The sequence below is a fragment of the Rhodococcus sp. FW305-130 genome, from assembly GCF_058788335.1.
Window position 1 is genome coordinate 215,249 of sequence record NZ_JBYTAP010000005.1, and the last position, 57,297, is coordinate 272,545.

Below are 57,297 nucleotides of genomic sequence, written 5' to 3' on the forward strand. Positions count from 1 at the left end.
GGTGCGGCTTCGAACGGGTCGTGCGTGTGTCCGAGGTCGGAATGATCATGGCTTTTGTGGAGATCGCCGGTATCCGCAATGCTCACAGCGAGGCTCCTTCGAGGGGTAGATCATGATGTCCGGGCATAGCCATCTCACCACATTATTGCAAATCACTTTCATTTTGATATGCACAAGTATGCATGTCAACCTTGGACGGAAGTGCGTGGCAGCCGCCAGATAGGCTGATGGTGCGAAAAGCGCACGAAAATCATGCATCTATTACCCAGATGGAGAGCAATCGAGTGGCACCCAAGTCCAAGATCGAAGCCGTTGTCAATCTCGCCAAGCGGCGAGGCCTGGTCTACCCGTGCGGTGAGATCTACGGCGGTACCAAGTCCGCATGGGACTACGGCCCATTGGGTGTCGAGCTCAAGGAGAACATCAAGCGTCAGTGGTGGCGCAACATGGTCACCAGCCGCGAGGACGTCGTCGGCCTCGACTCCTCGGTGATCCTGCCCCGCGAGGTGTGGGTCGCATCCGGTCACGTCGGTGTCTTCAACGACCCGCTCGTCGAGTGCCTCAACTGTCACAAGCGTCACCGTCAGGATCACCTGCAGGAGGCGTACGCGGAGAAGAAGAAGCTCGACAACCCGGACGACGTCTCGATGGATGTCATCGGTTGCCCCGATTGCGGCACCGTCGGCCAGTGGACCGAGCCGCGCGACTTCAACATGATGCTCAAGACGTACCTCGGCCCTGTCGAGAGCGAAGAGGGCATGCACTACCTTCGCCCCGAGACCGCACAGGGCATCTTCGTGAACTTCGCCAACGTGCTGACCACCTCGCGTAAGAAGCCGCCGTTCGGCATCGGTCAGATCGGCAAGAGCTTCCGTAACGAGATCACCCCGGGCAACTTCATCTTCCGCACCCGCGAGTTCGAGCAGATGGAGATGGAATTCTTCGTCAAGCCGGGCGAGGACGAGCAGTGGCATCAGTACTGGATCGACTACCGCCTGGACTGGTACACCGGCCTCGGCATCAACAAGGACAACCTGCGGCTGTACGAGCATGCGCCGGAAAAGCTTTCGCACTACTCGAAGGGCACGACCGACATCGAGTACCGCTTCCACTTCCAGGGCAGCGAATGGGGCGAGCTCGAAGGTATCGCGAACCGTACCGACTTCGATCTCTCGACGCACTCCAAGCACTCGGGCACCGAGCTGAACTACTACGACCAGACGACGGGTGAGCGGTACACCCCGTACGTCATCGAGCCGGCGGCAGGTCTCACGCGTTCGCTGATGGCCTTCCTGGTCGACGCGTACACCGAGGACGAGGCTCCCAACTCCAAGGGCGGCGTCGACAAGCGCACGGTGCTGCGACTGGATCGTCGACTCGCTCCCGTCAAGGCCGCAGTGCTGCCGCTCTCGCGCAATGCGGATCTGACGCCGAAGGCAAAAGATCTTGCGGCGCAGTTGCGTCAGAACTGGAACGTCGAGTTCGACGACGCCGGTGCCATCGGTCGTCGTTACCGTCGCCAGGACGAGATCGGCACACCGTTCTGCATCACGGTCGACTTCGACACTCTCGAAGATCAGGCTGTGACGGTGCGTGAGCGTGACTCCATGGCGCAGGAACGCGTCGCCCTCGATCAGGTGGAAAGCTACCTGGCTGCGCGGCTGATCGGTTCCTGATTCGTTCGAAGCTGACGGGCGGTTCTTCTCATTCGAGAAGGACCGCCCGTTTTCTCTTTCCATGGTGGATCTTCAGGCGCAGGATCGAAGTTATGAGAAAACTCAGCGTGACCAACTGCGTGACTCTCGACGGTGTCATGCAGGCACCTGGCGGGCCGGACGAAGATCGTCGTGGCGGATTCGAGCACGGTGGATGGGCGGCACCCTTCAACGATTCCGTCATGGCACAGAAAATGGGGGAGGGGATGGCGAAGAAATCAGAGTTGCTCTTCGGACGCCGAACCTATGAGAACTTCGCCTCGTACTGGCCGTTTCAGACGGACAATCCGTTTACCGAGGTGCTCGACAACACGCAGAAGTACGTAGCGTCAAGGACTTTGGGTGAACCGCTGCCGTGGAAGAACTCGACTGTGTTGAAAGGTGATGCCGCCGACGCGGTCGCCGCGCTGAAGGAAAGCGATGGCCCGGATCTGGTGATTCTGGGCAGTGGCGACTTGATCACGTCATTGGCCGAACGGCGTCTCGTCGACACCTACACTCTGCTGATTCATCCGCTGGTTCTCGGAACCGGGCGCAGATTGTTCCCCGACGGTGCTGCGCTCGCTCAGTTCACCCTCACCGAAAGTGTTCCTACGACAACAGGCGTCATCATCGCGACGTATCAGGTGAGTTGAATACATCAGGGAACTCGCCGAAATGCTGCTTCTGCCAACGCTGGGTTCTGACGGCTTGCACACTGGTCGGCGTGACCCAGGGCGGATAGACCCGGATAGCGCGCTTGCCGCCCGAGAAGTTCGTCGACACGATGTCGTGTTCGACGAGGGTTTCGGTGGGAAAGACGAAGTGACCCAGATGTTCTTCGTCGTAGACCTTCACCACAAACAGCGCGACGCCGTCGCTGGTGTCGAAGGGGCGGATGGGCCCGGCCTCGGAACGGCGCCACAGGGTGACGAACTGACCGAGCTTGGTCGGCGTCGTCTTGGCGGTTCGATAGACGGAGGGAAGGCCGTTGACGGTCAGCGTGTGAGCGCTGTATTCAGCACCCTCGGACTCGGGAATCGGTGTGGACCAGGTAAATCCGTCGGCGTTCATCGGCAACGATGATTCCACGGACCACCGACAGCCTTCGTGGCGAAGGCTGTCGGTTGTAGACGCACTTCAGGCCGTAGGTACCTTGTCGAGAAACCCGAGGACAAGCGTCACCCGGCCGTCGTCGTCGCGTTCGAGTACGTCGAACCCGTCGATCAGTGACTCGGCCCCCGCCGGGCCGAGAGCCCAACCGAATCGAGCCTGTCGGTGGTGCGCGTCCACCGGCCCGATGAGGGTGAAGTGCATGCCCGGAAATTGTTGCTGCACAGCGTTGATCATCGCGTCGATCTGATCGTGTCCGGTGACGTCCGCGAGCGGATCGGTGTAGCGGCCGCCGGGTGCGAACAATTGCTCGATCCGTGCTCTACGGGCGGTGGTATCTGTTTCGTTCCACATGTCGATATAGGCGTCGGCGATTGCGTCGAAGTCGCTCATGGTCGCTCCCTTGATCAGTTCCGGTGGTGAACATCCGGCGGTCTCGCCGGCTGAGACCACTGTTCCTCCGAAACTGCTTCGGGTCGATTACCTCCGAGGTCATGGTCTCGGCTACCTCGGGTCGCTAACTTGAAAGAATGACCTTCGAGACGATGGACGTTGGCACCGAACTCAAGCGGTGGCGGGAGCGGCGAAGGCTCACTCAGTTGGGTCTCTCGGCAGCGGCAGGAGTGTCGACCAGGCACCTGAGCTTCATTGAAACCGGCCGCTCCAAACCCAGCCGGGACATGATCCTTCACCTGTCCGAATGTCTGGATGTTCCTCTACGACAACAGAACACGCTTCTGCTGGCAAGTGGCCACTCACCGGAGTACTCGCAAAAATCGTTGGCGGAAGCGCCGATGTCAGCGGTGAGCGAGGCCATCGATCGCATCATCGACGCGCATGACCCTTATCCGGCCGTGGTGGTCGATCAGCAATGGGAGATGATCGCCGGGAACCAGGCCGTGAGAATTCTGACCGAGGGCGCCGCTGAATTCCTCCTGGAACCACCGGTGAACGTATTGCGTTTGAGCTTGCATCCCGAGGGCATGGCGCCGCGGATCGTGAACCTCGCGCAGTGGCGGACCCACCTGCTCGCCAGGTTGGCGCGGGAAGTGGAGGTCAGTGCGGATGCGCAGTTGGCGTCCTTGCTCGACGAGTTGCGCACCTACCCGAGCGGCGGAGACTGGCACGACGACCGCGCGAATTCCCTGCTGGTTCCGTTGCGCGTACGCGCGGGCGATACCGAATTGGCGATGTTCAGCACCACCACCGTGTTCGGTACGCCGCGCGACGTCACGCTCGCAGAGATCGCGATTGAGTCGTTCTACCCGTCGGACACGCAGACCGCCGATTATTTTCGATCAGCCGCGCAGGTCAGAGAGACTTCTTGCCGAACTTGAGCTTCCACGGCACCAGAGCGGACTCCAACTGAACCGAGAGGCTCATCTTGGAGACACCTTCGGTGCGTTCCTCGAAGCGGATTGGCGTTTCGGCGATCTTCATGCCGCGCTGAACAACTCGGTAGTTCATCTCGACCTGGAACGCGTAGCCGTTGCTCTGCACCGATTCGACGTCGATGTCGCGCAAGGTCTTTGCATGCCACGCCTTGAAGCCTGCAGTTGCATCCTTGACGTGCAGTCGCAGAATAGCGTTGACGTAGAAGTTCGCCCAGGCGGACAAAGCCTTGCGATGCCACGGCCAGTCGCCGGCAACTGCGCCACCCTCGACGTAACGGGAGCCGAGAACGACGGCCGCATCGGTCGTGGTGAGGATCTCGATCATGGCGGGGATCGCTTCGGACGGATGGGAGAGATCCGCATCCATCTGAATGACGATGTCGGCGTTCTCCGCCAGAGCCCGGCTCATGCCCGCGACGTAAGCACGGCCGAGTCCGTCCTTGACCGTGCGGTGAAGCACTCCGACCGGGATGGGACCATCGATACCCAACTTGTCCGCAACCTCGCCCGTGCCGTCGGGGGAGTTGTCATCCACCACGAGGACGTGCAGGTTCGGGATCTTCAACGCGGCGAGGCGATCGACGAGCTTTGGCAGGTTCTCACGCTCGTTGTATGTAGGTACAACGACGGTTATCTGCGGGGCGACGCTTTCCATAACACCTTCGTATGATCTGTGATCCCGACTTGCCGGATGAAGCGTACGACGAGTGCGGTCGTGAACAAAGTAGGGATTTTACTACCTCGACGGGATCCGTCAGAACCGGCCGCCGCCGCCTCGACTGGTTCGGCCGCCGCCGCCACCGCCGAAACCACCGCCGCCGCCACCGCGACCGGAGCGTCCGCTGCTGCTCGGTCCGCCGTACGAGCGGGGCCCGCCGCCACCTCGCAGAATGCTGTTGATCAGGATGCCGCCGAGGATCGCTCCCGTCGCATCGCCGCCGCCACCGCGGGGTCGTTGGTTTGCTTCCCAGGTGTTGACGTCGTTCTGCGCGGCGCGAAGTGAGTGCGTCGCCAAGGTGGTCGCGGCCTGGGCGTGTTGCAGTGCCTTGGACGGATCCGCAGCCTGCAATTGCTGGGCCGCCTGCAGGTGCCGCTGAGCCTCTGCGTAGCGAGTGCGCGCCTCCGCCCCGATCGCGCCGCGCCTGGTTCCGAGGAAGTCGCCTGCAGCGGTCACCTGAGCCTGTGCGGCCAGAATGTCCTGGGCAAGGCGCTGCTGTGCACGTTCGAGCTGCTGCTTCTGCTCCTGAGCGTCGGCAAGCAGCGCGTCGAGTTGGGCGTCGGCCGCGACGATCTGGTTGAAGGCTGTCAGCGGATCGCTGTCCTTCGACGTCTGAGCATTCGCCAACGCTGCCTGGGCTGCGGCCTTCGCGTCCGCCAACTTCTGCCCGCCCTGCGCCAGGTAAGCGTCCGCAGCAGTGATGCCCTGCTGGACGTCGTCCATCGCGGACGGAAGAGTCGCGATGGCGTTTCGGATGTCGTCGGCGGCGTGATCGACGCCGTCGAGTAGTTTGCGTGCCTGATCGAGAGCCGCTTCGGCAGTGCGAATCGCGGTGACGGCAGCGCCTTGCTTACCAGCCGGCAGCGCGGTGGCATCGCGGCCTTCCTCGATCGACTTCTCGGCGAGCGTCAGGCGTTCGCTGGCCATGGTGACGTTGTTCACGACAGATGCCAGCGTCGGCGCGGGGAACTGATCCTTCAATTTGGTCAGAATCGCCTCGGATTCGGGCAAGCGCACGCTGAGAGAAACAACACTCTGCGTCAACGCATCGAGACGTGCGGGGGCGTTGATGAGAAGGTCGCGAAGCCCGTCGAACTCCTCGACGCGAGCTTCGAGTTCTTGGTCGGCTCGACCGCACGAGGAAATGATGTCGATCAGCATCTGGCGGCGTTGATCGGGAGTTTCCGGGATGGCGTCGTCGAGTCGCTGCCTGATCGCGAAGGCTTCGGCGAGGGTGGCCTTGGCCTTGTCGAATGCTGCCGAGAAGGGTGCGACGGCGGAATCTCCGAACTCGCTGCGGGCCAGATCGAGCTCCTCCTGGCTGCCGGCGATCGCGTTGTCCGTCTCGACGAGGATCTCCTTCGCGCGTTCGTCGAGCGTAGGCAGCGGGAGTGCGTTGAGGCTGGCGATGTCGTCGGGGGAGATGTTCTTCGCGGCTTCGACGCTTGCCTTGTTCTTGTCGTTCTTGCGTTTACGTGAGTACAGGACCACGCCGCCCGTCCCGACCACCACAGCGCCGCCCGCGATGAGGAGTGTTCCGACTCCCATTCCGCCGCTCGTGTTGTTCGCGTCGCCGAGTGCTCCAGCTGCGGCAATTGCCGCGCCGGTCCAATCATCCTCGGCAAGAGCCGGTTCCACCGCATCGGAATTGATCGATTCGATGTCGGAATCGGTGATGTTGCTCAGCTCAGCGGGGACGTCGAGGTAGTAAGCACGCTCCGCCGTGGCAACTGCAAGCAGGACGGACTTGGTACTCAGCGTCGACTTCGTGGCTGTCTGCTGTGCCCACGCCTGGCCACCCAGGTTGTTGAAATCGGGGACGAACGCGACCCACAGATCGATCTGGTGGTCCTCGCTGAGTTGATCGATCGCGGCTTGTATGTCGCTGCGTTGCCCGGCGTCGAGAACCCCGGAGGTGTCGGTGATGTGATTCGGCAACACCATCGGGGCGTCTGCCGAGGCGAGCGCAGGACTGAAGACGAGCGCCAGCAAAGCGAAAATCGCAGCGACGGCGGCGGCGCTTCCCCGACGGCGAACGGGTCGGGTGATTGTCCGACTCTGCTCTACCGAGGACAACTGCGAGAAGTGTGGTGCGAGGGCCATGACGCAAATCTATCCGTTGTGGCGCGTCGGCATCGGAGGTGATCGCCGCGAACTGGCAGAATTGCGGGAGTGAAACCTGCTTTCGGTAACCGCCCCCACGACCCATCACCCTCACGGGCGGGCGGCTTCGGGGCAGGATTGGCTCGCTGGACGCGCCGACTGATCGCCGGTGCCGTGTTGATGGCCGTGGTTCTGGTCGGGGGTACTGCGTTCCGGGTGTGGCAGGTGGCGCGCATCGACGACACGCGGCCGGCCGACGCGATAGTCGTTCTGGGCGCGGCTCAGTATTCCGGCACTCCGTCGTCCGTCTTCGAGGCCCGACTCGAGCAGGCGTACAAGCTGTACAAGCGCGGAGTGGCGCCGCAGATCATTACTGTCGGCGGTAAACAAGAAGGTGACGAGTACACCGAAGCGGCGTCGGGAAAGATGTATCTGACCGATCGCGGAATTCCGTCGAGTGCGATCACTGCTGTGGAGACCGGTTCGGACACACTTCTCAGTATCGACGCGGTGAGCGCCGAGATGTCCTCGCAGGGAATCAATTCCGCTGTCCTGGTCAGTGACCCGTGGCACTCCTTGCGAACGCGGACGATGGCCCGCGACACAGGACTCCAGGCGTGGACCGCACCTACTCGTCAGGGCCCGGCTGTCTTCACCCGCGAATCCCAGTTGCACGGAATCGCTCGCGAAACCGGCGCGCTGCTCTGGTATCAGCTCACGCACTTCTCGGCAGACTTCCCCTACACGGCAGGGCAATAGAGACCATGACAGCTCACACCACCTACGGAGGCGGCACATACTCCGAACACGACCTCGAACGTCGTGTCGTCGAGGCGCCGAAGCGTGCGGGGTTGCCGGGTTCGCAGATCGCAGCGGCGCAGCATCGTTCGGACTTCTCGCGAGATCGGGCGCGTGTCCAACACTCCGCGGCTTTGCGGCGCTTGGCCGACAAGACCCAGGTTGTCGGCCCGCGCGACGGTGACACACCTCGCACGCGGTTGACGCACTCGATGGAGGTCGCACAGATCGGGCGAGGGATCGCCGACGGACTCGGTTGCGATCCGGACCTGGTGGACCTCGCCGGTCTCGCGCACGACATCGGGCACCCGCCGTACGGTCACAACGGCGAGAAGGCCCTGGACGAAGTCGCCAAGGACTGCGGAGGTTTCGAGGGCAACGCGCAGAATCTGCGGATATTGACCAGCCTCGAACCCAAGATCCTGCGCCCCGACGGTCTGAGCGCCGGCCTCAATCTCACCAGGGCATCACTCGACGCAGCCATCAAGTACCCCTGGACCCGGCCGCAGCCCGGCGCGAAGTTCGGGGCATACGACGACGACGCAGAGGTGCTCGCCTGGGTTCGAGAGGGGGCGCCCGAGCGTCGGCAATGCCTGGAAGCTCAGGTCATGGACTGGGCCGACGACATCGCGTATTCCGTGCACGACGTGGAGGACGGGGTGATCGCAGGCCGTATCGACCTTCGCTCGCTTGCCGATCCGTCCGAGCAGCGCGCACTGGCAGAACTGGGGGCCTCCGAGTTTCGGGGATTGGTAGTCGACGATCTGATCGACGCCGCTCAACGGTTGTCCGAACTCCCCGTCGTACGCGGGGTCGGAAGTTTCGACGGCACACTCGGAAGTTCCGTCGCGTTGAAGAATCTCACGAGTGAATTGGTGGGTCGCTTCGCCACCGCGGCGATCGCCAGCACCCGGCTGACACACGGTGACCGACCCCTCTCGCGGTATCAAGCCGACCTCGACATACCCGAGGCCGTCGCATCCGAGGTGGCGTTGCTCAAGACCGTGGCGTTGTACTACGTGATGTCCGACGCCGGACACAAGGCGCGTCAGGATCGGCAGCGTGATCGTGTTCATCGCGTCGCGGAATGGCTGCTGGCAACTGCGCCGGCCGGGCTCGATCCGATCCTGCTGCCCGCGTGGGAACGCGCCGCGGACGACGGTGCTCGGGTCCGGGTAGTGGTGGATCAGATCGCGTCGTACACGGAGAGTCGGCTGGAACGGGTGGACAAAGCGAGCCTGGGCGCGCAGGCCAGCTGGGGCTGAGCCGCTTACGCCTTCAGCAGGTCATCCGCGTCGACGGGTCGGTAGTGGTATCGAGCCACTTGCCGTAAGCGTCGCCGCCTGCTGCGCGAACGTCCTTGCAGATCTTCGACTCGGTGTTCCCGGATTCGCGATACACCGTGTAGATCGCCGTCCCCGAATCGGAGACTTGACGCAGTGACGGGCAGGACTGGTCTGTGCGTAGGTATTTCGAGCCGGGGAACGCGTCGAGGTAGTTCTGGATCTCGCTGGCGTACGTTGCCGGATCGGTGGCATTGGCCAACACCACGATTCCGGTTCCTTTGCACGAGGGGACGGTGATCGGCTTGCTGACCCCGAGGTCGCCATTTCTCGCGCCAGGGTTCGACGCCCGGGTGGTCGTGGTCGCCTGCAGTCCGGCGGTGGGTAGCGGCTCGAGCTTGGGCGTTCTGGCCGGCTCCTGAGTGGGTGCCGGTGCCGACGTGGCGATGGAAGCTGCTGCAGTGGTGGGTGATTCGGGTCCCGAGTTCCCCAGCGTCACCCAGGCCGCCGTGCCTCCTGCGGCCAGAACGAGTGCAACTCCAGCCGCACCGATCGCGATCGGGGCTCGGTTTCGCTTTGTCTTTGTCGCGATGTGCGTGTAGTTCCCGTGAGCGGGATTCGCCGTGGTGTAGATGGGCGGCCCGACGATCGTGGGGTGCAATCCGCCGGCGGAACCGGGGGTGTCGGTCGTCGAGAGGGCCTGCCGCGCTTGGAGTGCGAGCGCTCCCGTAGTCGGATAGCGGTGTGCGGGATCCTTTGCCATGCCGCGAGCCACGATGGCGTCAAAACCTTGCGGGAGCGACGGAACTGTCAGTGTGGGGCGTGGCGGCGGAGCGTTCAGGTGCGAATTGACCAGATGCTCGATGCTTGTGGTGTTGAAAGGTGTTGTTCCGGTGAGTGATTGGTAGAGGACACAAGCCAGGGAATAGACATCCGCTGCGGCCGTCGGCGTTTCGATTCCGAACCGCTCCGGCGCCATGTACGCATAGGAACCGACCGCGCTTCCCTCGGTGGTGATCTTCGTGTCCGTCTGTGAGTAGGCGATTCCGAAGTCGACGAGGTAGACGAAGCCGTTGTTCGTGAGAATGATGTTGTCTGGTTTGACGTCGCGATGGATGAGTCCGCGCGCGTGCGCTGCGTCCAGCGCTGACGCTATCTGCGAGACGATGTCGACGGCTCGTATAGGCGTGAGTCGGCCGAATTCGGCCAACTCGGCTCGCAATGTGTGGCCTTCGACCAAACGCATGTCGATGAAGAGGACTCCGTCGATTTCGCCCCAGTCATGCACCGGGATCACGTGCGGTTCGTTCAGGGCGGCGGTGGTGCGAGATTCTCGGCGGAAACGAGCTTGGAATGACGGGTCGGCCGCAAGTTCGCGATGGAGCAACTTGAGTGCGACCAGGCGATCCTTCGAGGTGTCGTACGCCTCGTACACTTCACCCATTCCGCCTCGGCCGAGGAGGCGACGCAACTCGTACACGCCGAATCGGGTTCCTGATCGCCCTTCGTGCGAGCTCGAGGCGTTTTCAGTCATCGTCGGTCCCATCGCTGCGGTGCAGAGTCGGCCATCAACATATCGTTGTCAGGAGGTGCCGGGGGACCGCCTAGACTGATGTACGTGGCGGGCCGAATTTCTGACAGAGACATCGCGGCCATTCGCGAACGCACTCGCATCGAGGACATCGTCGGTGAATACGTTTCACTCAAGCGTGCCGGTGGCGATTCGATCAAAGGTCTGTGTCCCTTTCACGACGAGAAGTCGCCGTCGTTCCACGTGCGACCCAACCACGGCCTCTACCACTGCTTCGGCTGCGGTGAGGGCGGGGACGTGTACTCGTTCCTGCAGAAGATGGATCACATCAGCTTTGTCGAGGCTGTCGAGCAGTTGGCGGATCGGCTCAGCTACACGATTTCGTACGAGGGTGGTGGGCCTTCCGTTCAGCGCGATCGCGGCACTCGTGCACGCTTGATCGCGGCAAACGCGGCGGCTCAGGAGTTCTACGCTGCTCGTCTGCGCGAACCCGATGCCCAGGCGGCGCGCGACTACCTCACCGAGAGAAACTTCGACGGTGCAGCGGCACTGCAGTTCGGGTGTGGATACGCGCCCGAAGGTTGGGACACTCTCACAAAACACTTGATGTCCAAGGGCTTCGAATTCAAGGAACTCGAAGCAGCCGGGCTGTCCAAAGAGGGGCGACGAGGTCCGATCGACCGGTTCCATCGCCGTCTTCTGTGGCCGATCCGCAGCGTCGCCGGTGACGTCATCGGCTTCGGTGCCCGCAAGCTTTTCGACGACGACACCATGCCGGGTAAGTACGTCAACACGCCGGAAACGATCCTCTACAAGAAGTCTCAGGTCCTGTTCGGCTTGGACCTCGCCAAGCGCGACATCGCCAAGGGACACCAGGCAGTAGTCGTCGAGGGCTACACCGACGTCATGGCGATGCACTTGGCCGGCGTCAAGACCGCCGTCGCTTCGTGTGGAACCGCCTTCGGTGAGGAGCACCTTGCGATGCTCCGCCGACTCCTGATGGACGACAGCTACTTTCGCGGTGAGATCATCTACACCTTCGACGGTGATGCCGCAGGGCAGGCCGCTGCGATGAAGGCGTTCGAGGGTGATCAGAAGATGGCCGGGCAGACGTTCGTCGCCGTCGCGCCCGACGGAATGGACCCGTGCGATCTGCGTCTGAAGTCTGGTGACGCCGCCGTTCGCGACCTCGTGGCACGGCGCACTCCGATGTTCGAGTTCGTGGTGAAGTCCATCCTCACCGAACACGATCTGGAGACCGCTGAAGGTCGCGTCGAGGCACTGCGTCGTACCGTCCCCGTCGTTGCGCAGATCAAGGAATCAACTCTGCGCGACAGCTACGCGAATCTGTTGTGCGGATGGGTCGGTTGGGACGATCTTCCGTCGGTTCGACGACGCGTGCGTGACGAAGCTCGCAAACGGGCGTCGACGCGCGGATCTTCACCGGCGCCCAAGCGTCGTCAGGTTGTCGAGGCACCTGCCGCCGATGCGCTTGCGCTGCCGATCGGAATCTCCAGGCCCCGGCCCAACGATCCGGCGCTCTCGACGCAGCGAGCTGTCCTCAAGGCCGCATTGCAGCACCCTGGCATCGCCGGCAGTGTCTTCGACTCGTTGCCTCCCGAGACATTCACCCACCCCGCCTACGTTGTCATCAGACAGGCAATGGCTGACGCCGGTGGAACGAGCAAGGGGCTCGGTGGCGCCGAGTGGATCGAAGTCGTCACCAAGGGCGTCGAGGACATGACGGTGGCCTCGGTTGTATCTGAGCTGGCCGTCGAACCGATGCCGTGCGACGAAGACACGGTTCCGCGCTACATCAACGGAGTGCTCGCACGACTGCAGGAAGCGTGGGTGGGCGAACAGGTTGCCGACCTCAAATCCAAGCTTCAGCGCGTTTCACCTGCTGCGGCCCCCGAGGAGTACAACTCACTGTTCGGAGACCTCGTGGCGCTGGAGCAGTATCGCCGACAGCTGCGTGAGCAGGCTGTCGGCGACCAAAGCGTCTGACCTAGCGGTTTTTCTTCAACTGGTCGTGGGGGACCAGAATCGTGGTCTCCTCGTTGATCGGCTTCATCGGCTCGAGCTTGGGCTGAGTACTCAGTGAGTCGGCCAGCTTCTGCCGTGACGCGTCCAACACCTTCTTGGTGGCCGGACTAGTGGCCACCGCCTTCGCGGCTCGGCTGATCTGCTCGTATCGTGCGCGGCCCGCTTTGGTTCCCAGGACGTACCCAGCTGCAACACCGATCAACAAACGCATCATTCCTGCTTCCCTCCAGCACCGATCGTCCTGACTCCATCCTGCCTGATGACTCGCTGGGCAGGCGATTTGGTACTTCGGTGGAGGATTCGCTACAGTTTCTCAGGCAACGCCGGAACGGGCGAAGCGAGCAAGACAATCCCCTGTAGCTCAATTGGCAGAGCTTCCGACTGTTAATCGGACGGTTGCTGGTTCGAGTCCAGCCGGGGGAGCAGCAAAGCCCCTCACCTGAGAAATCGGGTGGGGGGCTTTCTTGTATTCGTCGCCGCTAGTGCGTTTGCAGCAGACCCACCGATCGAAGTGCCGATTCGACGTCTGCCGCCTTGTTTGCTTGTTCTGCGCGAATTCCCAGCCGTCGAGCGCTGAGGACGTTCACCGGGTTGTCGTCGACGAAGAAGGTCTGCTGTGGACGCGCATCGAGAAACTCCAGCGCAGCCAGGAAGGCCGCAGGGTCGGGTTTGGTAGCTCCGAGCATGCAGGAGAAAACATGCTCGTCGATTGCCACTGGAGTTACAACACTTTCGATGGCGGCCAACAGGACAGGTCCATTGTCGTTTTCAGTGACGCCGATGGCCGCTTCACCCGTGAACGCGACGCGTAGATATTGGCGACAGATACACCAAAGCCCGACGCAAGTGTCTGCGTCGGGCTTTCGGTGGAACCGTCGAACTGTTTGACGGGGTGCGCTTACTTCGCTGCGCGATCCGACGGCTCGAACAGCCGGATGATGTGGCTGGGGTTGATGTAATAGACACCATTCGGAGAATTGAGGACGAGAGTGTCTTCGGTGAAATCGGTGACGGTGCCGTTCAGCTTCGCGCCGTCGGACATGATGATCCGGATCGTGGCCTTCGAGTTCTTGAATTCGGTCAGTGCAAGCTTCATGTGGTGATCCTGTTCCGTGGGGTGTGCACTCCCACGGTATCGGCTCATCGCTCCTGTGCCGACCAACCTTGGAAGACTCGACTCGAAAGAGTGCGACGCGTCACCGCCTGCCCGATTGTGATCCGCGTCGGATGTGCCGGTAACATTCGGATTCGCCGCGATGCATCGCATCCGGATGGGGCGGTAGCTCAGTCGGTTAGAGCCGTGGACTCATAATCCATTGGTCGCGGGTTCGAGCCCCGCCCGCCCCACGTTCAGGTGCCGTGAGCCCGCGGGTCAGCCCCAATGATTTTTGTCGAAGATCATGCTGCAGACGATCGCCAAGGCGACTAGTGCGCAAAGTGCAATCACCAGGACAGTTGCCCACACGTTGTTGGGATTGAATCGCCTGGCAATGCGCCTGCGGTTGCGTCTGAGTCGAGCGTTCGTGGTCACACAAGGAATCGTCGCATCATGATCGTCGATCGCAGATGAGGCGAAAGTCTCGGATCCAGATGACCGATTTCCCGACAGTGTCGGATGTGCAACGCTTCTGGACGTGACCGAGACAGCGACCACTCGGAAGACAAAGGAAAAGCAGGTACCTATCCAGGAATTTCAGCGTATGTGCTCAACCAGCCGAAGTGTCACGCTCTAGATGTACTTACGCACGGCGATCGAAGGTGATTTCGACGATCGAACTCAGGGGTCACTGAACAATTGTCTGTACCTGCCGGCGCGAGCCCGGCCCACAGGTGACGACGATGCGTTCCAGTGACCCCCTGAGCGTCGACGCACGCTGGTTTAGCAGATAGCTGGCAAGAAACCATCTTCGCCTGGTGTAAGTGCAGGCAGTCGAGCCGACCCCCCGCGGCTCGACTGCCCCCAACACGCGATGTGGGGTCCGAATGGCGGCGCCGAATTGGCGATTAGGGCGCCCGTCTGCGAACCGAATGTCAGTGAATGTAGAAGTTCTCGGAATTTCATTGGGAGACAGTAGGTTTGTTTGATCCCCAGGTTGAGGGAGTCTGGGGATCGCCTACCTGTGATTGGGGCACTCACGAACTGTGACGGAAAGGTCCGCTCCCGGATATTAGATTTACGGTGCGTCCGAACTGGCCGGAGATACTTGACGTGGAGTTTCCGGCGCCGACGTTCTACCGATATCGGGCCTTCTGCCCAGGACTCGCTTGGTGACCCATACGGCAGGTGCCGACAGGAACGGCAGATACACGAAGATATAGCTGTCGAACTCGATGCCCAACGCGAGATAAACCCCAAGGTGAAACCCGAGTAAGACGACGATCCCGATTCTGAACAAGACAGGGAAGAGCACGGCAACGATCAACCAGCCTTCAGCGAAGACAGTGGCGTAGTCGAGTGCCTTCCATAGCCACTCCGAATGGATGTCGAATAGTTCGTGGGTCAGCGGACCGAGCTTGGTGGGGTCAGCGACGTCTCGTGCAACGTAGCCCCGGGTTGCCTGCAATTCGGGGTTCAGCCAGCCGGACGCAGCTTTGGGTAGTGCCGCTGTAAACAGGGCGTAGGCGACCGTCACTGCCCAGATGAGCATGGGCAGTCCGCGGGTTTGAAGTGCTTTGCGTTGTGTGCGTGAACGTCGTGCGTCGAGGGACCATGCGGCGCCCCATCCAGCGGCTGCCATGGCCACCGGCAAGATTTCGAAAAGAATGAAGTGGTCGACCTTGCCGAAGGAATTGACCAACCCGCTGCCGGTCATGAGCGTGAGGGTCATTGCGATGGACGCGGCCGTCGTTCGATATCCGACCAAGATGGCGATCGCCAGGATGAATCGGGCGACTTCGAGTCCGACGAGGAAGTTCTCGGAGGGTGGTGACGACAGCAGGGAGAACGGACCGGATTGCGGATGAAACAGAATCGAGGGAACCTCGCCCGCCCACGTGTAGTCGATGGGAAACGCGATCACATATAGCGCGAAGAGGATTCGAATGACAGCGAGGAACCTCGCATCCCCGCGGTACGCCTCGCACAACTGATCGATGTGGTCGCGCAGGAACAACAGAGTTCCCGCACGGGCACTCATAGATCAACCCTTGTCGTTTCGCACGGGTCAGTTGACGCATCGGTTCCGTCGGTGATGTCGATAATTGTTTTGCGCCAGCAGAACTCGATACTGTCCGGGATGGCACCACTTCCGACTTCGACGCTGCGGTTTCGGAGCCATTCGACCAATTCAGGGTCCGCGGTTCGGGTGTTGCGGTCGCCTGCCCCGCTGGGGCGGAACGCATAATCGAGTGATGCTCTCGCGGATGAGTAGCGAATATCGCCGGCGAGATCCACTGGGTTGGGACTGATCGTGGATCCGTCGGTGTAATGGAGAGTGATATCCAAGCCACTTCCACTGAACTCGCCGTCTGCATTGGGCACGCCACCGAAGCTGGGCATGCGAATTGTCGGGTACGGCTCAGGGCGGACACCGAACGAGTAGGCGCCTTGCACGAGGAGTACGACTGCGAGTGCTGCGATCGCGATCAGTCGCCGATTGCTGCGCTTTGCTTCTGTTTCCGGCATGTCGACGTTCTTCCTGGCACCTGGTGCCGGTTTCTTCGAATGAGAAAAATAGAGGGGATTGCCGAGCGAGGGGACTGGGTGTTGTCGCGCGTCCGTGCAGATGTGCCGAAAGTAGTTGAAGTGTCGACGAAATATAGCTGCGCGATTGCCGCTTGTCGCAGTGTTGATTTGAAAATGGACTTTGGTCCGTCGAATGGGGGACAGTGTGCCCTGAATGCTTTGCCGCGCCTTAACTTCCAGCAAGCTTGGCCCCAGTCTGCTGTGAGAGCGGGATTTCACTCCTTCGTCGATGGCCGATTCAAGCGGAACGACAGATGCTTGACACTCGCTCAGAGGCAACATGATTCGACCCCGTATGTTTACGGGGTGACCAAACCCAACAAGCGAACTGTCGCCGTCATCGGTGCCATGGTTTTCACCGTCGTAGCGGTGATCGTAGGATTTGCGTACGAGCAATCCCGAGACAGTCGGGCAACTGCCTCTGTATCGCAGCCTGACAGTTCGGCGCCGGCGCTGAATGCCCCTACCGACGACTTCGACACGGTCGCAATTTTGGGGACTCGTACTCGATTCCGAACACGACGGGAGATCATTGGCCGGCGCTGCTCGCCTTCGATCGTCGCTGGTACCTGGCAGATTTTGCGAGCGGTGGCACCGGCTACGTCCAGGGAAACGAGGAAAAAGGCAAGCTACCGTTCGGTGCGAAAATTGATCAGGTCGTTGCGGTGAATCCCGAGGTCGTCATCATCGCCGGCGGTCGGAACGATGTTTCGTACCCGCTCGAGGTGCGAGATGCGACTCGGGAGTTGTATGCGCAGCTACGAGATCGGCTTCCTCACGCCAAGGTTGTCGTCATCGGCCCCATCATGGACAACCGGCCTCCATCCGAGACCGCTGTCAATGTCAACGATCGAATCCGTTCCGCCGCTGAGCAGTACAAGCTGCCTTTCATTGATACGCTCGCCGAGAACTGGCTGTCGGACCCGACGTTACTCAAGGAAGACGGCATGCATCCCACGCCGGCAGGTCAAAGGCTCATGTTCGAGAAGATCAGCGAGCACCTTCACTCGCTCGGTCTCTAGCTCTGAAGGAAAGCGAAGAGGACCCCGCAGGCGCGGGGTCCTCTTTTTCGTGAAAAGTATTGTCGGACTTAGGTCATCAGTAGCGAGGACTTTGGGTGCAGTCTTGGCTGGCCGGCTGCCTCACACGATGATGGAAAAGTTCGGGTAAGAAAGCTCTCGCGGGCTGTGTCGCCGCCCCTATCCGCGTTGCGGCTTTTGTGAATCGCAGTTCACCGCAGGTGATGCACGCGCGGCGATACCTACGCTGGGAGGTCGTCGGCGGAATGTCGTTTCTTGTGCCTTGCCGGTGGCTCGACCATCACTGCAGCCTGAACGGAGATGGCAGGGGCGGCGTAGATCATGTCGACAAGTTGGCCACCCTTGATGTTCTGCGCCACCCGTGATCAAACCGGGCAATCGGAACAAAGTGCTTGTCGAAGAGTTACAGTTGATGTTAATATGTAACGATAAGTCGCAAATGAACAGCGGCTTCGAAGTCGCGCTACCGGAAGCCGATGGGCGCCGGGGGAGATTGGTCTGCTGTCGATGCGCGACGCCGTTGTGTGGCACAGATCAAGGCTCTGCGAGTTGCTCCCGGTCGCACCCCTGATCAACCTGACAGACCAACGTAACGGAGAACGTACAGTGACAATCAAGAACTCGATCGCGCCTGGTGTCATAGCCGATCACGGAAACAGGCTGTTCGGCAACATTATTCGATCAGCCGAAGGTGAGGAACTCGTCCAGCGGCTGAATGCCATGTTCGAGCGAGCGAACAGCACAGGTCAGGTGGTGAATCAACGAGAACTCTCGACCGTGCTTTCTGTGCGGAGATCCGAGGGTTCCCCGGGCGACCGGTCGATTCCGGCGCCTGACAGGCTGATGCATGCAACCGAGGGACTCTCGTACGAATCCCTCTCCTTGTTGATTCGTGCGGCCGAGCATTTGCTGCGTTCGGAGGGGGTACATGTCGACTCGACGCCTTTCACCTGAGGGACGACGAGACCCGTCGAAGCCTCGGCCACAAACGCGTCACAGAATTTTTGAAATTGAACTGAAATCCCTGGGAAATCGAAGTGGCCGGTCCGTCGCCGACGAACGAATATTTGTCACGAACGGAATGACGTTCATACGTCGTTGTTTGTAATTCCGTTGTGCGATAAGCGAACCGGACGCCCCGCGTTGCTCAACCGCAAGATCCCGATTCCGCTGCTTCGGAGGCTTCTTGGATGCGCTGACGCGCCTCAGCGTCGAATCGTCTCCAGTCGTCGTGCGGTCCGCTCATGTAATCGCGGACTCGATCGATCGGCGACGTGGAATCGGTCGGAGTATGTCCCAGTTCTTCGGCCGATCCGAGTATCGACCGGCAAATCTTGTCGACGGAGTCAGATGCCGATACCGGCACAGAAGTACGGATCAACATTCACCTCGGGAAGCCGCATGAAGTGAATTGACTATCGCAGTCTGCTGTTGCGGTGTGAACGCTGCCCAGGCGCTGGCGGAACCCACGAGTTCAGGGACATCGTTCCATCCAAGGCTCTGTAGCCGGGCCAACGCCGCCTCGACCGTCCCGAAAGCTTCGAGGTACGCATGTGCGTCGTCGCATGTGAAGGCGAGTTCGTGGGGTTCCGCGTCGCCCACGTCCCCGTCGCACGAAGTAAGCATCAGCACGAATGGAGTCGCAATAGCGATCATGATTCGCTTCATCGGCCGATCGAAGCAGACTGACCCCGCCCTGGCGGACTATTCTCGATCCATGCCGATCACCCCGGATACAAAGAACTGGACCTGGGTCCTCGAACGCCGATGCGGCGAGTGCGGGTTTGATTCGTCCGCTGTTGCGTTCGCGGATGTTCCAGATCTTGTGCGTAGCAATGCCGTCTCGTGGGCCGAGGTACTGGAGCGCGAGAATGTGACGGAGCGACCGGACAGCGAAACATGGTCAGCGCTGGAGTATTCCGCCCACGTACGCGACGTGTTCAGGATCTTCAAGGTGAGGTTGGAACAGATGCTCGAATTCGACGATCCGCAATTCGAGAACTGGGATCAAGACGCAACAGCTGAGGCCGAGCGGTACAACGACCAAGATCCGGCAACGGTGGCATCGGAATTGTCCGACGCCGCGGCGGAAGTCGCGAACGCCTTCGAAACCGTGCCAGAGGGTAGCCGCCAACGACGGGGTCTCCGCAGTGACGGATCGGCGTTCACCGTCGAATCGTTGGCGGCCTACTTCATTCACGATCCGATCCATCACCTGCACGACGTCTCGGCGTAGTCAGAGCCCGCGCACCTCTTCGAGGGTTCTTCTGGCTCCGACGGAGTGCAACGAGTCGAGGGTCTTTCGGAAGCTTGCGACAAATCGGCGATCGTCCACGAGATCGCCGAACACTTGGCGGTACCCGATGAAGGCCAACGGGTCGCTCGATTGTTTCTGGGCGAGCGGCACCAGAGTGTCCGACAGCTGATCGACGACGGTGATGGGATCTCCGTTCTCGTCTGTGCCCTCGGCGTAGCGGGCCCAGCTGGCGACAATTGCGGTGGACAGGTTGATCGACCCACCGGTGTCGAGTTGGGTTCGGATGACGGGCAACAGCCACTTGGGAATTCGATCGGACGACTCGGCGCACAGACGTGCAATCGTGTCGCGGACCTGGGGGTTCGAGAATCGTTCGATGAGGGTCTTCTTGTACTGATCGAGGTCGACGCCGGGTACCGGATCAAGGGTCGGCGTCGCTTCCAGATTCATGTAGTCGAGCAGGAACCCTGACAAGAGTTCGTCCTGGCATGCCTCGTGGACCAGGCGGTATCCGGCAAGGTAGCCGAAGTACGCGATGCCTTGATGGCTGGCATTGAGAAGGCGCAGTTTCATCAGTTCGTACGGGCGAACATCCGGCACGAGATTGACGCCGGCATTCTCCAGAGGTGGCCTGCCTGAGGTGAACTCGTCCTCGAGGAACCACGCGGTGAACGGCTCAGCTGCGACCGGCCACTGATCGTCCACGCCAAACGTCTCGGCGATCTCGGTGGTCACCTCGGCTGTCGTGACGGGTGTGATCCGGTCGACCATGGAGTTGGGGAAGGCGCCGTTCGCGTCGATCCACTCCGCAAATTCGGGATCCTTCAGAGCGGCGAACGCTCCGACAGCCGTCCTGGCGACCGATCCGTTGCCTTCGATGTTGTCGCAACTCATGATCGTGAACGGGGTGAGGCCCCGGTCGCGACGGAGTGCGAGTGCCGCACAAATCAGACCGAAGGTGGTGCGGGGGAGTGTTCCCGGCTCGAGATCGTGCATCACATCGGGATGGGACGCGTCGAACTCGCCCGTGGTGTGCGAGATGTTGTATCCGCCCTCGGTGATGGTGAGAGATACGATTTTCGTCGATTCGGATGCCATCTTTTCGATCACCGCCTCCGGATCGTCGGGCGCGAACAAGTACTCGACGATCGACCCGATGACCCGGCCCTGGAGGGTTCCGTCAGCATGCTTGAGCGCCAGCGTGTAGAGGCCGTCCTGCGCGCGGAGTGCGTCTTTCATTCGCTTGTCCGACGGCATCACTCCCACTCCGCAGATTCCCCAGTCGAAGGCTTCACCTCGTCGCAGGAGGGTATCGATGTACATGGCCTGGTGTGCACGGTGAAAGCCTCCGACACCGAAATGCACTATGCCGGTAGTGACTTTGCTCCGGTCGTAGTTCGGCACTTCGAGTTCAGCATCGAAGTCGAGCAAGGTCTTCGTATTGAGTTCCATGAAAGTTCTAGTCTCCTTCGGCGACGATGACTACGGCTTTGATGCTGCCGGGAATGCGATCGGCCACCAGGGCCTCTTGCGATCGTTCGAGTGAAAAGCGTGCTGTGACCATCGAATCCAGATCGACGCGCCCGGCAGCGACCAGTGCGGCGGCGATCGGCCACGTGTTGGCGTACCGGAACACTCCGGTGAGCATCAGTTCGCGATTCTGAATGATCGGGACCGGCAACGGTATCTCGTCGGCACCCATTCCGACCAGAACGACGGTCCCAGCGGGCCGAACTGCGTGAATTCCGTCGATTACTGCGGCCGTGGCACCCGAGGCGTCGATGAACGCATCGACGGCCAGCGAGCGTACGTCGCTTTCACGAGGATCAACGACGGTTGTTGCGCCGAATTTCAGTGCCACATCACGCCGGGCCGCATCGATGTCCGAGACGATGACTTCCGTCGCGCCGAATGCCTTGGCCACCTGCGTCGTCACGATTCCTACCGGGCCGGCGCCGGCGATCAACACACGAGAGCCGGCAGTGATTCCCGCTTTCTGGGCTGAGGCGATCCCTACGGAGAGTGGCTCGAACAGCGCAGCTGCCTCGTAGGACACGGAATCTGCGATGGGATGGGCGAAGTCGGCACCGATCGTGACGTAGTCGGTCAGTGCACCGTCGATCGGCGGCGTCGCGAAGAACTCCATATGAGGGCAGAGGTTGTATCTGCCTGCCTTGGATTCGGGACTTGTCGGATCGGGCTTCTGAGGCTCGATGGAGACGCGCTGCCCGATGCGTCTTGGGTCGACGCCGTCACCGACTGCGGCGATGCGTCCCGATGCTTCGTGTCCGAGAACGAGCGGTGAGTTGACTACGTAAGGGCCGATGCGACCTTCGTGAAAGTAGTGCGCGTCCGACCCGCACACGCCCACGGCATGGATGCGAACGAGGACTTCACCCGTCTTCGGGGACGGTCGTGGTCTCTCGACCATCTGCATCTTTCCGGTCTCAACAAGGACATTTGCCCGAATTGTCGCAGGTAGATCGACGGATTCTCCGGAAACTGTTGTGTGGGTCACAACGTAGATGTTAGCTTAATGAGCATAAGAACATCTAGTGAGCATCTGCTCACGATCAAGAAACTTTGAACCTGATACACAAGGAGACCGTGTGAACCAGTCGGCTCAGCCCGCAGGACTCAAGTCGTCGAAGTTGCCGGCTTCCGAGGATGTGCGGCTCGCCTTGCGGGCAGCGACCATGTATCACCTCGAAGGCGCTACTCAGGCGGAGATTGCAGCGAAGTTGGGCGTCTCGCGGCCTACGGCCGGGCGGCTGTTGGCCAGGGCGCGGACGCAAGGTTTGGTCAGGATCGAGATTATGGTGCCGCCGGAGCTCGAAGGTTCGGTGAACACGGAGTTGGAATCGAAACTGGAGAAGCACTTCGGGTTGGCCGAAGTTTTGATTGTGCCCGAAGCAAATTCGGACTCGGACGATCCGGACTTCGACGCGCTCGGCCGACGAGCAGCGGAAGTTCTGGTTCGTCGTCTGCAGCCGTCGAGCGTTCTCGGGTTTACCTGGGGTCCGGAAACCGTTGCGGTAGCAGGATCTTTGCCAGACAAGGCGGCGAAGTGCTCGGCTGTGGTACAACTTGACGGCTCCATGACGGTGACCGACTACCAAACCGGTGTCGACTTCACCATCGGCCGATGTGCACAACAGTTGCAGGCCAATCCTGTTCGCCTCAATGCTCCGCTATATGCCGACCCGGCGACTGTGGAGTCGATGCGAAACGACTCGGTCATCTCGAAGGCGCTGCAAGCCGGAACTGATTCCGACATCATGGTTTTCGGAGTCGGTGCCGTCTCGACTGCCACGACCTTGTTTGCCGGTAGCTTCGTCGACTCGACCATGCTGGACGAGTTGGAAAGTCGAGGCGCTGTCGGTGAAATCGGCGGCCGTTTCTACACGATCGACGGCAATCCAGTGGAGGGGCCACTGCCTGAGCGAACGGTCTCCGTATCGCTCGACGCAGTGAAATCCTGCGATCAGACGATTCTGATTTCGGGGGGAACACACAAACGCCAGGCCGTTCTGGGCGCATTGCGCGGAGGTTTGGCAAACGTACTCGTCACCGACGTCGAGTGCGCCCAGTGGCTGCTCGAAGGCTAGCGATCTCACGAGTTTCGCTGTCCGAGCGCGCGACTGACACGCAAGTGTGAAGGAAGGTAATCCGTGAAAACAGGAAGACGAGTGTGGGGCGCTGCCGCGGCGGCGCTCTGCCTCCTGGTGTCGGGATGTGCGGGCGCTGGTGCGCTCGGTGGTTCCGGCGAACGAACAGTCACCATCGCGATGGTGTCGAACTCGCAGATGCAGGACGCCATCAAACTGGCGCCGGCTTTCGAAGCCGAGAACCCTGGCATCGACCTCAAATTCGTCAGCCTTTCCGAGAATCAGGCGCGCGCCAAGATCACAGCGTCGACGGCAACCGGCGGCGGTGAGTTCGACGTCGTGATGATCAGCAACTACGAGACACCTCAGTGGGCCGCCAACGGTTGGCTCACGAACCTGTCCGAGTATGCAGACAAGACGCCCGGTTATGACGAGGACGACTTCATACCGTCGATCAAGACTTCTCTGTCATACGAGGACAGTATGTACGCGGTCCCGTTCTACGGGGAGTCGTCGTTCCTGATGTACCGCAAGGATCTGTTCGATCAGGCGGGGATAACAGTTCCCGAAGACCCGACGTGGCAAGAAGTTGCAGGTTGGGCAGCGCAGTTCGACAACCCGGATGCCAAGATGGCGGGAATCTGCTTGCGCGGAAAGCCTGGCTGGGGTGAGGTACTCGCACCGCTGAACACCGTGATCAACACCTTCGGTGGACGCTGGTACGACGAGAATTGGAATGCGCAGTTGACCAGTCCGCAGGTCGAGGATGCGGTTCAGTTCTACGTGGACACGGTCAAGGAGCACGGTCAGCCGGGTCCTGCCACAAGCGGATTCGGTGAATGTGCAACACAATTCGCGCAAGGCAACACGGCGATGTGGTACGACGCGACGTCGGCTGTGTCAGTTCTTGAGGACCCTGCGTCGTCGAAGGTAGTCGGCAACATCGGATATGCGAAGGCCCCGAAGGTCGAGAAGTCCGATCCTGGTTGGCTCTACACCTGGGCGCTCGGAATCCCGGAGTCGGCAAAGAACAAAGATGACGCCTGGAAGTTCATTTCCTGGATGACGAACAAGGACTACATCCAGAAGGTCGGAACCGAACTCGGCTGGTCGAGAGTTCCTCCGGGAAGTCGCCTTTCGACCTACGAGATTCCGGAGTATCAAGAGGCCGCACAGGCATTCGGGCCGATCACCCTCGAATCGATCAACAATGCAGATCCGAAAAACCCGACAGTGCAACCGGTTCCGTACACCGGCGTCCAGTTCCTCACAATCCCTGAGTTTCAGGACCTGGGCACTCGCGTCAGCCAGCAGATCAGTGCTGCCATCGCGGGTCAGAAGAGCGTGAAAGAAGCGCTCGAACAATCCCAGCAGTATGCCGAGGTGGTCGGCAAGACCTATCAGGAGAACCGATGACTACGGTTGCCGAGCCCAGAACTACGGTGGACGACGCGCCACCGGTCCGTGTCGAAAAGAAGATCTCCCGCGCCGAGGGTTGGCGTCGTAGAGGTCCCCTGTTGCCGGCGTTGATCTTCTCGATCGTCGTCACCCAGATTCCGTTTCTGTTCACCCTCTACTACTCGACGCAGTCGTGGAACCTTGTCCGGCCGGGATCGCGGCACTTCAACGGGTTCGACAACTACATCGAGGTTTTCAAGGACAGTCAGTTTCGGGAAGTCGCGGTCAACACGGTCATCATGATCGTGGGTACGGTCATCGTTTCGGTGATCCTCGGACTCGCGTTGGCACTGCTACTCGACAGAGCCTTCCTCGGTCGCGGGATCGTGCGGACACTGCTGATCACGCCATTTCTCATCACCCCCGTCGCTGGCGCATTGCTCTGGAAGACAACAATGTTCGACCCGGTGTTCGGTATCGTGAACTTTGTCCTCCAGCCTTTCGGTGTCGGCCAGGTCGACTGGGTCAGCAAGTTTCCGCTCGCCGCCGTCATGATCAATCTGATCTGGCAGTGGACGCCTTTCATGATGCTGCTCATTCTGGCCGGCTTGCAGTCCATGCCCCGAGACATCCTCGAAGCCGCACGGGTGGACGGAGCCAAGCCGTTTGCGATGTTCCGCGAACTGACACTGCCGCACCTGCGCCGTTTCATCGAACTCGGTGCAGTTCTGGGTGCGATCTACCTCGTGAACACCTTTGACGCGGTGTACATGATGACCTCGGGCGGGCCAGGCGTGGCCAGCTCGAACCTGCCGTTCTACATCTACCAGCGCGCATTCCTCGGCTTCGACGTAGGTCAAGCTGCGGCGATGGGTGTCGTGACAGTGATCGCGACCATCATCGTCTCGACACTCGCGCTCCGATTGATCTTCAAGAGCTTCACCGGCAACGAGGAGGCGGCGTGATGACTGCCGTAGAGACGACAAGCGCGACGACCGACAAACCCGTCGTCAAGAAAAAGAAGAGCAGTAAGTTCAGTCCGTGGTCGGTCGTGGCGTGGATCGCCGCTCTCGGATTCTTCTTTCCGGTCTTCTGGATGGTCCTGACCGCGTTCAAGACCGAGGCAGACGCCTACACGGACCCGCCGAAGCTGTTCTTCACTCCCACCCTCGAACAGTTCCGTGCCGTCCTCGATTCCGGTCTGGGTACCACGCTGGCGAACTCGGCATTTGCCACAGGAATGTCGACGATTCTTGTTCTGCTACTGGGTGTTCCGGCTGCGTTTGCATTGTCTCTTCGCCCGGTGAAGAAGACGCAGGATGTGCTGTTCTTCTTCATCAGTACCAAGATGCTCCCAGTCGTCGCCGCAATCGTGCCGCTGTACGTGATCGTCAACGACATCGGATTGCTCGACAACATCTGGGCGCTGGTCATCTTGTACACATCGATGAATCTGCCGATCGCAGTGTGGATGATGCGTTCGTTCTTTCTCGAAGTCCCCGGCGAGCTTCTCGAAGCCGCCAGCATGGACGGCGCGAGTTTGTGGACCTCGGTTCGAGAGGTGATCCTCCCGCTGATCTCGCCCGGAATTGCTGCGACTGCGCTGATCTGCGTGATCTTCTCGTGGAACGAATTCTTCTTCGCAGTCAACCTGACAGCTGTTCAAGCGCAGACGATTCCGGTCTTCCTGGTCGGGTTCATCACCGGCGAGGGCCTGTACTGGGCTCGGCTCTCCGCGGCAGCGACCATGGCGGCATTGCCCGTCATCCTGGCCGGTTGGTTCGCCCAGAACAAACTGGTGCGCGGCCTGTCCTTCGGTGCAATCAAATAATTCTCCTCACCCTCTCAGGAGTTCGTCATGGCTGAAATCTCGTACCAGAAAGCGTCTTGCATCTACGAAGGTGCCGGGACCCTCGCTGTAGATTCACTCGATCTTGACATCAAGGACGGGGAGTTCATCGTGCTCGTCGGTCCGTCAGGTTCCGGAAAGTCCACGGCCCTGCGCATGTTGGCAGGGCTCGAGGACATCGATTCCGGTGCGATCACCATCAACGGCAAGGACATGACCGATGTCCCGTCGAAGGATCGCGACATCGCAATGGTCTTCCAGAATTACGCGCTGTACCCCAATAAAACCGTCGGCGAAAACATGGGGTTCGCGTTGAAGATGCGCGGTGTGCCCGTCGAGGAGCGTAAGAAGAAAGTTGCCGAAGCGGCCAAACTGCTTGACCTGACGGAATACCTCGACCGCAAACCGGCCAAGCTTTCCGGTGGTCAACGGCAGCGAGTTGCCATGGGCCGAGCAATCGTTCGTGAACCGCAAGTGTTCTGCATGGACGAGCCGCTCTCCAACCTCGACGCAAAGCTACGCGTCCAGACCCGCACGCAGATCGCGGCGTTGCAGCGTCGTCTCGGAACCACCACCGTCTACGTCACGCACGATCAGGTGGAAGCGATGACGATGGGTGATCGCGTGGCAGTGCTCAAGGGCGGCAAGTTGCAACAATTCGCTTCTCCGACCGAACTTTACGATCGGCCGGCCAATGCGTTTGTTGCCGGCTTCATCGGATCTCCAGGTATGAACTTGGTAACGGCGCCGGTCAGTTCGGGTGGGGTGCGTTTCGGCGACGTCGAGGTTCCGCTGGACCGCGAGCAGATGGCGGCAATCGCCGCGGCCGGTCTGGCTTCGGTCACAGTAGGAATTCGGCCCGAGCAATTCCAGGTGGTTGCTGCCGGAGACGGAATCGCAGCTCAGATCGACCTGGTAGAGGAACTGGGCAACGAGTCGTACATCTACGCACACGTGCCTGGTACCGAAGCCGACCCGATCTCGCTCGTTGCACGCACCGGCGGGCGATCGAAGCTGCAGTACGGCCAGACGCTGGGCTTCGAGCGGGTGGACGGTCCTGTTCACCTCTTCGACCCGACTACGGGTGAGCGCGTGGGTAGCTGAATCCCACCACAATCGTGACCTGCTCGGCACCCGAACTCGTTCGTGCCGAGCAGGTCACATCCATCTTCGACTGGTGAGAAGGTTAGGGTCTACCGATGAGTGATACACGCGAACGATCCGTCGTGGTGTGTGGTGAGGGACTGGTTGATCTGGTTCCGGTGGGGGAGAACTTCTCACCCAAGTTGGGCGGTGGACCGTTCAACGTTGCGATCGCGGTGGGTCGACTCGGATCCGACGTGGGATTCGTCTCTCGCTTGTCCACCGACGCGTTCGGAGATCGGATGATCGACTCGCTGGCCGCGTCGAATGTCGACACGACCGGAGTCGAACGTGGGCCCGAGCCGACAACTCTGGCCGTCGTGAACCTTGCGGCGGACGGAGGTGCGCGGTATTCCTTCTACCTTGAGGGAACGGCGGATCGACAGTTCGCGCTGCCGAAACTTCCCTCTGCCCGGGCATTCTCGTTCGGAACGCTGTCGCTGGTGCTCGAGCCCGGGGCCTCCGCTTACGAAGCCATGCTGCACGAAGCACACGCCCGCGGTCGACTCACCATGGTGGACCCCAACATTCGTCCGGCGGTGATCTCGGACCCGGAAGCATATCGACGACGATTTCGTTCGTGGTTGCCTGCCATCGATATTCTCAAAGTGAGCGACGACGACGCGAAGTGGTTGGGTTCGGTTGACGGCGCCGAGTGGCTCGACGAAGGCGTCGGCGCCGTACTGCTCACCCGTGGCGGTGACGGGTTGCGGTTGATCACCAAGGAACTCGATGTTTCGGTGCCGGCGCCCGCAGTTGACGTCGCGGACACGATCGGTGCGGGCGATACCGTTCACGGAGCCCTGCTGGCCTACCTTGATCGTCACGATGCACTCGACGTCGCCGTTGTGCGTGCGTTCTCCGAGGCAGATTGGTCGGCCGCGTTGACCTTTGCCGCACGCGCGGCAGCCGTCACCGTGTCACGACCAGGGGCGGATCCGCCGTGGTCAAGGGAGTTGGGCCTGCCCGTCTAGCACTGGGGACCACCGCCCTACTGCGAGCGCAGTACGTCGAACTGCCTACCTGTGCACGATGTGCGACGGGGTCGTGTATCGGCACAGTGATACGCATGTCGATATTCCTGTACAAACTCTCGCGACTCGCGTTTCGTCGTCGCTGGGCAATGGTGGGCTTCTGGGTCGTCCTGCTGGTGGCGGGCGGAGTAGGCGCAGCAACGCTGTCCGGTCCGACCGTCAACACATTGTCGATCCCGGGCACAGAATCGCAAGCGGCACAGGACCTTCTGGCTGAACGGTTCCCGGAATCTTCCACCGGCGGAGCCAGTGCTCGCATAGTCTTCGAATCTCCGGCGGGCACGACGCTCGCCGATCCGGCCATTCGACAATCCGTCAGTGAATTGGTCTCTGCGCTCGGGAAGGACCCCGAGGTTGCAGCGGTATCGGATCCGTATGCATCCGGCGGAGTGTCGCCGACCGGGACGATCGGATACATGCAGGTCTCCTATACCGCCGACTCGATGGACTTGCCGGACAGTTCGAAAGAACTGCTCGAGTCCGCTGTCCACGACGCCTCGGATTCAGGGCTGGCAGTCGATGTTGCCGGCAACGTGCTGATGGAAAGCAGCGCCGAATCGATGGGAGAGGTGATCGGAGTCGCGATCGCCGCGGTGGTGCTGACCGTCACCTTCGGTTCCTTGGTTGCGGCGGGGCTTCCTTTGATCAGCGCGTTGATCGGCATCGGCATCGCGATCTGCACGATCACCATCGCAACTGGTTTCATCGAACTGGGTTCGAGCACAACCGTCCTGGCAATGATGCTGGGGCTCGCCGTGGCGATCGACTATTCGCTGTTCATCGTCTCGCGCTACCGCTCCGAACTACGTGACGGACATGATCCGGAAATTGCTGCGGGCCGCGCAGCGGGGACTGCGGGTTCGGCCGTAGTGTTCGCGGGGTTGACCGTCCTTATCGCACTGGCCGGACTGTTCGTCGTGAACATCCCGTTCCTGACAAGCATGGGTCTGGCTGCAGCATTCGCAGTTGCTGTTGCAGTGGTGATTTCACTGACGCTGCTGCCCGCCACACTCGGATTTGCAGGGTCGCGCGTCCTGAGTCGGTCTGATCGTCGACTGCTGGCGTCCGGCGGTGAACTGACACACCGGAAACAGTCGGAGGGGGCGGGCTCGCGATGGGCCAAGTTCGTGATCCGGCGTCGAGTTCCGGTTTTGCTCGCGTCAGTCCTCGGGTTGGGATTGCTGGCGATCCCCACCTTCGGAATCAACCTGAGTTTGGCGAGCCCACCAGTGCCCGACACAACTGCCGCCAGGGCTACCGACCGACTATCCGAGGGGTTCGGTGCCGGGTTCAGCGGTCCGCTCATGGTGGTCGTCGACGTTGCCGACGCCGCAGATCCGGCAGCGGCATTGAGCGGCGCCCAGGAAAAGCTCGGTGCTCTGCCCGACGTAGCGGCAGTGACGCCGCCAGCACTCAATCAGGCCGGCGATACAGCAGTCATCACGGTGGTTCCCTCGAGTGGCCCGGAAACCGAGGCAACAAAGGCGCTCGTCGCAGATATACGTGAGGTCGCCGGATCACTGACCGACGAGACCGGGGCCACGATGTCGGTCACCGGTCAGACAGCGTTGACGATCGACGTCTCGGACCGCTTGGCTGATGCCCTCGTTCCCTACCTCGCATTGGTCGTCGGCCTCGCCTTCATTCTTTTGATGCTGGTGTTCCGCTCGATCTTGGTACCGCTCAAGGCAACTCTCGGATTTCTGCTCTCGATCGGCGCGACGTTCGGTGTGCTGGTCGCGATCTTCCAGTGGGGTTGGTTCGCCGGCATTCTCGGAATCGAAGGCCAAACCGGATCAGTTGTGGCGATGTTGCCCATCTTCATGATCGGCATCGTCTTCGGGTTGGCGATGGACTACCAGGTGTTCCTGGTGACCAGAATGCGTGAAGCGTTCGTCCACGGTGACGGACCGGACGAAGCAGTCGTGAAGGGCTTCGACCAGGGCGCCCGAGTCGTCACGGCCGCGGCGCTGATCATGATCGCCGTTTTCGCGGGCTTCATCTTCGGCGGCGACGCCTTCATCATGCAGATCGGACTCGGACTCTCGTTCGCGGTTCTGTTCGACGCCTTCGTGATTCGTATGACCGTCGTACCGGCCGTCATGTCCCTGTTGGGCTCGAAGGCATGGTGGTTCCCCTCATGGCTGGACCGGTTGGTCCCGAACGTCGATGTCGAGGGGGAGCAGTTGACTGCGCTGCTCGCAGATTCGAAGGAATCCAGTGAACCCACGAGCGACAAGTTGTCGGTATGACCCGGATACGGTAGATCGATGACTTCGACATCGACGTGGGGTCGATGGTGTGCGGAACACCCGCGCACCATCGACCTGGCACTGACGATCCTCGTGCTCCTTGCCACGTGGACGGCGCACCGCATCGCGCTCGATGGCAATGACACCCGCGAAGTAACAGTTGTGGGAGTCCTTGTAACAGCGATCGCAGCGGCAACCATCGTATTCCGGAGGCGCTACCCGTTCTCGGCGCTGGCGGTGGCAGTACTTCTCGGCGTATTGATGATTGCACTGTCAGCGCCGCCGAATGCCGGCACAGGTTCCGCGGCGATGGTGTGCCTCTACTACGTTGCCAGCACGAGTGACCGCCGGAGGACCTTCTTCGCAGCGGCGAGCACAGTCAGCTCGCTGATGCTCGTCACAATCTTCCTGGGAGTGGGGAACAATCTCCTGCAGGAGGCACTGGGGTTGTTGGCCTGGTTGCTGATGGCAAGTTTCGCCGGCGCCGAGGTCCGTTCTCGCCGAGCCTATCTGGAGTCCGTCGAGGCGCGCGCGGTGCAAGCGGAAAGAATGCGCGAGGACGAGGCCCGACACCGCGTCGTCGAAGAAAGGATGCGGATTGCGCGAGACCTGCACGACGTTGTCGCGCACCACATTGCCTTGGTCAACCTGCAAGTCGGGGTCGCGTCGCACTTGATCGGGAAAGACCCCGAGAAGGCGACGACTGCACTACGCGGAGTGGAGGAAACGTCCAAGGCGGCACTCGATGAAATTCGGGCCACGGTCGGAGTTCTCCGTGACGCTCAGGACGGTGATCGCTCGATGAAACCGGCTCCGGGGCTTTCGGATCTACCGGCACTGGTGGATCAATTCGTCAGTGCGGGAATGGAAATCGAAGTGCGCGCAGTGGGTTCGCTGCGCCCTCTCGGGCCAGCAGTAGACCTCACGGCGTACCGAATTATCCAGGAAGCGCTCGTGAATGCAAGCAAGCATGCGTTGCCGGGGGCCGTCACCGTGTCGTTGTCGTACGAAGCCGAGGTTCTGGTGCTGTCGGTCGAAAACTCCGGAACGGCAGTGCCTTCGACGTCACCGCCCGGGTACGGACTGCTGGGAATGAAGGAGAGGGCACAGGCAATGGGAGGCGAGGTCTCAGCAGGATTCCGCGCGGACGGGGGATTTCGTGTGGACGCCCAACTGCCGCTGGTCTCGGTCTCCAGCGGTTCGGAGCGTGAGGAGTCGTGAGTATTCGGGTGGTAGTGGCAGACGATCAGGCGCTCTTCCGTCAAACGCTTGCGCTGCTGATCGGTTCGGAAGACGACATGGAGGTGGTCGCCGAGGCGGCAGACGGAGAGCAGGCATTCCAGGCGGCGCTCGAGCACCGGCCCGACGTTGTTCTGATGGACATTCGCATGCCGGGCACCAGCGGAGTCGAAGCGACCGCCATGATCGCCGATCATCCGGATTTGACCGACGTACACGTACTGATCCTGACGACCTTCGAAGTGGATGAACATGTGGCACAGGCGATCCGGGCGGGAGCGAGCGGCTTCATCGGCAAAGGAATCCGAGCTGAGGATCTACTTGATGCTGTTCGGACGGTCGCAGGTGGGAACTCTTTGTTGTCGCCGATTGCGACCAGCGCGTTGATTTCTCGATTCCTTTCCACTCCGTCGCGGGCCGACTCGACTTCCGGGATATTCGGTCAATTGACACCACGCGAACTCGAAGTGGTCACCCTCGTTGCCCTCGGGATGTCCAACGACGAAATCGCCGCGGAATTGGTGATCAGCGCGGTCACGGCAAAAACCCATGTGAACCGGGCGATGACGAAACTGGATGTCCGCGACCGCGCGCAACTGGTGGTTCTCGCCTATCAATGCGGTGTGGTGATTCCGGGACGCTCGGTGGATTGACTCGAGAAACTCTTGACTCGAACGGGTGTTCGAGTATTGTTTGGGGAGGGGATCGGGGGATTCAATGAGTGTTCTGTTGTCGGATGTGGTGTCTGGTTCTGCGGTGGGGTTGCGCGGACGCCTGTGGCGGTTGTCTGCTGCGGAGTTACGTACCGCTGCTATCGAGGCGAGTGCGGAGGTTCTTCGTCTCGAGGCTGTTCGTGTGGCGGTGGTGGACGAGTTGTCGTTGCGGCCGGATGATCAGGTGATCGCCAGCCGCGGGGTGGGGTGCTGGTTGGCGGCGAACACGATGCTGCAGGTCCGGGACGGGAAGAAGATCGCCGCCCTCGGTGCAGCGCTACGCCCGCTTCCGGCGGTGGCGGCTCGCTTTGATGTCGGGGATTGCTCCTTCGATCATGCCGTGTTGATCGTGGCGTTCTGCGAATCACCACCGAAGGGGATGCCGGACGCCGCGTTGCCTCGCTGTGTCGACCTACTGTTGGCTGCTGCTTCCGGTGTGGAGGCCACGACGACGAAAGTCCGGAACGTCATCGCGACCTTGGAGCGAATCTTCGAGTCCGATGAGATTCCGCCCGCCGAAGATGTCGATCGCAACGAGTTGCGGATCGCGTCGACGTTGAACGGCCGGGTGGTGGTGCGCGGAGATTTCGACGCCCTCACCGGTGAAATGCTGCTCTCCGCCCTGTCGAATCTGACGATGCCCACCCCGGCACCCGATGGAACCCCGGATTCTCGGTCGGCAGCGAAGCGGACCGCGGACGGGTTCACCGAACTGATTCGGCGGTATCTGGATTGCGCGAAGACCGGTGTCGATGGGGGTCAGCGGCCGCACGTGAACGTGCACATCAACGCGCGTGATCTGGCTGAGCACCGGGACTGCGCCGGAACACCCGCTGCTCCTGATGGTGGAGCGGCTGTGTCGGATCTCGATGTCGGGCACATGCCCTGGCTGGGGCCACTGTCGGTGTCGCAGACCAGACTCCTCGGGTGTGACTGTTTCCTCTCGACTGTTCTGCTCGACGGTCACGGGGCTCCGTTGGATGCGAGACCCGGAAAGAGGTTGGTCACCGCGGAGCAGCGAGTGGCGTTGATCGCCCGGGACAAGGGGTGCGCGTTCCCGGGCTGCGCGTGCGTGCCCGCGTGGACGGATGCGCACCATATTCGGCACTGGGCCAACGGCGGCCCGACGGTGATGAACAACCTTGTCCTGCTGTGCCGTTCACATCACCGGTTGATGCACCGGAAATCCGGGTTCGTCGGGAAATGGGTGATCCGCATCGGGGTCGACAACAAACCCTGGTTCATCCCACCACCCTCGATCGACCCCGGCCAGCACCCGCGACCGGCGAACACCACATTCCAAACCTGAGGGGGCAAATCTCAGATGCACCAGAACGTGCCCAGGCCTGTCTCGGATCCGCTGCTCTGTGTCCGACCGATTGGTGGGAGGTGGAGTCGAATGGGTGCGTGCTTTGGGGGTGGCTCTACTTTTGGGTGCCCGTGTGGCCTGTCCCACTCAGTGGGTCATTCTTTCGTCGTCGCCAAGCCGGTTGTGCCAGGTCATTTGGACGTCTGACCTGCAGTTCAAAATCTTTCGTTAGAACACGTTCCAATTTCGCGGATTTGTGGCTATGGTCACAGAGATAGATGCGGGTGTGCGAATGAAAGGGTGAAGTGACGTGAAGACCAAGGGTGCAATCCTGTGGGGCCTCAATGAGAAGTGGTCCGTCGAGGAGATCGAGATCGGCGAGCCGGTAGCCGGCGAAGTTCAAATTCGCATGGAAGCGGCCGGAATGTGCCACTCCGATCACCACATCGTCACCGGCGCGACCCCGATGCCGTCGTTCCCGGTCATGGGCGGGCACGAGGGTTCGGGCGTCATCACCAAGCTCGGCCCGGAGGTCAAGGGCCTGGAGGTCGGCGACCACGTCGTTCTGTCCTTCATTCCGGCTTGTGGAACCTGTCCGGCGTGTTCGGCCGGACATCAGAATCTTTGTGACCTCGGGATGGGTCTCCTCAGCGGCCAGGCCATCAGTGACGGCACGTACCGGATCCAGGCTCGCGGCGAAAACGTGATCCCGATGTGCCTACTAGGGACGTTCTCGCCCTACATGGTCGTGAACCAGTCGTCAGTGGTGAAGATCGACAAGGACATTCCGTTCGAGGTTGCCGCACTCGTCGGTTGCGGCGTCCCGACCGGTTGGGGATCGGCAACCCACATCGCCGATGTGAAGCCCGGCGAAGACGTTGTGATCATGGGCGTCGGCGGCGTCGGTATCAGTGCACTACAGGGTGCAGTTGCATCGGGCGCCCGGTACATCTTTGCCATCGACCCTGTGCCGTGGAAGCGTGAGCAGGCTCTGAAGTTCGGCGCAACGCACGCTTTCGAAAGCGCTGCCGCTGCCATTCAGCCGATCATCGACGCCACGTACGGACGCATGGCGCAGAAGACGATCATCACCGTCGGCGAAATGAAGGGTGAGTACGTCGAAGAAGCGATGATTCTGACGGCAAAGGCTGGTCGTTGTGTTGTCACTGCAATGGGGCACCTGACGGACATGGATGTGAAGCTGAACCTGTTCCTGATGTCGATGCTTCAGAAGGACCTTCAGGGCAACATTTTCGGCGGTGGCAACGCTCGCCAGGACGTGCCTAACCTCCTCGCGATGTACAAGGCAGGCAAGCTGAACCTTGACGACATGGTCACTCGGACCTACACGCTCGAAGGCGTGAACGACGGGTACCAGGACATGTTGGATGGCAAGAACATCCGCGGCGTCATCCGCTACACCGAAGCTGACTGGTGATCGAAAGCGCAACTCTTGTGCCAGTAGTCTGATCGGGTGCCCAGTACTCACAGTCTCGACGTAATCCAGCAGTGGCCGGTCGACAATGCGGCAGCGGTCGTCCTCTCCGGGAAGAATCCGGGTGAGGGCGACCGCATTCGTGGTTTCAGCGGCGACCAGTCGCATGTTTTCCCCCTGGCTTCGGTGACAAAACTGTTGTGCGCCTACGCGATTCTGGTGGCGGTGGAGGAAGGGGCGGTCGAGTTGGATGGGCCGGCCGGGCCTGAGGGGTCGACCGTTCGTCATCTCCTCGCACATGCTTCCGGGTTGGCATTCGCCGAACGTGTTGTTCAGGCGCCGGTGGCGTCGAAGCGGATCTACTCGAGTGCGGGATTCGAGGTGCTTGCCGAGTTGGTTTCCCGGGAGACCGAGATCGAGTTTGCCGACTATCTTGCCGAGGCGGTGTTCGCGCCGTTGGGGATGACCAGCGCGGCTCTTGTCGGTCCTGCCGGTCACGGTGCGCAGGCATCGGCAGACGACTTGGCCAAGTTCGCGGCTGAACTGCTCTCGCCGACCCTGATCTCGACGCAGACGTTCGCAGAGGCGACAACCGTGCAGTTCCCGGGGCTCAACGGAATTCTTCCGGGTTACGGCTCTCAGCGCCCCAACGACTGGGGACTCGGATTCGAAATTCGCGGCGACAAGCGTCCGCATTGGACAGGTCTCGAGAACTCGGCCGCAACTTTCGGTCATTTCGGCCAGTCCGGGACGTTCCTGTGGGTCGATCCCACGATCGATACTGCGTGCGTCGTGCTTACCGATCGCGACTTCGGTGATTGGGCCAAGCCTTTGTGGACTGAATTGTCAGATGGCGTAGTCGGTGAAGTTTCGCGATAGAGCACAAATTTCTCTCCTTCCACTGGCGCAACACGGGTAACACAAGGCACACTGTTCAATCGAGCGTGCTGCACGAACTCGACAGAGGTCGTTGGGGAAGACGTCCCTCGTCGAAGCAGGAGGCTCGAGTGCGCGAAATGAATCAATTCGCGGACGTGACGACTGGTGTGGTTTACATCCACTCGTCGCCCGCGGCGCTGTGCCCGCACGTGGATTGGGCTTTGTCCGCCACGTTGGACAGCCCTGCCAAGCTCAGATGGACCTCACAGCCTGCCTACGACGGGCTTCTGCGTGCGACGACGGATTGGACAGGTCCCGTCGGAACCTGTGCCCGCCTGGTCGATTCGTTACGGGCGTGGCCGATGTTGCGGTTCGAGGTCACGGAGGACCCGAGCCGTGGCGTCGACGGCGAACGGTACAGCCATGTACCCGGTCTGGGCTTGTGGCGCGGATCCACCAGTGCGAACGGTGATGTCGTTGTTGGGGAGATGAAACTGCGGTCCATCATGAATTCCGGTGGAGACATCGCCGCGGAGATCGATCGGGCGATAGGCGCACCGTGGGACGAGGAACTCGAGCCCTTCCGGAGTTCGGGCGAAGGCGCCGAAGTGACATGGCTGCGTAGGCGTGTCAGTTGACCGAGGTCCATCCTGAACCCTGAGTGCTCTCGCGGATTGAACGACAAAGACTTGAATGACAAAGGTGGGCCCCGCCGTATCGGCGAGGCCCACCTTGCTGTCCAGGGTTGTCAGAGCGGAATGTTCTTGTGGCGCGCACGGACAGATGGTGCAGACGCGAGCGCAGCGGTGACGATGCTGCGAGTCTTCGCCGGGTCGATTTCCTCATCGACGACGCCGATTTCGACAGCGCGGTCGACGCCGCCTGCGATCGCCTCGTGTTCGGCAGCGAGACGGTCGTGCAATGCTTCACGCTCGTCGTCCGGTGCCGCAGCGAGAGCCCGCTTGTGCAGGATGCCGACAGCAGCCTTCGCGCCCATCACGGCCACTTCGGAGTTGGGCCAAGCGAAAACGGCCGTGGCTCCCAGTGCTCGCGAGTTCATTGCGATGTATGCGCCGCCGTAGATCTTTCGAGTGACAACGGTGACGCGGGGGACAGTCGCCTCGGCGAAGGCGTGAAGTAACTTCGCGCCGCGCCGAACCACGCCTTCCCACTCCATCGACACGCCAGGCAGATACCCGGGAACATCGACGACGACTACGAGCGGCACGCCGAATGCGTTGCACAGTCGCACGAATCGAGCGGCCTTCTCTGCACTTTCGGAGTTCAGGCACCCCCCGAGTCGCAGTGGGTTGTTCGCGATGACGCCAACCGTGCGTCCGGCCATCCGGCCGAAACCGGTGACGATGCTCCGCGCGTAATTGCCTTGCAGTTCTTCGAAGCTCGACTCGCCTTCGACGTTGTCGAGCATTTCGTGAACGATGGGACGAACGTCGTATGCACGTTTTGCGGACGCAGGCATCATGGCGCGCAGATCGCTGTCGCCGAGTTCCGCTGCCCGCTGATCGAATTCGCCCTGCTCGCACATCATCGAGACCAGGCGTCGTGCGCGGTGCAATGCGTCGGCCTCGTCGTGTGCGGCGATGTGCGCGACACCCGACTTCTTGGTGTGTGTGTCCGGACCGCCGAGTGACACCATGTCGACCTGTTCACCGGTGACACTGCGAACTACGTCTGGGCCGGTGACGAACACTCGGCCTTCCGGCGCCATGATCACGACATCGGTGAGGGCTGGACCGTACGCGGCTCCACCAGCGGCAAAGCCGAGCACGACGGAAATTTGAGGTATGAGACCCGACGCACGGACCATGGCCTCGAAGACCAGTCCGACTGCGTGGAGTGCTTCGACGCCTTCAGCCAGACGCGCGCCACCGGAGTGCCAGAGACCCACGATGGGGGACTCTTCCTCGATGGCGGTATCGATGGCTTTGACGAGGTGTTTGCAACCGTCGACGCCCATTGCGCCGCCCATGACGGTGGCATCGGAGCAGTATGCGATGGTGCGGACGCCGTCGATGTTTCCGGACGCAGCGAGCACGCCGGACTTGTCACGGGCGTGGAGCGGCACTGTTGTGCCGGGGTCGAACAGATTTTCCAGGCGCGCAAGAGGATCGCGCGGGTCTGTCGATGATTCGGACTTTGTCACGGGGGCCAGGATGGTCATCGCGTCCTCCTTCAGTACGAGCCTTGGGTGGAACGAAAGGTCGGTGTTGTCCGCGGGTGACGTTGTGTTGCAACGACACCCGCGGACAGGTGCAAACCGCGGTTCGGGCTAGGCCCGACCGAAGGCGAGCGCGACATTGTGCCCACCGAAACCGAACGAGTTGTTCAGTGCGAAATCGAAAGAGCCGGTTCGGGGTTCACCCTTGACGACATCGAGATCGATTTCTGGATCCTGGCTGTCAACATTGAGCGTGGGCGGGATGATCCCGTCACGCACCGCCAGAACCGTGAGGACTGATTCGAGGGCGCCGACAGCGCCGATCGAGTGTCCCAGCGCGGATTTCGGGCCGTACACCGCAGCGTGATTGCCGACCGCTGCGTTGATTGCCTTTGCCTCTGCGATGTCACCGATCGGCGTCGCAGTGGCGTGGGCGTTGATGTGCTTGATGTCGGACTTCGTCAGTCCGGCCATCTCGATTGCTCGGGTCATGGCTCGCGCCGCGCCCAGGCCTTCCGGATGCGGTGCCACGATGTGGTACCCGTCCGAAGTGATTCCGGAACCGAGCAGGCGGGCATGAATGGTGGCCCCGCGTGCCTTTGCGTGTTCCTCGGTTTCGAGGATCATCAGTGCGCCGGCTTCGCCGAAGACGAATCCGTCGCGGTCCTTGTCGAAAGGACGTGAAGCTGCGGCCGGATTGTCGTTGTTGGTGCTCATTGCACGCATCATGGCGAAGCTCGCGATCGGAACCGCGTCGATGAAGCTCTCGACTCCACCAGCCACAACCATGTCCGCGTCACCCATGACAAGCATGCGGTGAGCGTGAGCAATTGCCTCGGAACCTGACGAACATGCCGACACCGGGGTGATGACGCCGCCGCGGGCCCCGAGTTCGAGCCCGACTGTTGCGGCCGGTCCGTTGGGCATGACCATCTGCACCGAGAACGGGGACACCTTGCGGTATCCGCCGCCACGGAGCTTGTCGACGGCGTCGATGAGCGTGTCTCCGCCGCCGAGTCCTGTGCCGATGACAACCGCGAGGCGGTCCTGATCGACTTCGGGGCTGCCGGCGTTGCTCCAGACCGTGCGACTCAACGTGAGGGCAAGGCGTTCCACCCAGCTCATCCGTCGAATTTCGACGCGGGACAAGCCCTCGTCTGGTGAAACCTTCAGGTGCCCGCCGATGCGAATGGGAAGGTCGAACTCGTCGATGAACGGGTCATCGAGGATTCCGATGCCGCTTTCGCCGGCGAGTAGCGCCTTCCACGTGCCATCCACATCACCAGCCACCGAGGTCGACGTCGCGAGGCTCGTGACGACGATGTCGGGGAATTTCCCTTTGCGGGTAGAAGCGGAAGTCACGGTCGGCTCACTCTGCGTTCTTGGCTTCGGCGCCTTCGGCTTCGAGCTTCTGGATGTACGCGACGATGTCGCCGACGGTGCGGAGGCCTGCGAGATCCTCGTCGGGGACCTTCACGCCGTACTTGTCTTCGGTCTGAACAGCGATCTCGACCATGGACAGGGAGTCGATATCGAGGTCGTCCACGAAGGACTTGTCAACGGTGACCTCGGAAGGCTCGATACCGGTGACCTCCTCCACGATCTGGCCGAGTTCCGCGATGATTTCTTCCTGAGTGTGGGCCACTGGTGTGGCTCCCTTCTTGATCGATTGAGGTGGGGTGAAACGTCCGGCCGCCGTTCGGGCTGATCGGCCGGGTGGGCGTCCGAGCTAGGTCAGCTCGGACAGTGCGGAGATATCCTCCGGGTTCTTGAGGGCCACCGTCGGTGTGCCACGCATTTCGCGCTTGGCAATTCCGACGAGGGTTCCGGCCGGCGGGAGTTCCACGATCGCGCTGACTTCTGCTGTCCGCAACGACGCGGAGCAGAGGTCCCAACGAACGGGGCGGGTTACCTGCGCGGCAAGTTTGGTGAGGGCGTCGGCGCCCGAGGAGACGGGTGCGCCATCCGAGTTGGAAAGCAGCGTGCGCGTCGGATCGGACGGGGTGATCTTGGCGGCAGCAGCTGCGACGGCGTCCTGTGCAGGTGCCATGAAGCGGGTGTGGAAAGCGCCGGCGACGGGCAGTGCGCGGACTCGGGCCTTTTCGGGTGCGTTTGCTGCGAGTTCTTCGAGCGCGGTGAGCAGTCCGGCAGCCACGATCTGGCCGGCCGCATTGCGGTTGGCCGCTTCCAACCCGAGTTCTTCGAGTCGTGCGAGCACTTCGGCTTCGTCGCCACCGAGAACGGCTGACATGCCGGTGGGCTCGAGCGCACAAGCCTTGGCCATCTCGGCGCCGCGGAGGGCGGCAAGCGCGACCGCGTCGTCAGCGGAAATAACACCGGCGACCGCAGCAGCGGCAAGTTCACCCACTGAATGGCCGGCAGCGATGACGTCGGCGCCGAGGAGCCCACGTGATTCGATTTCCTCGTACGCCAGCAGAGCAGCGGCAACGACGAGGGGCTGGGTTACCGAGGTGTCGGTGATTTCTTCTGCAGTCGCGGTCGTGCCGAGTCGGACGAGGTCAAGGCCAGCCGCCTTCGACCACACTTCGAGGCGGTCTTGCGCTCCGGGCAGTGCCAGCCATGGGCTGAGCATGCCGGGTGTCTGAGAGCCCTGTCCCGGGGCGAGCAACGAAATCACTTATTAAGAGAACACCGCCGCGAGTGACCTGCGAGATGTCGGTCGCGATGAACTCTGGCGAAGTGTTTTGTAGGGTTCCCACAAAATCCCACGTCGCGCCCGGCCATCGAAATTGGACGCTCGGGGGTTACAGGTTTGTTTGTCCGGATGTTAAAGATGTGACTGAAGTAACCGAATTGTTCGATTTGAGATCGATTTGTGTCAATCGGCCCACGGTAGCGGCGATCCGTAGTACGTATGCGTCGCGTGGATTCGTAGGATCCCGGCCGGTAACTTCCGCGATTCGCTTCAAGCGGTACCGAACGGTATTTGGATGAACAAACAGAAGACGTGCACAAGTCTCAACCGCACCTCCACAGTCGAGATAACTGTCTAAAGTATCGGTCAAGACTGTGCCGGATTCCGCTAAAGGTGCGACCAGGAAATCGCGAAGAGCCTTTACGGCAGCGTCGTCTCCCAGTAGTGCCCGTTCCGGGAGCAGTTCAGTCGCGAAAACGGGACGAGGTGCGCCGCGCCACCCGGCGACGGCCTTGATTCCCGCGAGAGCTTCGGACGCACTGAAGTGTGCTGCGCTCAACGAGGGCGTTGTCGGGCCGATCACCACCGGCTCGTCGGCGAAACTCATGAGCAGGTCTTGAAGGAATTGGCTGCCTTCCGTCTTACTGCTCAGCTCGCCGCTGACGATCATCACCAGTCGCGGACCCTGCACCACGGCGAGAACAGCGCGCCCGTGCGCGGCGGCAGTGGCGTGGACGGTGCCGGCAACCGAGACCCGCTCGTCCGGCGGGGGAGACCCGACGATGACGGTGGCCGGAGCGGTGGCGTCCCAGTTCAAGGTGGCTGCGCGGGAGAGCATGTCCGAGCCGGTGTCTCCCTGCACGACGGCGTCGACGACGAGCGCTTCCAGTCGCGTGTCCAGGGCACCCCGCGACTCGGCGGCGCTTGCGTACACCGTCGCTGCTGCGAAACCGAGTTCACGCCCGTAGCGCAGGACGGCTTCTGTCAGCGCGATCAGCTGCTGATCGTTGCGGGCGAGAGCGGGCAGCCATTTCTCGAAGAATTCCATCGCCACCCGGACCATGTCGACGGTCTGGCGCAGCGTGAGCTGTCGAGCAAGATCCTGAGGGATGACCGGAAACGACTCGTATCCGAAGCTGATCTCCGAGTCGAGTTGCCGCAGCCATTCCAGGAAATTCACCACCGACGTCTGCACCAAGAGTTGAACGTCGGCACGTTGCGACGCGTCGAGACTGTCGAAGAACGGAAGCTGCTCCTCCATCACGGTCACGGCCTCGGTGGAGAGCCGACCGGAGAACTGTTTGACGCGGCGGAGCAAGGCTTCTGGAAGTGGATCGCGAACCTGACGACGGCGGGCGAGTACAGCCTGCAACCCGGACGACTGTGGTCGAGTGCGGCGTACGCCCTCTTCGGGTTTCTCGGGATCAGGTTCGGGCATGAGAAAAACCTACGCCCATCGCCGCAGCGGATGTCGAGATGACACCCGCGGCGATGGGCGTAGGTCTGTTTTCGATCGCTGGGACTGTTGCCCTACGACTTAGGCGCTACCGGTGTCCCCGGTCTGCTCGGGAGCAGCATTCACGTCGTCGATGCGGTATCGGCTCGCTGCTTCGACGGCCTTCGACCGCTCGATCGATCCTTCCTTCGCCAAACCGATCAGCACGGCAACGACGATGGACTCGGCATCGACGTTGAAGTAACGACGCGCAGCGGTGCGGGTGTCGGAGAAGCCGAACCCGTCCGTGCCGAGCGTGGTGTAGTCGCCGGGAACCCACTGACGGATCTGGTCCGAGACCGCCCGCATCCAGTCCGAAGCCGCGACGACAGGGCCTTGGGCCGAGGACAACGCCGTGGTGACGAAGGGAACCGGAGCATCCTCGGACGGATTGAGCAGCGCTTGACGTTCGCATTCGACGCCTTCGCGGCGCAGCTCACCCCAGGACGTGACCGACCAGACGTCGGCCGAGACGCCCCACTCGTCGGCGAGCAGCTTCTGCGCACGCAGACCCTCGGGCATCGCGACACCGGATACGAGGATCTGTGCCTTCGGGCCGGCTGCTTCGGACGTCTTGTAGAGGTAGATGCCCTTGAGCAAGCCCTCGACGTCGAGACCTTCGGGCTCGGCCGGCTGAACGTACGGCTCGTTGTAGATGGTCAGGTAGTAGAAGATGTTCTCGCCACCGAAACCGTCGACGCCCTCGGTGCCGCCGTACATGCGGCGCAAGCCGTCCTTGACGATGTGCGCCAACTCGTACGAGAACGCGGCGTCGTAGGTGACAGCGGCGGGGTTGGTGGATGCCAGGAGCAGCGAGTGTCCGTCGGCGTGCTGGAGACCTTCACCGGTCAGAGTGGTACGACCGGCGGTGGCGCCGAGAACAAATCCCCGAGCCATCTGGTCGGCAGCCGCCCACAGGCCGTCGCCGGTGCGCTGGAAACCGAACATCGAGTAGAAGATGTACAGCGGAATCATCGGTTCACCGTGGGTGGCGTAGGACGTGCCGACTGCGGTGAACGATGCCGTCGAACCGGCCTCGTTGATGCCCTCGTGCAGGATCTGGCCGATCGGGCTCTCCTTGTAGGCGAGCATGAGTTCGGCGTCGACGGAGGTGTAGAGCTGTCCGTTGCGGTTGTAGATCTTTAGCGACGGGAACCACGAGTCCATACCGAACGTACGGGCCTCGTCCGGAATGATCGGCACGATCCGCTTGCCGATCTCCTTGTCGCGCAACAGTTCCTTGAGGATGCGCACGATCGCCATGGTGGTGGCGACTTCCTGCTTGCCCGAGCCCTTGCGGATGACGTCGTACGTCTTGTCCTCGGGGAGCTTGAGCGGAGCAGCGTCGGTGTTGCGGGAAGGCAGGAACCCGCCGAGTGCTTTACGACGGTCGAGCATGTACTTGATCTCGGGAGCGTCCGCGCCCGGGTGGTAGTACGGAGGCAGGTACGGATCCTTCTCGAGCTCGGCATCCGAGATCGGGATGTGCTGCATGTCGCGGAACGCCTTGAGATCGTCCAGCGTCAGCTTCTTCATCTGGTGTGTGGCGTTGCGGCCCTCGAAGTGCTTACCGAGGGTGTAGCCCTTGATGGTGTGCGCCAGGATGACCGTCGGCTGGCCCTTGTGTGCCATGGCCGCTGCGTAGGCGGCGTGGACCTTGCGGTAGTCGTGGCCACCGCGCTTGAGGTTCCAGATTTCCTGGTCTGTGAGGTCCTTGACCAGTTCCTTGGTGCGGGGGTCACGTCCGAAGAAGTGATCGCGTACGAACGCGCCGTCGTTGGCCTTGTACGTCTGGTAGTCACCGTCCGGCGTCACGTTCATCAGGTTGACGAGTGCGCCGTCGCGATCGGCGTGCAGCAGCGCATCCCACTCGCGACCCCAGACGACCTTGATGACGTTCCAGCCGGCACCGCGGAAGAACGATTCCAGTTCCTGGATGATCTTTCCGTTGCCGCGGACCGGGCCGTCGAGGCGTTGGAGGTTGCAGTTCACGACGAACGTGAGGTTGTCGAGGCCTTCGGTTGCCGCGACGTGAGCGAGGCCGCGTGATTCGGGCTCGTCCATTTCGCCGTCGCCGAGGAATGCCCACACGTGCTGATCGGTGGTGTCCTTGATGCCGCGGTCGTTGAGGTAGTGGTTGAACCGGGCCTGGTAGATGGCGTTCATCGGGCCGAGGCCCATCGAGACCGTCGGGAACTCCCAGAAGTCGGGAAGCAGCCGCGGGTGCGGGTAGGACGGCAGTGCTCCGCCGAAGTCGGCGTGGGACTTCTCCTGGCGGAATCCGTCGAGCTGTTCCGCGGGGATGCGGCCCTCGAGGAAGGCGCGTGCGTAGATGCCGGGGGAGGCGTGACCCTGGATGAAGATGTGGTCGCCACCGCCCGGGTGGTCCTTGCCGCGGAAGAAGTGGTTGAAGCCGACTTCGTACAACGCTGCCGAGGATGCGTAGGTGGAGATGTGACCGCCGACGCCGACGCCCGGTCGCTGCGCGCGGTGGACCATGATCGCGGCGTTCCAACGGATCCAGGCGCGATAGCGGCGCTCGACCTCTTCGTCGCCGGGGAACCACGGCTCGTTTTCGGTCGGAATCGTGTTGACGTAGTCGGTCGAGGTGAGCGCGGGGAGTGCGACGTGCTTCTCACCGGCGCGTTCGAGCATGCGGAGCATGAGGTAGCGGGCACGCGTGGGTCCGGATCGATCCAGAAGTCCGTCGAATGATTCGAGCCATTCGGTGGTCTCGTCCGGATCGATGTCCGGCAGGTACGACGCAACACCTTCGCGAATGACGCGAACGCGACCGTCGGTTCCCCCCGGCGTGTTCGACGCGGGCGAACCCGACTCGCCGGCGGCGCCGGAATCGGCGTTCTGCCCGGACGCGGGACCCTGGATCAGGTCAGACAACGTGTGCTCCTCATTGGTTTGGGGACGCGTGGTGGGGCGTCCTTACATAGGTGATCGAGGCCTTGTTAGGTCCGACGCACTTCCATCGTGAATATGGCGCGTACCTCATCTTTCACCATCCCGGTCGGTCCGGCACACCTCGCCTCTGGTTACTCTCGGGTAGCGTTTTTCGGCGTGACGCAGGGGTGTGATGGTTCCCCGTAGTCACAGGCTTGGGGGATCGATCGGAACGTATGAAGGGGTGGGAAAAAATAAACAAAGAAATCAATTACGGCAGGGTCGGGGCGTGGGTCTCGGTCGGATCGATCGCAGTGGGACTGTCGGTGATCGTGGGATGTTCGGCGGCGGTGACCGGATCGGCAGTACCCAATGAAGCGCACGTGGCTGCATACCAATCCGAGGTGAGTATTTCGATGGCCGCCGCGTCCTCGTCGAAAGCGGCGGCAGATGCGGCAGAGGCAGCTTTCGCGATCTGTGAGGAAGCGGTCTCTCGATCGAAAAACGACGTGGTCGCGTTCAATGCCTACGTCGACGCCGGAAATCATGGTGAGACCGACCTGAGAGCCGAAGCAAGCGCTGCTGCTTCGTCGGCCAGGGACACCGCCTCGTGGTTCGACTCGGTCGCGAGTGAACTTCCGGCGCAACTTTCCGGACTGTTCGACGAATTGGCCGCGAACCTACGTTCATCTGCAGTCGTGATCGAGAGTGATCATTCGGCGGATGAAATCAATTCGATCAGCGATACGAGCAATTCGATTCGCAAGTCGATCTTCGATGAATGTGGATCCCTGTGACCTGCGGTAATCCGCAGGCGTAAGGTTCGCCGTGTGTCAGAAGACGATCTTTGGTGAAAGTTTTCGGCGTGGTCGGCTTGCGCTAACGCCTCAGACCATGTTCGCTTTCCCTAATTGATCGTCAAACGGTAGGTGTGCGGGGTCGCCACACACCATCAACAAAAGGAGGACCCCACCGTGGTCGCCGCGGCGGATGCCCAGAACTACGCTCAGAAACTCGGGATTACCACTGACATGGTGGTGCAGGAACTGGGCTGGGATGAGGATACCGACGACGGCATTCGTGCCGCGGTTGAGGAAACCATCGGCGGGGAAATGCTCGACGAGGATTCCGACGAGGTCATCGACGTTGTGCTGCTGTGGTGGCGCGACGAGGACGGTGACCTGGTGGATGCCTTGATGGATGCCATCGGGCCCCTCGCCGACGAAGGCTTCGTGTGGGTTCTCACTCCCAAGACCGGTCTCGACGGACATGTCGAGCCCAGCGAGATCGCCGAATCGGCGCCGACTGCCGGCTTGACGCAGACATCGGCAGCCAACCTCGGTGACTGGTCGGGAAGTCGACTGGTTCAGCCGAAGGCTCGTCCGGCCAACAAGCGCTGACCCGGCCCTTTCCGCACTTTCCCAAGGAATTGCACATGCCTCTCGAAGTTGGTGCCCAGGCACCGGATTTCACCTTGAAGGACCAGAACAACCAGGAAGTCTCGCTCGCAGATTTCCGCGGTAAGAAGAACGTTCTGCTGGTCTTCTATCCGTTGGCCTTCACCGGGACTTGTCAGGGGGAACTCTGCAAGGTCCGTGACGAGCTTCCGAAGTTCGAGAACGACGACACTGCCATTCTCGCGATTTCTGTCGGGGCTTCGCCGACTCACAAGATCTGGTCAGCTGAGCAGGGATACACATTTCCCTTGCTGTCGGACTTCTGGCCGCACGGTGAAGTCGCTCAGAAGTACGAGGTGTTCAACGACAAGTTGGGCTTCGCGAATCGTGGCACCTTTGTCATCGACAAAGACGGAGAAATTCGTTTTGCCGAGATGAACGGCCCCGGAGAAGCCCGTGACCACGGACTTTGGGCAAACGCGCTTGCCGCGCTAGAGTCTTAGAGCACTCCCGGTGAGGGTCTCACCGGGAGTTCGGGCGTGTAGCTCAGTGGTAGAGCTCTGGTTTTACACACCAGCGGTCGGGGGTTCGAAACCCTCCGCGCCCACCGAAGGAACAAGTCCTGATTTGCATTCCGGTGCAGGTCGGGGCTTTTTCTATGCTTGGTCTGCAATCTGAGTTTCATCTTTTGCCCATATTCTGACCACACCGCACGCTCTCGCCTTCGTCGAGCGCCGTCGCAAACACCTCAAGATCATCGTCAAACATGTCGGCGCAGGCATCGAGCGTGATCGCTGCGGATGCATATGGCCGAGCATCTTCTGAATGGCCTTGACGATCGCACCGGCGCTCACTGCGAACGACGCTGCATCGTGCCCCAGTTCGTGCGGAGTGACGCGAGGGATCTTGCGGCAAGGACACCTTGTCGACCCCATCCGCTCGACGTGTGCGGCCGATCGAGGTACCCCTTCATCCTCTTCAGGGAACAGAAGATCGTCACACCCTTTCCCTTCGCACTGCCCGGCCAGGTAACGCACCAGGAACTCTGAGATCGGGACGGTGGGCGGCTTGTGGCTCTTAGCTGTGCGGCGAGTCGCCCACGGCGATCGCCTCAACGCTGGTCGTTAGTGCGATCGCCAAGATGATTGCGTCGAACCGACCGGATGCACTTTCTCGAGCGCTGGCAGGGGTGAGATCGGCAGGAAGGTGCCGACTCCACGAAAACAGCCGAGATCCCGATCACGGTTGCAGGCGGCGGAGTGGTCGACCTGTGTGTGGACGTCACACAGCTTCGCTTTTACTCTGCGCACGACGGCGAAGTGGTCGATCGCCTAGTCCGTGTACGACAAAAGCCCCCACCGTGAGGTGGGGGCTTTCGTCGTTTCGAAAGGTTGGTCGACTGGCTCAGTATGCTGCGTTTGCGCCGTACTCTGCCTGCTCAGGTGTATAGCCTTCGAACTCCAACTGTTCAATCAAGCCGGACTTGGAGAAAGAAGTCATATCGAGGTACTTCTTGGCGCTCAGCGCGGCCTGCTTATTCCAGTCCGCATCCAGACTGTCCACTGCATAGGTTGCATCGTCAGTCGAGAAGCCTTCGAATTCCAGTTGTTCGATCAGGCCGCTGCGCGAGAAGGCGGTCATGTCGAGGTATCGCTTTGCGGATCGTGCGGCGTTCTTCTGGCTTGCGCTGATCTGTGGTGCGGCCGGTGCGGCAGTAGTGGTGGGAGATGGCGCTTGTGCGGGAACCTCCACGGGGGTGGTGACGTCTACGGCGGCGACAGGCTGGCTGGTGGCGCTCGATGCGGTTGACGCTGCGTCCGCCTTCTCCTCTTCCTTCTCGCCACCGGCAAGCGCGGCAATGATTCCGATTACGACAATGACCCCTACGACCCACGGCCACTTCTTCGCCTTCTTCTTGACTGGCTCGGGCTGCTGTGGCGGCTGGTAACCGCCGGGAGGCGGACCGTACTGGCCCGGCTGAGGCTGTCCGTAGGGTTGCTGCGGCTGCTGTTGGCCGTAGGGCTGATTGGGATCTTGGCTGAAAGGCTGGTTCGGATCCTGCGGCGGCTGTGTCATTGCGCATTCCTTCAAGTCTGTTTGCTCGCGCGTTACCCGGCGAGTATTCAGGTATCAAACCAGACGGACCGTACGTAACTGATAGCTACTCGAAATTGCGAGGTCTGGCCGTTCTTCCCTTACCTTCCGGACCCCGCAAAATCGAAGCTAACGGTTATCGAACAGGCGTGCGAACTTGGAGGGCTGTCGACCGCAACAGTTCCAAGTCACTGCCTGAATGGACATCTGTTGTCCGGCAATGCGCGCCTTGTCGCGAGCCGTATGAACGTCTGCCCACTTTTGCCCACATTCTTGCCTACGGGCGAACGTGCGAGCGAGTGGCAATGAGGGGCAGAGAGGTACATGAACAGCACGCGGGCGCCAGAATTGACGAAGATCGCCTGCTTGTGATCACGCATGCCGGGGGTTCGAAACCCTCCGCACCCACCGAAGAATTCAAACCCCGATCTGCATGTCGATGCAGATCGGGGTTTTTCATTTTCGGCAACGAATTGTCCGCAATACGCCATTCTGGACGCATGTCCAGTTCTGTGATCGAAGTAGCCGTCGACCCGACGCGCGTGCATCCCACCCGTCCACACATACACATCGCCGAGATGCCCAGTCTCAGTGTTGCGTTGTTCCCGGGGCAGACGATCCGGGTTCGTTCCCAAAGCGACGCACTGGCGACCGGGATTGCCCGAGTCTGGGAAATCAACCGAATGCACCGCTTGATCTACCTGACGATCGACTGGGACGGGTAGATATCAGCTCGGGCAGACACGTGACGGTTGGCCAGAGAACGAGCGTCGCTGCTACAACTACGCTCGTGCAGATTTCGGTTCGTTCGTCCCAATCTCGATTCAATGCGCGAGCTGCCGGGCTTCTCCTCGGCTTCGTTGCGGATCGGGCTTTCGCCGATCCGGGGCGGTTCCATCCGGTCGCCGGCTTCGGAACCGCGGCTATCGCGCTGCAGAAGATGTCCTACCGGGACTCGCGCGGAGCCGGAACACTTCATGTCGCCGTGCTCTTGGCCGGCACCGCAGGACTTGGGCTCGCAGCCGAAGCAGCGTCGCGCCGGGCCGGTTGGGTGGCCGTCACGGGTACGACGGCGATAGCTACCTGGGCCGTGCTCGGCGGGACGTCGCTTGCACGCACCGGCATCGACATGGCCGCTCGATTGGAGGCGTCACAGGTCGACGGCGACCTGACGAAAGCGCGTGAGCTACTTCCTTCACTCTGTGGACGCGATCCCTCGGTGCTGGGCGAGGACGGCCTCACGCGTGCAGCGCTGGAGTCGGTTGCCGAGAACACCTCGGATGCAACCGTCGGCGCAGTGTTCTGGGGTGCAATTGGGGGCGTGCCAGGTCTGTTCGTCTACCGCGCTGCCAACACACTCGACGCGATGATCGGGTACCGCTCCGAGAAGTACCTCAGATTCGGGTGGGCTGCGGCGAGGTTCGACGACTTGGTCAACATCGTCCCGGCTCGGCTGACAGGTGCGCTGACGGCTGCGTGTGCACCGGTGGTGGGCGGCTCGGTTCAGGAATCACTGGCAGCGTGGAAACGCGACGCAGCGGCTCATCCAAGCCCCAATGCGGGCGTCGCGGAAGCGTCGGCGGCAGGGGCGTTGGGCATTTCGTTGGGTGGTCGGACCGAGTACGCGCACGGGGTGGAGATGCGTCCCGTCCTCGGCCGCGGGCCTGTGCCGACGCCGAACGATCTGCGCCGCGCGGCGAGGCTTTCGTCGGCGGTGCAGATCAGTGCAGCTGTGGTGTCAGCGGGTATTTCAGCGGGTATTGCCGTATCGATCGGCAAGTTTGGCTTCCTGCGCCGTGAGCGGCACTGATTCCGGCTCGGGCTTCTTGCGACGGCTGAAGGTACGAGCCGGTTCGCCGGGGGGTGCGGCAGGCGCGGACACTGCCGCTTCCGGGGTCGTCTCGGCAGCGGCGTCGTCGGCTGCGAAACCGTCCACAGCTGCTTGAGCTGCCTTTTCCTTGCGACGTTCGCGCCACTCGGCGCGAATGAAGTAAGCCAGTCCGAGCGGCGCCATGATGCCGAACGCCAGCCATTGGAACCCGTAAGAGAGGTAGGGGCCCGCGTCGAGTTGGGGGAGCGGGATCGTGCCGAGACCGCCGGGCTGGTCGGGTTCGAGTTGGATGTACGCGTCGATCAGGTCCGTTCCGATGAACTCGCCGATCGGCTGTGCGTCGATGGAGTAGACCTGCTTCGCACCGTCCTCGAACATCGGTACTCGGCCGGGTGCAGTGCCTTCCGACAGGCGCACACGGCCGTTGAGAGTGACCGGATCGGTCGGCGGCGCAGCGATGGGCGGTGCCTCGGCGCCGTTGATCGGCCGAACGTATCCGCGATTGACGAGGATTGTGCGACCGTCGTCCAGGCGGAAAGGCGTCAGGATCTCGTACGACGGCGCGCCCTCGATGGACTGCAGGCGGACGAGGATATCGGCGTCGGGTAGATAGGTACCTGCCGCGGTGATGTTTCGCCATTCGTCGTCCGGTGCGACCGTCGAATCGGCGACGACATCACCGATCGGCACGGTCTCCGCGTTGATCGAGTTCGAGATCAAATCATTGCGGTGCTCGGTCTTCGTGTTCTTGCCGAGCTGCCACGGAGCGAGCACGGTGAAGCACAGGTAGGCGAAGAGCCCGACCACAGCTGCCAGTACCAACCAACCGGGCCGCAACAGGAATTTCAGTCTTCGCACACGTCCACGGTATCCGTTGCCCGAACGGGAGTGAATTTTGCTCCGGGTTCAGGCTCGCTCGCGGATCCAGTCGAGTATGTCGGGAATGGCCGCTTCGATCTGGTCTCGAACCAGTTCGAAGTCCTCCTGATCCCCGTAGTACGGGTCCGGAACCGATTCTCCGTCCGCCTCGGGGTCGAACGATCGCAGTAGGCGCCGACGCTCGGTGGGCACGCCGAGATGAGCAAGCTCACGTTCGTGCCCGGTGTCGAGGGCGACGACAAGATCGGCGGCGAGATGATCTGCATTGACCTGCGCGGCGCTGTGGCCCGTCGGATATCCGGCCGATCGGAGCACGACGTTGGTCCGCTCGTCGGCCTCGCTACCGGTGTGAAACCCCTCGGTACCGGCGCTGCTGACACGCACCCGGTCGGCGAGGCCTTCACGGCCCAGATGCGCGAGCAAGATCTTTTCGGCCATTGGTGACCGGCAGATATTGCCGGTGCACACAAACGTCACATGTAGTGGTTCAGTCACACGGAGTGGTTCAGAGGCGGCCATCGAGAAGTCCTCCCAGTTCGGATGCCGACGATACGGAGCGAAACGCTTGCCGCGCTTCCTCGGCGGAACCGTAGCCCCATTCGACGACGACGGTGGGGATGCCGTACTTCGCGGCGCCGAGCACGTCGTGATCACGATCGCCGATCATGAGCACGTCGGGGGTTCCGCCGTCGGCGGCGAGGACGGGAGTGATCCCGAGTGAGGTCAGCGAGTGCGCGATCACATCGGGTTTCGCCCGACGAGTTCCGTCGTCACTTGCGCCGCCGATGAACTCGAAGTGCTCGGCCAGGCCGAAATGCTCCAGGATTCGAATGGCGAATCGCTCCGACTTCGAGGTGGCGACGGCCAGTCGGGTGCCGCTCGCGCGAGCTTTACCCAGGACGACGTCCATACCCTCGTACACCGAGTTCTCCTGCCACCCGGTCGCGTCGTAACGCTCGATGTACGCGGCGATCGCCCGATCCACGTCCGCCGGGGCCATGCCGAGTGACCTGAAGGTATCGACCATCGGCGGGCCGATCACCGATGCCAACATCGCTTCCGTCGGCTCCGGATGGCCGACAGTTGCCAACGCATGTCGGAAGCCGCCGTGAATGCCGGGAGCGGAATCGGTGATGGTTCCGTCCAGATCGAACAGAACTACAGGAAAACGGTCGAGGGGTGGTGTCGTCACGGCACTCATTGTCCCGGACGGCAGGGGTGATGTCCGCGCACGGTGCTCGACCGTAGGCTGACCGGGTGAGTACCGGAACGGTTGACCTGGAGAGCTTGCGACATCACGGAGATGTCGAAGCGGAGCCCGGGTTACTCGATTTTGCCGTCAACGTTCAAGGCTCCGGCCCACCGAAGTGGTTGCGGGATCGGCTGGCCGCAGGGCTGTCGACGCTCGGTTCGTACCCGTCGGCTGCAGCGGAACTGAAAGCCCGCGAAACCGTCGCGCAGCGGCACGGGCGCCGGCCCGAAGAGGTGTTGTTGCTCTCGGGCGGTGCCGAGGGATTCGCGATGCTGCCGCGCCTGGGCTCTCGGTCGGCAGCGCTGATCCATCCGTCCTTCACCGAGCCGGAACTGGCGCTGCGAGAGGCCGGTGTACCGGTGACGCAGGTGATTCTGGAGCCGCCTTTCGAGCTTCGGGCCGCGCAGGTACCAGAATCCGCGGACCTTGTCGTTCTGGGCAATCCGACCAATCCGACGTCCGTGCTTCACCCCAAGGCCGATGTGTTGGCATTGCGTCGGCCGGGCCGGATCCTGGTGGTGGACGAGGCATTCGGCGACGCGATCCCCGGCGAAGCGGAGAGCATCGCAGGTGTCGAGTCGGCGGATGTACTCGTGCTTCGGAGCCTGACCAAGACGTGGGCACTCGCCGGATTGCGGTGTGGGTACGCGATCGGCTCTCCGGATCTTCTCGCTCGACTGGCTCAGGGCCGAGCCCACTGGCCATTGGGCAGTCTGCAGATCGAGGCCATCACGGCGTGCTGCGAACCGTTCGCGGTCGAGCAGTCGAGGATCAAAGCCGAATCGATTGCCGCAGACCGCCGAGACATGTCCCGGCGACTGACCGAGATCGGGATTGCCGTGCACGAACCCGCTGCGGGGCCGTTCGTGCTCGTCGACGTCCGCGACGGCGCCTCGATGCGAGAGCACCTGCGTGCCTGCGGTATCGCCGTCCGCCGGTGCGACACCTTTCCCGGACTCGGGCCCGATCAGTTGCGCGTTGCCGTCCGTCCAACCGAGCAGGTCTCGGTACTGATCGAAGCGATGAAGGAGATCTTGTGAGCGGCCCAACTCTTGCGGACGTCATAGCCGTGCTGGAATCCGCATATCCGCCCGCCCTGGCGGAATCGTGGGATTCGGTCGGTCTGGTCTGCGGCGATCCTGCGGACGCGGTGACGAGAGTGGTTTTCGCGGTGGATCCGACCGAGGCAGTGGTCGACGACGCCATCGCCTCCGGTGCCGACCTTCTGGTCGTTCACCATCCACTTCTGCTGCGTGGGGTGGACACCGTCGGTGCTCACACACCCAAAGGTGCGTTGGTCCACAAGCTCATCAAGGCGGGGTGCGCACTGTTCTCGGCGCACACCAATGCGGACTCCGCCGACCCCGGAGTGTCCGACGCGTTGGCGCAGGCTCTGGGCCTGACCGTGCTGCGCCCGATCGAACCCAAGCCGACGCAGCCGCTCGACAAGTGGGTCGTCATGGTTCCGGTGGAGAATGCATCGGCCGTGCAGGATGCACTTTTCGAGGCCGGGGCTGGGCGGATCGGCGACTACAGCCAGTGCAGTTGGACGGTCACCGGTACGGGTCAGTTCTTGCCAGCCGACGGTGCGAATCCGACGATCGGGACTGTCGGCGCTGTGGAGCAGGTTCGCGAGGATCGTGTGGAAGTGATTGCCCCACGCGGAAAGCGAAGTGCGGTGCTGGGCGCATTGCGTGCCGCCCACCCGTACGAGGAACCAGCCTTCGATGTCTTCGAACTCGCAGCGTTCCCCAGTTCGCTCGGTCTGGGGCGGGTGGGTGAGCTCGAGCACCCCGAAACATTGCGAGAGTTCACGGCGCGAGTGGCGCGCTCACTGCCCTCGACCGAGTGGGGTGTTCGCGCTGCCGGAGATCCGGACGCGACCGTTCGTACCGTGGCGGTGTGCGGCGGTTCCGGCGACTCGTATCTGGACGTGGTGGCGGCGCTGGGCGCCGACGTCTACGTCACTGCGGACCTGCGGCATCATCCCGCGGACGAGCATCTTCGTGCCGGTGGCCCGGCACTGGTCGATGTCGCCCATTGGGCTAGTGAATACCCGTGGTGTGCGCAGGCGAAATCGGTGCTCGACGCCGCGTTTGCCGACAATCCGGGGTGGGAAAGCCGGGTTTCGACAATTCGCACCGATCCGTGGTGTTTGAGTGCGCATTAGTGCAGCGCTCTGCAAGGTACGGTTGCACGAACAATTCAAGAGCAGTTCTTCGAGAGCCGTCCTTCGCGAGCACTGCCGACATCGGACTTACAGCAGGAGTTATACAGCGTGAACGTCGAACCACAGGTGCAATCCAAGCTTCTCGACCTCGCCGGGGTGGATGCTGAGCTCACCCGGATCACCCACCGACGCGGAGCGCTTCCCGAGCAGAAGGAAGTCGAACGTCTCGAGGCCGAGCGAATCAGCCGTAAAGATGCGTCCGTAGCCGTCGAAATCCAGATCGACGACATCGATCGCGACATCCGCAAGCTCGAAGGCGAGGTCGACGCGGTTCGTCAGCGCGAGGATCGTGACCGCACTCTGTTGCAGAGTGGGTCGGTCGGGGCGAAGCAGCTCACCGAACTCGAACACGAACTCGGCAGCCTGGTCAGGCGTCAGGGGCTCCTCGAGGACGAGTTGCTCGAAGTGATGGAGCAGCGTGAGGCGTTGCAGGCCGATCACGATCATGCCGGTGCCCAGCTGTCTCAGGCCGAAGAAGAGCTGATCGACGCCAAGCGTCGCCGCGACGACGCCGTCGCCGATCTGGACAAGGCGCAAGAGCGTTGCGCCGCCGATCGTGAACGACTTGTCGGTGAATTCCCCGCCGATTTCCTTGCTGTCTACGAGAAGCAGCGCACCCTGGGCGGACCGGGCGCGGCGCTTCTGCAGGCACGCCGATGTGGCGCTTGCCGGATCGAGATCGACCGCGGCGAGATCTCCCGAATCGCCGCGACACCGGCCGACGTCGTCGTTCGTTGCCCAGAGTGCAATGCAATCATGGTGCGTACCAAGGAGTCCGGTCTGTGACTCCCACGCAGGTCATCGTCGAGGCCGACGGTGGATCACGCGGCAACCCTGGCCCGGCCGGCTACGGCGCCGTGGTCTTCGACTCCACCCGCTCGGTGTTGGCCGAACGCAAGGAAAGCATCGGAATTGCGACCAACAACGTCGCCGAGTACCGCGGGCTGATCGCAGGGTTGACCGCTGCCGGTGAACTCGGAGCGTCGACGGTCGACGTCCGTATGGACTCCAAGCTGGTCGTCGAGCAGATGTCCGGGCGCTGGAAGGTCAAGCACCCGGACATGATTCCGCTGCAGCGACGCGCAGCCGAGTTGGCGACGCAGTTCTCGCGAGTGACCTACACGTGGATTCCGCGCGGCGAGAATTCTCATGCCGATCGTCTTGCCAACGAGGCGATGGACGCTGCTGCCGGCATCGAAACCGCGACCCCCGCACCAGCTGCACCCGCCGCGCCGTCAGAAGAGACGTCGGAACCGCAGATCGCCGGCTCTCCGGGATGGATCGCCACCACCGGCAAGCCGACACGAATGTTGTTGCTACGTCACGGACAGACGGCGATGTCGGTCGATCGCCGCTACTCCGGACGCGGCAATCCTGAGCTCACGGAATTGGGCCGCGCGCAGGCCGCCGGCGCGGCTGCACGCTTCGGGAACCGCGGCGGTATCGACGCCATCGTCTGCTCACCCCTCGGTAGAACCCGTGAGACGGCAGAGGCATCGGCCCGCGTGCTCGGTCTTCCCGTCGTCGAGCACAAAGGTTTGATCGAAACCGATTTCGGCGACTGGGACGGACTCACCTTCCGCGAGGCAGCCGAGCGCGATCCGGACCTGCATCGCGAATGGCTCTCGGACACTTCGGTGCGCCCACCCGGCGGCGAGAGTTTCGACGAGGTACGAGAACGAGTCGTCGCCGCGCGTGACGACCTGATCTCGACCTACGGCGGCGCGACGCTGTTGGTCGTTTCTCACGTCACCCCGATCAAGACGTTGGTGCAGCTGGCCCTCGATGCCGGGCCGTCCTTGCTGTACCGGTTGCATCTGGATCTGGCGTCGCTGAGTATCACCGAGTTCTATCCAGACGGGGGAGCC

General features: G+C 61.7%; 53 protein-coding genes, 3 tRNA genes and 1 pseudogene (2 of these 57 only partly in view). 34 read left to right on the plus strand and 23 right to left on the minus strand.

What is annotated here, in order from left to right; genetic code table 11:
* On the minus strand, positions 1-86 hold the beginning of the coding sequence (locus AC3WQS_RS17175) for an ArsR/SmtB family transcription factor (RefSeq protein WP_003944457.1). The gene continues 298 nt to the left of window position 1, outside the view; the window shows 86 of its 384 coding nt (coding positions 1-86); the start codon lies at positions 84-86; the stop codon falls past the left edge of the window.
* A 198-nt stretch (positions 87-284) separates the two neighbouring features.
* Between AC3WQS_RS17175 and AC3WQS_RS17180 the strand changes: the two genes are divergently transcribed.
* Both AC3WQS_RS17180 and AC3WQS_RS17185 read left to right on the plus strand, forming a co-directional pair.
* A complete protein-coding gene (locus AC3WQS_RS17180) occupies positions 285-1,676 on the plus strand; it encodes a glycine--tRNA ligase (RefSeq protein ID WP_003944491.1) in 1,392 nt (463 codons plus the stop codon).
* A gap of 92 nt (positions 1,677-1,768) precedes the next feature.
* Entirely contained in the window at positions 1,769-2,350 is a 582-nt protein-coding gene (locus AC3WQS_RS17185; protein ID WP_492711494.1) for a dihydrofolate reductase family protein, read from the plus strand.
* Here AC3WQS_RS17185 and AC3WQS_RS17190 read toward each other — a convergent pair.
* Together AC3WQS_RS17190 and AC3WQS_RS17195 are read right to left on the minus strand one after the other, a co-directional pair.
* Complete coding sequence (locus AC3WQS_RS17190) at positions 2,325-2,786, minus strand: MepB family protein (RefSeq protein WP_133727536.1); 462 nt, start codon at positions 2,784-2,786, stop codon at positions 2,325-2,327. The two genes, AC3WQS_RS17185 and AC3WQS_RS17190, sit on opposite strands and share 26 nt — an antisense overlap.
* Positions 2,787-2,834: 48 nt before the next feature.
* The gene (locus AC3WQS_RS17195) at positions 2,835-3,200 is read right to left on the minus strand and encodes a nuclear transport factor 2 family protein (protein ID WP_024487641.1); all 366 of its coding nucleotides are present in this window, start codon (positions 3,198-3,200) and stop codon (positions 2,835-2,837) included.
* Positions 3,201-3,337: 137 nt separating this feature from the next.
* Here AC3WQS_RS17195 and AC3WQS_RS17200 point away from each other — a divergent pair, with 137 nt between their 5' ends.
* Positions 3,338-4,144, plus strand: a complete 807-nt coding sequence (locus AC3WQS_RS17200; protein WP_019748994.1) for a helix-turn-helix domain-containing protein — start codon at positions 3,338-3,340, stop codon at positions 4,142-4,144.
* Here AC3WQS_RS17200 and AC3WQS_RS17205 read toward each other — a convergent pair.
* Both AC3WQS_RS17205 and AC3WQS_RS17210 read right to left on the minus strand, forming a co-directional pair.
* Positions 4,119-4,856, minus strand: coding sequence for a polyprenol monophosphomannose synthase (locus tag AC3WQS_RS17205; RefSeq protein ID WP_003944487.1), 738 nt, complete (start codon positions 4,854-4,856; stop codon positions 4,119-4,121). The genes AC3WQS_RS17200 and AC3WQS_RS17205 overlap by 26 nt on opposite strands.
* A 99-nt stretch (positions 4,857-4,955) precedes the next feature.
* Positions 4,956-7,022, minus strand: a complete 2,067-nt coding sequence (locus AC3WQS_RS17210) for a TPM domain-containing protein (protein WP_477993762.1) — start codon at positions 7,020-7,022, stop codon at positions 4,956-4,958.
* A gap of 69 nt (positions 7,023-7,091) precedes the next feature.
* Between AC3WQS_RS17210 and AC3WQS_RS17215 the strand changes: the two genes are divergently transcribed.
* The gene (locus tag AC3WQS_RS17215; protein ID WP_007731109.1) at positions 7,092-7,781 is read left to right on the plus strand and encodes a YdcF family protein; all 690 of its coding nucleotides are present in this window, start codon (positions 7,092-7,094) and stop codon (positions 7,779-7,781) included.
* Between the two features lie 5 nt (positions 7,782-7,786).
* Positions 7,787-9,085, plus strand: coding sequence for a deoxyguanosinetriphosphate triphosphohydrolase (locus tag AC3WQS_RS17220; RefSeq protein ID WP_019748992.1), 1,299 nt, complete (start codon positions 7,787-7,789; stop codon positions 9,083-9,085).
* A 13-nt stretch (positions 9,086-9,098) separates the two neighbouring features.
* Here AC3WQS_RS17220 and AC3WQS_RS17225 read toward each other — a convergent pair whose 3' ends face one another.
* On the minus strand, positions 9,099-10,649 hold the full coding sequence (locus tag AC3WQS_RS17225) for a serine/threonine-protein kinase (RefSeq protein ID WP_264612997.1): 1,551 nt from the start codon (positions 10,647-10,649) through the stop codon (positions 9,099-9,101).
* 72 nt (positions 10,650-10,721) lie between these two features.
* Here AC3WQS_RS17225 and dnaG point away from each other — a divergent pair, with 72 nt between their 5' ends.
* Complete coding sequence (dnaG, locus tag AC3WQS_RS17230) at positions 10,722-12,641, plus strand: DNA primase (protein WP_003941578.1); 1,920 nt, start codon at positions 10,722-10,724, stop codon at positions 12,639-12,641.
* A 1-nt stretch (position 12,642) separates the two neighbouring features.
* On the opposite strand, the gene AC3WQS_RS17235 is transcribed toward dnaG, so the two are convergent.
* Positions 12,643-12,894: a hypothetical protein gene (locus AC3WQS_RS17235; RefSeq protein ID WP_003941570.1), complete on the minus strand. Its 252-nt coding sequence runs from the start codon at positions 12,892-12,894 to the stop codon at positions 12,643-12,645.
* 136 nt (positions 12,895-13,030) lie between these two features.
* Between AC3WQS_RS17235 and AC3WQS_RS17240 the strand changes: the two genes are divergently transcribed.
* Positions 13,031-13,103 (plus strand) — tRNA-Asn (locus AC3WQS_RS17240).
* 56 nt (positions 13,104-13,159) lie between these two features.
* Here the strand turns inward: AC3WQS_RS17240 and AC3WQS_RS17245 are convergent.
* Both AC3WQS_RS17245 and AC3WQS_RS17250 read right to left on the minus strand, forming a co-directional pair.
* On the minus strand, positions 13,160-13,396 hold the full coding sequence (locus AC3WQS_RS17245) for an HAD-IA family hydrolase (protein WP_397510139.1): 237 nt from the start codon (positions 13,394-13,396) through the stop codon (positions 13,160-13,162).
* A gap of 182 nt (positions 13,397-13,578) precedes the next feature.
* The gene (locus tag AC3WQS_RS17250) at positions 13,579-13,776 is read right to left on the minus strand and encodes a hypothetical protein (protein WP_003941659.1); all 198 of its coding nucleotides are present in this window, start codon (positions 13,774-13,776) and stop codon (positions 13,579-13,581) included.
* A gap of 177 nt (positions 13,777-13,953) precedes the next feature.
* On the opposite strand from AC3WQS_RS17250, the gene AC3WQS_RS17255 reads away from it, so the two are divergent.
* A tRNA-Ile gene (locus AC3WQS_RS17255) sits at positions 13,954-14,027 on the plus strand.
* An 827-nt stretch (positions 14,028-14,854) separates the two neighbouring features.
* Here the strand turns inward: AC3WQS_RS17255 and AC3WQS_RS17260 are convergent.
* Both AC3WQS_RS17260 and AC3WQS_RS17265 read right to left on the minus strand, forming a co-directional pair.
* On the minus strand, positions 14,855-15,817 hold the full coding sequence (locus tag AC3WQS_RS17260) for an HTTM domain-containing protein (RefSeq protein WP_080910074.1): 963 nt from the start codon (positions 15,815-15,817) through the stop codon (positions 14,855-14,857).
* Positions 15,814-16,305: a hypothetical protein gene (locus tag AC3WQS_RS17265; RefSeq protein ID WP_020969946.1), complete on the minus strand. Its 492-nt coding sequence runs from the start codon at positions 16,303-16,305 to the stop codon at positions 15,814-15,816. Before AC3WQS_RS17265 ends, AC3WQS_RS17260 begins: the two co-directional genes overlap by 4 nt.
* A 563-nt stretch (positions 16,306-16,868) precedes the next feature.
* On the opposite strand from AC3WQS_RS17265, the pseudogene AC3WQS_RS17270 reads away from it, so the two are divergent.
* The 3 genes and pseudogenes from AC3WQS_RS17270 to AC3WQS_RS17280 form a co-directional block, all read left to right on the plus strand.
* A pseudogene (locus tag AC3WQS_RS17270) lies at positions 16,869-17,387 on the plus strand (SGNH/GDSL hydrolase family protein); the annotation flags it as partial.
* 624 nt (positions 17,388-18,011) lie between these two features.
* Entirely contained in the window at positions 18,012-18,359 is a 348-nt protein-coding gene (locus AC3WQS_RS17275) for a hypothetical protein (RefSeq protein ID WP_020908166.1), read from the plus strand.
* A gap of 763 nt (positions 18,360-19,122) precedes the next feature.
* Positions 19,123-19,641 (plus strand): DinB family protein, encoded by a 519-nt coding sequence (locus AC3WQS_RS17280; protein ID WP_172932138.1) that lies wholly within the window; start codon positions 19,123-19,125, stop codon positions 19,639-19,641.
* Here AC3WQS_RS17280 and AC3WQS_RS17285 read toward each other — a convergent pair whose 3' ends face one another.
* Both AC3WQS_RS17285 and AC3WQS_RS17290 read right to left on the minus strand, forming a co-directional pair.
* On the minus strand, positions 19,642-21,114 hold the full coding sequence (locus AC3WQS_RS17285; protein WP_172932137.1) for a mannitol dehydrogenase family protein: 1,473 nt from the start codon (positions 21,112-21,114) through the stop codon (positions 19,642-19,644). It abuts the gene before it with no gap.
* Positions 21,115-21,121: 7 nt separating this feature from the next.
* Positions 21,122-22,132 (minus strand): NAD(P)-dependent alcohol dehydrogenase, encoded by a 1,011-nt coding sequence (locus tag AC3WQS_RS17290; protein WP_031331962.1) that lies wholly within the window; start codon positions 22,130-22,132, stop codon positions 21,122-21,124.
* A gap of 139 nt (positions 22,133-22,271) precedes the next feature.
* On the opposite strand from AC3WQS_RS17290, the gene AC3WQS_RS17295 reads away from it, so the two are divergent.
* The 13 genes from AC3WQS_RS17295 to AC3WQS_RS17355 all read left to right on the plus strand — a co-directional run bounded on the left by AC3WQS_RS17295 (position 22,272) and on the right by AC3WQS_RS17355 (position 37,159).
* Positions 22,272-23,270: a sugar-binding transcriptional regulator gene (locus AC3WQS_RS17295; protein WP_492711488.1), complete on the plus strand. Its 999-nt coding sequence runs from the start codon at positions 22,272-22,274 to the stop codon at positions 23,268-23,270.
* Positions 23,271-23,333: 63 nt separating this feature from the next.
* A complete protein-coding gene (locus AC3WQS_RS17300; RefSeq protein WP_019748979.1) occupies positions 23,334-24,686 on the plus strand; it encodes an ABC transporter substrate-binding protein in 1,353 nt (450 codons plus the stop codon).
* A complete protein-coding gene (locus AC3WQS_RS17305; RefSeq protein ID WP_019748978.1) occupies positions 24,683-25,633 on the plus strand; it encodes a carbohydrate ABC transporter permease in 951 nt (316 codons plus the stop codon). Before AC3WQS_RS17300 ends, AC3WQS_RS17305 begins: the two co-directional genes overlap by 4 nt.
* Complete coding sequence (locus AC3WQS_RS17310; RefSeq protein WP_020969937.1) at positions 25,633-26,499, plus strand: carbohydrate ABC transporter permease; 867 nt, start codon at positions 25,633-25,635, stop codon at positions 26,497-26,499. Before AC3WQS_RS17305 ends, AC3WQS_RS17310 begins: the two co-directional genes overlap by 1 nt.
* A 27-nt stretch (positions 26,500-26,526) precedes the next feature.
* Positions 26,527-27,621, plus strand: a complete 1,095-nt coding sequence (locus AC3WQS_RS17315) for an ABC transporter ATP-binding protein (protein WP_019748976.1) — start codon at positions 26,527-26,529, stop codon at positions 27,619-27,621.
* A 95-nt stretch (positions 27,622-27,716) separates the two neighbouring features.
* A complete protein-coding gene (locus AC3WQS_RS17320; protein WP_020969936.1) occupies positions 27,717-28,634 on the plus strand; it encodes a carbohydrate kinase family protein in 918 nt (305 codons plus the stop codon).
* A 95-nt stretch (positions 28,635-28,729) separates the two neighbouring features.
* On the plus strand, positions 28,730-30,946 hold the full coding sequence (locus tag AC3WQS_RS17325; RefSeq protein ID WP_024487648.1) for an MMPL family transporter: 2,217 nt from the start codon (positions 28,730-28,732) through the stop codon (positions 30,944-30,946).
* A gap of 18 nt (positions 30,947-30,964) precedes the next feature.
* Positions 30,965-32,167 (plus strand): sensor histidine kinase, encoded by a 1,203-nt coding sequence (locus AC3WQS_RS17330; RefSeq protein WP_019748973.1) that lies wholly within the window; start codon positions 30,965-30,967, stop codon positions 32,165-32,167.
* On the plus strand, positions 32,164-32,838 hold the full coding sequence (locus tag AC3WQS_RS17335; protein WP_020969934.1) for a response regulator: 675 nt from the start codon (positions 32,164-32,166) through the stop codon (positions 32,836-32,838). The genes AC3WQS_RS17330 and AC3WQS_RS17335 overlap by 4 nt, the downstream gene beginning before the upstream one ends.
* A 64-nt stretch (positions 32,839-32,902) precedes the next feature.
* Positions 32,903-34,207, plus strand: a complete 1,305-nt coding sequence (locus tag AC3WQS_RS17340) for an HNH endonuclease signature motif containing protein (protein WP_492711487.1) — start codon at positions 32,903-32,905, stop codon at positions 34,205-34,207.
* A gap of 310 nt (positions 34,208-34,517) precedes the next feature.
* On the plus strand, positions 34,518-35,645 hold the full coding sequence (locus AC3WQS_RS17345) for an NDMA-dependent alcohol dehydrogenase (protein ID WP_019748970.1): 1,128 nt from the start codon (positions 34,518-34,520) through the stop codon (positions 35,643-35,645).
* A gap of 36 nt (positions 35,646-35,681) precedes the next feature.
* Entirely contained in the window at positions 35,682-36,521 is an 840-nt protein-coding gene (locus AC3WQS_RS17350) for a serine hydrolase domain-containing protein (protein ID WP_492711486.1), read from the plus strand.
* 128 nt (positions 36,522-36,649) lie between these two features.
* Positions 36,650-37,159, plus strand: coding sequence for a DUF3145 domain-containing protein (locus AC3WQS_RS17355; protein WP_020969931.1), 510 nt, complete (start codon positions 36,650-36,652; stop codon positions 37,157-37,159).
* A 110-nt stretch (positions 37,160-37,269) separates the two neighbouring features.
* Here the strand turns inward: AC3WQS_RS17355 and AC3WQS_RS17360 are convergent, their stop codons facing one another.
* The 6 genes from AC3WQS_RS17360 to aceE form a co-directional block, all read right to left on the minus strand.
* Positions 37,270-38,703, minus strand: a complete 1,434-nt coding sequence (locus tag AC3WQS_RS17360) for an acyl-CoA carboxylase subunit beta (protein WP_003941597.1) — start codon at positions 38,701-38,703, stop codon at positions 37,270-37,272.
* 108 nt (positions 38,704-38,811) lie between these two features.
* Complete coding sequence (locus tag AC3WQS_RS17365; protein ID WP_003941591.1) at positions 38,812-40,062, minus strand: KasA/KasB family beta-ketoacyl-ACP synthase; 1,251 nt, start codon at positions 40,060-40,062, stop codon at positions 38,812-38,814.
* 7 nt (positions 40,063-40,069) lie between these two features.
* Complete coding sequence (acpM, locus tag AC3WQS_RS17370; protein ID WP_003941649.1) at positions 40,070-40,345, minus strand: meromycolate extension acyl carrier protein AcpM; 276 nt, start codon at positions 40,343-40,345, stop codon at positions 40,070-40,072.
* Between the two features lie 84 nt (positions 40,346-40,429).
* Positions 40,430-41,338 carry an ACP S-malonyltransferase gene (locus tag AC3WQS_RS17375; protein WP_020908154.1) on the minus strand — a complete coding sequence of 303 codons (909 nt, stop codon included), beginning with the start codon at positions 41,336-41,338 and terminating at the stop codon, positions 40,430-40,432.
* A 127-nt stretch (positions 41,339-41,465) separates the two neighbouring features.
* Entirely contained in the window at positions 41,466-42,794 is a 1,329-nt protein-coding gene (locus AC3WQS_RS17380) for a PucR family transcriptional regulator (RefSeq protein ID WP_019748966.1), read from the minus strand.
* 99 nt (positions 42,795-42,893) lie between these two features.
* On the minus strand, positions 42,894-45,749 hold the full coding sequence (aceE, locus tag AC3WQS_RS17385) for a pyruvate dehydrogenase (acetyl-transferring), homodimeric type (protein ID WP_007735476.1): 2,856 nt from the start codon (positions 45,747-45,749) through the stop codon (positions 42,894-42,896).
* 380 nt (positions 45,750-46,129) lie between these two features.
* Here aceE and AC3WQS_RS17390 point away from each other — a divergent pair, with 380 nt between their 5' ends.
* The 4 genes from AC3WQS_RS17390 to AC3WQS_RS17405 all read left to right on the plus strand — a co-directional run bounded on the left by AC3WQS_RS17390 (position 46,130) and on the right by AC3WQS_RS17405 (position 47,750).
* Positions 46,130-46,543, plus strand: a complete 414-nt coding sequence (locus AC3WQS_RS17390) for an Rv2240c family protein (protein ID WP_223257791.1) — start codon at positions 46,130-46,132, stop codon at positions 46,541-46,543.
* Positions 46,544-46,720: 177 nt separating this feature from the next.
* A complete protein-coding gene (locus AC3WQS_RS17395; protein WP_003941575.1) occupies positions 46,721-47,146 on the plus strand; it encodes a DUF3052 domain-containing protein in 426 nt (141 codons plus the stop codon).
* Between the two features lie 35 nt (positions 47,147-47,181).
* The gene (locus AC3WQS_RS17400; protein WP_020969927.1) at positions 47,182-47,646 is read left to right on the plus strand and encodes a peroxiredoxin; all 465 of its coding nucleotides are present in this window, start codon (positions 47,182-47,184) and stop codon (positions 47,644-47,646) included.
* 32 nt (positions 47,647-47,678) lie between these two features.
* Positions 47,679-47,750, plus strand: a tRNA-Val gene (locus tag AC3WQS_RS17405).
* Positions 47,751-48,547: 797 nt separating this feature from the next.
* Here AC3WQS_RS17405 and AC3WQS_RS17410 read toward each other — a convergent pair.
* Positions 48,548-49,219, minus strand: a complete 672-nt coding sequence (locus AC3WQS_RS17410) for an Ltp family lipoprotein (protein WP_235169671.1) — start codon at positions 49,217-49,219, stop codon at positions 48,548-48,550.
* A 518-nt stretch (positions 49,220-49,737) separates the two neighbouring features.
* On the opposite strand from AC3WQS_RS17410, the gene AC3WQS_RS17415 reads away from it, so the two are divergent.
* Together AC3WQS_RS17415 and AC3WQS_RS17420 are read left to right on the plus strand one after the other, a co-directional pair.
* Positions 49,738-49,962, plus strand: coding sequence for a hypothetical protein (locus AC3WQS_RS17415; protein ID WP_003941648.1), 225 nt, complete (start codon positions 49,738-49,740; stop codon positions 49,960-49,962).
* Positions 49,963-50,027: 65 nt separating this feature from the next.
* Positions 50,028-51,047: a cobalamin biosynthesis protein gene (locus AC3WQS_RS17420; RefSeq protein ID WP_082148436.1), complete on the plus strand. Its 1,020-nt coding sequence runs from the start codon at positions 50,028-50,030 to the stop codon at positions 51,045-51,047.
* On the opposite strand, the gene AC3WQS_RS17425 is transcribed toward AC3WQS_RS17420, so the two are convergent.
* Genes AC3WQS_RS17425 through AC3WQS_RS17435 form a run of 3 tightly spaced genes read right to left on the minus strand, consistent with a single transcriptional unit; the run spans position 50,988 to position 53,148 of the window.
* Positions 50,988-51,926 (minus strand): SURF1 family cytochrome oxidase biogenesis protein, encoded by a 939-nt coding sequence (locus AC3WQS_RS17425; protein ID WP_020908149.1) that lies wholly within the window; start codon positions 51,924-51,926, stop codon positions 50,988-50,990. The genes AC3WQS_RS17420 and AC3WQS_RS17425 overlap by 60 nt on opposite strands.
* A gap of 48 nt (positions 51,927-51,974) precedes the next feature.
* Positions 51,975-52,466, minus strand: coding sequence for a low molecular weight protein-tyrosine-phosphatase (locus AC3WQS_RS17430; RefSeq protein ID WP_046378732.1), 492 nt, complete (start codon positions 52,464-52,466; stop codon positions 51,975-51,977).
* Positions 52,453-53,148, minus strand: coding sequence for an HAD hydrolase-like protein (locus tag AC3WQS_RS17435; protein ID WP_019748958.1), 696 nt, complete (start codon positions 53,146-53,148; stop codon positions 52,453-52,455). The genes AC3WQS_RS17430 and AC3WQS_RS17435 overlap by 14 nt, the downstream gene beginning before the upstream one ends.
* A 56-nt stretch (positions 53,149-53,204) precedes the next feature.
* On the opposite strand from AC3WQS_RS17435, the gene cobC reads away from it, so the two are divergent.
* From cobC to AC3WQS_RS17455, 4 genes are all read left to right on the plus strand, one after another.
* Positions 53,205-54,239, plus strand: coding sequence for an Rv2231c family histidinol phosphate aminotransferase CobC (gene cobC / locus AC3WQS_RS17440; RefSeq protein ID WP_492711483.1), 1,035 nt, complete (start codon positions 53,205-53,207; stop codon positions 54,237-54,239).
* Positions 54,236-55,369: a Nif3-like dinuclear metal center hexameric protein gene (locus tag AC3WQS_RS17445; RefSeq protein ID WP_069146828.1), complete on the plus strand. Its 1,134-nt coding sequence runs from the start codon at positions 54,236-54,238 to the stop codon at positions 55,367-55,369. The genes cobC and AC3WQS_RS17445 overlap by 4 nt, the downstream gene beginning before the upstream one ends.
* Positions 55,370-55,477: 108 nt before the next feature.
* Positions 55,478-56,215, plus strand: a complete 738-nt coding sequence (locus AC3WQS_RS17450; RefSeq protein WP_020908144.1) for a zinc ribbon domain-containing protein — start codon at positions 55,478-55,480, stop codon at positions 56,213-56,215.
* Positions 56,212-57,297 carry the 5' portion of a bifunctional RNase H/acid phosphatase gene (locus AC3WQS_RS17455; RefSeq protein WP_019748954.1) on the plus strand. Its footprint extends 39 nt past the window's final position, so only the first 1,086 of its 1,125 coding nucleotides appear in the window; the start codon lies at positions 56,212-56,214; its stop codon lies beyond the right edge, outside the window. The genes AC3WQS_RS17450 and AC3WQS_RS17455 overlap by 4 nt, the downstream gene beginning before the upstream one ends.

What these genes read in the sequence shown, in the direction of transcription:
- AC3WQS_RS17435 (WP_019748958.1), bottom strand. Translation starts at nt 53,148, where the DNA reads ATGAGTGCCGTGACGACACCACCCCTCGACCGTTTTCCTGTAGTTCTG.
- AC3WQS_RS17330 (WP_019748973.1), top strand. Translation starts at nt 30,965, where the DNA reads ATGACTTCGACATCGACGTGGGGTCGATGGTGTGCGGAACACCCGCGC.
- AC3WQS_RS17205 (WP_003944487.1), bottom strand. Translation starts at nt 4,856, where the DNA reads ATGGAAAGCGTCGCCCCGCAGATAACCGTCGTTGTACCTACATACAAC.
- AC3WQS_RS17415 (WP_003941648.1), top strand. Translation starts at nt 49,738, where the DNA reads ATGTCCAGTTCTGTGATCGAAGTAGCCGTCGACCCGACGCGCGTGCAT.
- AC3WQS_RS17410 (WP_235169671.1), bottom strand. Translation starts at nt 49,219, where the DNA reads ATGACACAGCCGCCGCAGGATCCGAACCAGCCTTTCAGCCAAGATCCC.
- AC3WQS_RS17235 (WP_003941570.1), bottom strand. Translation starts at nt 12,894, where the DNA reads ATGATGCGTTTGTTGATCGGTGTTGCAGCTGGGTACGTCCTGGGAACC.
- AC3WQS_RS17325 (WP_024487648.1), top strand. Translation starts at nt 28,730, where the DNA reads ATGTCGATATTCCTGTACAAACTCTCGCGACTCGCGTTTCGTCGTCGC.
- AC3WQS_RS17280 (WP_172932138.1), top strand. Translation starts at nt 19,123, where the DNA reads ATGCCGATCACCCCGGATACAAAGAACTGGACCTGGGTCCTCGAACGC.
- AC3WQS_RS17310 (WP_020969937.1), top strand. Translation starts at nt 25,633, where the DNA reads ATGACTGCCGTAGAGACGACAAGCGCGACGACCGACAAACCCGTCGTC.
- AC3WQS_RS17185 (WP_492711494.1), top strand. Translation starts at nt 1,769, where the DNA reads ATGAGAAAACTCAGCGTGACCAACTGCGTGACTCTCGACGGTGTCATG.
- AC3WQS_RS17220 (WP_019748992.1), top strand. Translation starts at nt 7,787, where the DNA reads ATGACAGCTCACACCACCTACGGAGGCGGCACATACTCCGAACACGAC.
- AC3WQS_RS17260 (WP_080910074.1), bottom strand. Translation starts at nt 15,817, where the DNA reads ATGAGTGCCCGTGCGGGAACTCTGTTGTTCCTGCGCGACCACATCGAT.
- AC3WQS_RS17305 (WP_019748978.1), top strand. Translation starts at nt 24,683, where the DNA reads ATGACTACGGTTGCCGAGCCCAGAACTACGGTGGACGACGCGCCACCG.
- AC3WQS_RS17250 (WP_003941659.1), bottom strand. Translation starts at nt 13,776, where the DNA reads ATGAAGCTTGCACTGACCGAATTCAAGAACTCGAAGGCCACGATCCGG.
- AC3WQS_RS17400 (WP_020969927.1), top strand. Translation starts at nt 47,182, where the DNA reads ATGCCTCTCGAAGTTGGTGCCCAGGCACCGGATTTCACCTTGAAGGAC.
- AC3WQS_RS17380 (WP_019748966.1), bottom strand. Translation starts at nt 42,794, where the DNA reads ATGCCCGAACCTGATCCCGAGAAACCCGAAGAGGGCGTACGCCGCACT.
- AC3WQS_RS17285 (WP_172932137.1), bottom strand. Translation starts at nt 21,114, where the DNA reads ATGGAACTCAATACGAAGACCTTGCTCGACTTCGATGCTGAACTCGAA.
- AC3WQS_RS17340 (WP_492711487.1), top strand. Translation starts at nt 32,903, where the DNA reads ATGAGTGTTCTGTTGTCGGATGTGGTGTCTGGTTCTGCGGTGGGGTTG.
- AC3WQS_RS17195 (WP_024487641.1), bottom strand. Translation starts at nt 3,200, where the DNA reads ATGAGCGACTTCGACGCAATCGCCGACGCCTATATCGACATGTGGAAC.
- AC3WQS_RS17320 (WP_020969936.1), top strand. Translation starts at nt 27,717, where the DNA reads ATGAGTGATACACGCGAACGATCCGTCGTGGTGTGTGGTGAGGGACTG.
- AC3WQS_RS17210 (WP_477993762.1), bottom strand. Translation starts at nt 7,022, where the DNA reads ATGGCCCTCGCACCACACTTCTCGCAGTTGTCCTCGGTAGAGCAGAGT.
- AC3WQS_RS17360 (WP_003941597.1), bottom strand. Translation starts at nt 38,703, where the DNA reads ATGACCATCCTGGCCCCCGTGACAAAGTCCGAATCATCGACAGACCCG.
- AC3WQS_RS17225 (WP_264612997.1), bottom strand. Translation starts at nt 10,649, where the DNA reads ATGGGACCGACGATGACTGAAAACGCCTCGAGCTCGCACGAAGGGCGA.
- AC3WQS_RS17265 (WP_020969946.1), bottom strand. Translation starts at nt 16,305, where the DNA reads ATGCCGGAAACAGAAGCAAAGCGCAGCAATCGGCGACTGATCGCGATC.
- AC3WQS_RS17315 (WP_019748976.1), top strand. Translation starts at nt 26,527, where the DNA reads ATGGCTGAAATCTCGTACCAGAAAGCGTCTTGCATCTACGAAGGTGCC.
- AC3WQS_RS17200 (WP_019748994.1), top strand. Translation starts at nt 3,338, where the DNA reads ATGACCTTCGAGACGATGGACGTTGGCACCGAACTCAAGCGGTGGCGG.
- AC3WQS_RS17430 (WP_046378732.1), bottom strand. Translation starts at nt 52,466, where the DNA reads ATGGCCGCCTCTGAACCACTCCGTGTGACTGAACCACTACATGTGACG.